Here is a 56,108-nt window from a genome sequence, read left to right on the forward strand (position 1 = left end):
AGATCTTTTGACATTAAGAAAGAACGATGTCCGGTTACAGGAATAACCTTAACATTAATGACGCCATTTTTTTCTTTTGAAAAATAATAGTGATCGTGAATCGGTGATTCAGCCTTACTTTCGAGCACCCTACAATTCTGTGCGGAATAAGAGTTTGGAGCGTTTATTTGTTTATTTTCTCGTACTGTATGAGGGAGATTTTGCACGTATTTCTGTACCTGGTTGAAATTAGCCGGGGAAGCTAACTGATAGCATGGTATTTTTGCAATAGTATCTATTACCATAACTTCCGTTATAGCTGTAGAGTTTAAAAAAATCACAAATATCGTAATTATTGTGGCTACCATGAATCTTTGCCATTGATTTTAATGTTTTTTATAATCCAGTTGCGTTTTGGTATGATATCGACCTGTTTATAAACAATTGCACAATGATTTTTACAAAGTTGTGCTAAATAATTTGACCAGAAAATAAGGTAAAAAAAAGTAATGAAAAGATGTTTTATATTTAGTTTATTGTTTAAAAAGAGGGTTATGACAATCAGTGGCTTAATAAGTGGTTCATTATTATTGACTGCTTGTGCAGGAACATCTGAATTTTCATGGTCTTCCATATCACCTTTAAACTGGTTTTCGAGTCACTTCGAGGTATCTGACCAAGGTGTAGGAGGGATAAATCAGCAGACAGATATGAATTTATCTGCGATTCAACAAGGGCTGGAAGGCAAGTATCGCCTGCGTAATGGCATGGAAATGCAGCATGGAAAACTAGTCAATATCGTACAGGGAATGGAAGGTGATCAGGTCAAAATTGAATTATCTGGTTTGAATAATGGCAAGGTGGATCATATTGATATCCTGGATGAAAACATTAAGACAGTCTGGGGAACAAAAATCGGAATGCCTTTTTCTGAACTGTATGACAAAGCCTATGGTGCTTGTCAGCGTTCTGGCAGTTTAGCTATGCAATCGGCAGTTGTTTGTGCTGCACCACAAAGCCAGCATGTCAGCTATATATTTACGGGAGCATGGAATGGCCCAGAGGAGTTAATGCCTTCAGATGATGTACTAAGGACGTGGAAAATCTCTCGTATTATCTGGAAAGCTGAATGATAAATACAAAATAGAAAGTTTGGGGAAAAATTTTGCTGACGGTCATTTTTTAACACTATCTAACTGGGGAAAGCTGTAAAAAGTAGCGTTTTTTATAGCTTATCTCGTTTCATCATTTCTCATAAAAATTCGGTATATAAAACAGAGGGCAGTAACCTATCCTGTTATAAATATTCTGGATACAGTATGGAGCAATCGTTGTTAAATGGTGTGACAGATAAGGTGTTGAATGAAGACAGTGGTAAATAAAAAGATATGGAGCGGATTGTTTTCCGAATCACTATTTACTGTATTCCTTATAGGGAATTTCAACGCCTATATTTCCAGTGTAGATGTAGTCGCATTGCAGGAGCATTCTGGTGAAAACCCATGTCAACTCGGACAGTATGCCGGCTCAATCATTGATGGAAGGGCATGATCCATGTTTGTTGCATCCAGTAAACGTGTATTACCCGGATTTGGGTTGAGTTTGGGCTGTAGTCTTTTTTATACCTGCCTGATCCTGTTATTGCCATTGAGCGCTCTGGCCATACAACTTTCCAGTATGAGCTGGGCAGAATATTGGCAGGTGATTGCAAATCCTCAGGTTGTAGCAGCCTATCAGGTCACTTTGCTGGCTGCTGCAATTGCCAGTTTGTTCAATATGGTTTTTGGCATGTTAATGGCCTGGATACTAACCCGCTATCGTTTTCCCGGACGTAATCTGCTTGATGGATTGATGGATTTACCCTTTGCTTTACCGACAGCGGTTGCGGGGTTAACGCTGGCAACACTATTTTCTGCAACCGGATGGTATGGTTCCTGGCTTGGTAATTTTGATATTAAGGTTGCGAATACCTGGTTGGGTATTGCGGTTGCAATGGCATTCACCAGTCTGCCTTTCGTCGTCCGTACCGTTCAACCAGTACTCGAAGAGTTAGGCCCGGAATATGAGGAAGCAGCCCAGACATTGGGGGCAAGTCGCTGGCAGACGTTTAGGCAGGTGATCTTGCCGGAACTTTCACCTGCACTGATAGCGGGCACGGTACTTTCTTTCACGCGAAGTCTGGGGGAATTTGGTGCGGTCATTTTTATTGCAGGCAACATCGCGTGGCAAACTGAGGTGGTTTCCCTGATGATCTTTGTACGATTGCAAGAATTTGATTATCCGGCAGCCAGTGCGATTGCTTCAGTGATCCTGGCAGTATCACTGCTGTTGCTATTTAGCGTCAATTTATTGCAAAGCCGCTTTGGTAAACGGATCGGAGGGCAATAATGGCTGAATTTTTCGGATATACACTGATGCAGCGCTCCTCAATAAATTGGGGTAAATGGGTATTGATTAGTTCGGGGATAATCGTTTCCGTCTTGTTATTGGTAATTCCGATAGCGTGGATTTTTCTGACCGCTTTTTCACAAGGACTCGATATCCTCGCACAGAATCTTCTTGATCCCGATATGCTCCATGCCATCTGGTTAACCGTGCTGATTGCATTGATCACAGTACCCATCAATCTGATTTTTGGTGTGGTAACAGCGTGGCTGGTAACCCGGTTTCAGTTTCCCGGCCGGCAATTATTACTGACATTAATCGATATTCCATTTGCAGTTTCCCCTGTTGTAGCGGGATTACTTTATTTGTTGTTTTACGGTTCTAATGGCTGGATGGGTGAGTGGCTTGGGGCTTATGACATCCAGTTAATGTTTTCTTGGCCGGGTATGGTATTGGTTACGGTATTTGTGACATGCCCGTTTGTTGTCCGTGAATTGGTGCCGGTAATGTTAAGTCAGGGTAATCAGGAAGATGAAGCCGCAATATTATTGGGTGCTTCTGGCTGGAAGATGTTTTGGCGTGTGACATTGCCGAATATTCGCTGGGCATTGCTGTATGGCATTGTTTTGACTAATGCGCGAGCAATTGGTGAGTTCGGGGCTGTGTCTGTGGTATCAGGCGCGATCCGAGGAGAAACCTACACATTGCCTTTGCAGGTTGAACTGCTGTATCAGGATTACAACACTGTTGGCGCATTTGTGGCGGCGGCTTTATTGGCAGTGATGGCGATTATTACGCTGATTGTCAAAAGTGCTTTGCAGTGGCGTTTAAGCCGTCAGTAAGTGGGAGTCATAAGTGGAGGTCAATGGCAGAATATGAGTATTGAAATCAGCAAAATCAGTAAATCTTTTGGTCGGGTTCAAATACTGAATAATATTTCTCTGGATATTGAATCCGGTGAAATGGTTGCTCTGCTTGGCCCGTCAGGCTCCGGCAAGACGACGTTGTTGAGGATCATTGCAGGGCTTGAGCAGCAAAGTGCAGGGCAGTTGAAGTTTCATGGTCAGGATGTCAGCCAGGTACATGCAAAAGATCGGCGGGTGGGTTTTGTTTTTCAGCATTATGCCCTGTTTCGTCATATGAGCGTATTTGATAACGTTGCTTTTGGTCTGACGGTTCTTCCCCGTCGTCAGCGTCCCAGTGGAGAGACACTTCGCAGTAAGGTAATGTCTTTACTCGATATGGTTCAGTTATCTCATCTTGCAGATCGTTATCCATCACAACTTTCTGGTGGTCAAAAACAGCGAGTGGCTTTAGCAAGAGCATTGGCTGTTGAACCGCAAATTCTCTTATTAGATGAACCCTTCGGTGCTTTGGATGCTCAGGTTCGGATGGAATTGCGTCGTTGGTTACGTGAGTTGCATGAAGAATTAAAATTTACCAGCGTATTCGTCACTCATGATCAGGAAGAAGCAATGGAAGTGGCGGATCGGGTTGTGGTGATGAATCAAGGTGCTATAGAGCAGGTTGGTACTCCACAGCAAGTATGGAAAGAGCCGGAAAGCCGTTTTGTACTGGAATTTATGGGCGAAGTGAATCAGTTACACGGTGAGATCAAAGGCTCTCAGTTATGGATTGGCGGAAAAATTTTCCCATTGGAGGTGATGCCATTACATCAAGGGAGTGTTGATGTTTTCTTGCGTCCGTGGGAAATGAATCTCAGTACACAACAAACAGCATCTTGCCCTTTACCGGTTAAGATTGTGGAAGTGAGTCCACGAGGGCATTTTTCCCTGTTGTCTGTTCAGCCGATGGGGTGGGGAGAAGAGAGTTTGTCGGTTATCTGGCCGGATAATTCTTTGATTCCGGCGAGAGGAAGTCAATATTTTATTGGCGGAAAGAATGCTCGTTTGTATGAAGGTAATTCATCATTAAAGGTACTGAAACTCGCTGAATCCGCCTGATTTTTTATTACTCGCACAACCCTGGGTTTCCCCTGTTGTCTTGAAGGATACAGGGGGTTTTTTTGCTTAAGAGCTTGCGACAGTTTTCTGAATACGATTATTCTGTTGTTTATTCTCATACGATTCAGGTAGTACTGTGGCAAGCTTAGAAAAATTTATCGGTAATACCCCGTTGGTTAAATTACAACGAATTACTGAAGGAGTAAATGCGGAGATTTGGGTAAAACTGGAAGGCAACAATCCTGCTGGCTCTGTAAAAGACAGAGCAGCACTCTCAATGATCCAGCAAGCAGAACTACGGGGAGAAATCTCACCGGGAGATGTTCTTATTGAAGCAACGAGCGGCAACACAGGCATTGCGTTGGCGATGATTGCTGCGGTAAAGGGTTATCGGCTTAAGTTACTGATGCCTGAAAATATGAGCCATGAACGTCAGGCGTCTATGCAAGCTTACGGCGCTGAACTGATTCTGGTCAGCGAAGAGTTGGGAATGGAAGGTGCACGGGATTTGGCGCAGCAAATGGAGCTGAATGGTGAAGGAAAGGTTCTTGACCAGTTTAATAATCCTGATAACTCGCTGGCGCATTTCAAGACAACAGGGCCGGAAATTTGGCAGCAAACACAGGGACGTATTACCCACTTTGTCTCCAGTATGGGAACAACCGGTACTATTACAGGTGTGAGCCGCTATCTGAAATCTCAATCAAATGAGGTACAGACGACGGGGCTACAGCCAGCAGAAAACAGTCATATTCCCGGTATCCGCCGTTGGTCGCCTGCTTACATGCCGGGTATTTATCAGAAAGATCTGGTGGATCAAATCTTAGATATTACGCAACAAGAAGCAGAAGCAATGATGCGATTGCTGGCACAGAAAGAAGGAATTTTTTGTGGTGTTAGCTCTGGAGGTGCTGTTTCTGGAGCACTGCGCATTGCGGCTGAAAATCCAGGTGCAGTTATTGTTGCGATTATTTGTGATCGTGGAGACAGGTATTTGTCTACCGGGGTATTTAGTTAGCTCTTTTTTTATTTTTTACTTTCCTCTCCATACTCAAGCTGTAGTTTTGTTGACTATGCTACAGCTTGAAGTCGGCTGAACATCTTCCGTGCTCCATCAATAACCTCTTATCAGAAGAGCGAGAATTAACGATGGGATGGGTAGCTATATTAATTGCTCTTATTAATATTTATGTTATCCAAGAATGTATTTTTTCATTTGGATTAAGCTATAAGCTTCTTATTAAGAATAATTTAATGAATATTTTATATTATGGAAAAAGAGGTTCATTGTTATTAACCTGTTTTTAACTGTCTGATTTATTAAATGTATATTCTGAATTTTTATTATTTTGGGTGATTACATTCCCGTGCGGTAGCTATAAGGCCTTAAGTTTTATATTTAACCTGAAAATTAACCTATTACTTAAATCATCAAGATAAATATTACGAACCAAATTTCTATAAAATGAAACTTACAAAGGGGAGTCGTGATGAATATATCTGAACGTAAGACGTTATTATCTGAATATCTCTGTAAACTTTATTTGTGGTTATTTGGCGGAAATGTCCAGTAGTCTGCTTGCCTCTCAACTTATTTACTCCTCAGCGACAAAAGCCAAAGAACTCAGGGATGAAGATGCTCTTGAAAAAAATACTTCAGGCCAGACTTTTCGTATCACAGGAAGCGGGAGTGAGTACTGCAAAAGCAGTTCAGATCCATGGTGGTTACGGTTGTGATGAGATGAACGGTATCAGCCGGTTTTATCGCAATGCAAAAATTTTTCAGGTTGTTGAAGGAAGTAATGAATTGCAAAAAATGCTGCCTGGTAAGTAAATTTGTACTCAGTACAGCTATAACGCTGCACTGACTTATCCATAAAAGATCACCAATAAAAATATGCGGACTCTGTTTTTTTAATCAAAACGAGGGGTCACATCATGAATAATCGATCAATTTTTAGATTGGCCCGGTCACAACAGGCCATTTTTAAAATGGAGCTGTATAACCTCTCCGGGTATCAATTTTATTTTGGCGGGATCACGCGTTTACGAGGAGATATTTCTCTGGAGCGGATTGCGCGTGCTGCTGAACACGTCCGCAATACGCAAGATATTTTTCGCATCGGATTTATTAATAAAGCGTTGCATGGACAGCAAACAGAAAGTGAAGCATTGGCAACCGAAGCTACAGAAATGGAATGGTTCGGTATTCGACACGATCGCCCCCGGGCAGAAGTAGAGAAAGCCGATTTCAGCGAATATCCCAATCCTAAAGAAGAGTTTGAATGTTGGGTCGAGCGTCAGCTATTGGTGAAAGAGGATTTATCACTCACACCAGTGAAGATCTTTGCTGTACGTTTTCAGCCTGATCAATCAGGCTGGTTTTTAAAAGCTCACCATGCTGCGCTGGATGGGATAGGAGTGGCTATATTGCAGAGTCACCTGATCAAAGAATTGGAACAAGAAAACCCGGATTCAGCAATCAAACAAACCGAATCCTTTTTACTCTCCAATGCTGAGGAAGAACAAAATTATGAGTATTCCCGGCGTTTTGAAAGAGATGCTGCGTATTGGCAGGGGATTTTTGGAGAAACTTCGCCAACAGATGTCCGAAAAATATCCCGCCGTTATCCGATAGGTGATTATCGTGGAGCAGAACCACGCTCCATGCGGATAGAAGCAGCTGTGTCCCAATCGCAAAATGAGATATTATTCCGCTTTGAAAATAGTGGTGGTTCTATTTTCAGATTGTTTTTCACTGCGGTTGCTTATACGCAAATGGTGATTGAAGATAGCAACTGTGTGTTATTACAGGCACCTATTGGTAATCGCTGGAGCAGGGAAGAGAAACAGACTATCTCAATGGGAGTGGCACCTGTCTTGGTGCCTGTGTTTCGTCAGGATGGACAGACAGCCGCAGACTGTTACCAGATCCTGCAAAAACATTTGCAAAAAGCACTTATACACTCACGTTATGCGCCCGCGACCCGTTGGGGAGAATTAGCATCACCGGACTGGAAGCAGATCATTCCCGTTTTTGGTGTCTCTTACCAAACAGGTAAATTTCAGAAAACCAGCAGTTATACGGAAACAATAATTGAACACCGTCAGGCCGTCGAATCTCTGTTTGCTACCATCCATCTCCATGACCGTTTTGCAGATGGTTATTTGGCGATTGAAGCTGATTTCCGCAGAATATGGTCACCCGAACAATGTCATGCCTTTCTGCAAACTGTGCTTAATTATGCAGTAGATATTGCGGTTGAGGTTATGACACAAGAGCACACCGATCATCATCCGGAAGAGCATTATACCTCTGACGAATGTTCGGCAGAGCCAATAGGTGTTCATTTACTTAAAGCATTTGAATGTTATACGGATAACGCTTTATTTAGGCTAAACGGAGAAAATAGTGCGTTTACTTACCATGAGGGTTTACAGTGGATGCACCGTTTCAGTATGCGATTGCATGATATGCATACTGATAATAAACCTGTACTCATCCTGGGCAGACGTACCCCTGAAACAGTACTGGCTTATCTGGCATGTCTGATTAAAAACGTAACGGTTGTGCCTGTCTGCCCCACGACAACCCCGACAGAAAGACTATTAACTATCATCCGTAATTCCGGGGCTTCCCTGTGTATTTACACCGAAGCTGAGCAAAACTTAGCTGAGACACTGAATTTACCTTTGCTGCGGATTTCTTTGCATAAGGGAGATAGCGCTCAGAAAAGGATCATTCAGGAACAGATTGCCTCGACGTTGTATTCCTCAACATCGTATTCTGAAATTCAGCATACATCCTGTAATCCGGCTTATATTCTGTATACCTCCGGCTCGACGGGAGAACCGAAAGGCATTGCCATTTCTTCTGTTGCATTGGCTAACTATGCGCTGGCAGCGAAAGCAGCATATGCTGCTGAAATTCCATTTAACACGCCTCTGTTTACTTCCTTTGGGTTTGACCTGACGCAAACCGCTATCTTAGTGCCCGTTTTGTCAGGAGGATTTATCCAACCCCATGAACAAGATATTCGTGATAACCCTGAATTGTTACATACTCTGCTCACCGATGAATCTCTGACAGGTGTTAAATGCACACCATCCCATCTGTCTTTGTTGATCGAGCATGGTATATCCACCAGACAACACCCACTGACTTTTGTTGTCGGCGGTGAAAACCTGCCAGCTTCGTTGGTGAACAAAGCCCTGGATTGTTTGCCGTCAGGCAGTGAGATTATCAATGAATATGGGCCAACGGAGGCTACAGTTGGCTGCTGTATTTATTCAGTAAACAGTATTTATTCGATAAACAATGATTCTGCAAGCATTGAGGAAGAAAAAAACGCGCCTGCTCTTATTACGCCGATTGGTACAGCACTGGGTAAAGCAGAAATATCGATCAGGGATCGTTGGGGGCAAATTATGCCCCGTGGTTTTCGTGGGGAAATCTGGATTAGCGGGCCTGTACTGGCAGATGGCTATCTGAACGATAGCGTTCAGACAGAAGCAAAATTTGTGTTCAGTGCGGATAAACAATGCCGTTGGTATCGTACAGGGGATTTAGGGGTGCAGGATGAACAAGGCATATTCCACTGTATCGGGCGTATTGATGATGAGTTTAAAGTGCGTGGTCACCGGATCCATCCGGTGGAAATTGAAAAAGCCGTGGAAGATGTGCTGGCACAGTTTGGTCAATCAGAGGATCATAATCGGCAGTTAAAGGCATTGAAATTAGTCATTGATGAAGCCGCAGGCATAGCGGGTTATGAAACTATTGCCTTGTGCAGTAATCGACCAATCCCGCATGAAAGTCACCAATTCCAAAATAAATTAAAAGAAAAAATAGCTGAGTCCTGGTTGCCGAATCTGTATTGCACTGTGCAACCCTGGCCAATAAATGCTAACGGTAAGGTTGATATAGCGCTGCTTACCTCCGTTGCTGAAACTTACCGCAGGTCATTTATTGATGTTGCACAGTGTGTATTAACTGATAAACAGGCAGCCGATAAAAAAACACAGCAACAGGCCGAAAACTATAATCTGCCTTTATGGCTGGATGAGGAATTTCTCAGGCCAGTTTGGCCTCAGTCTGTGGATCTGACTGTTTCATTTCTTGAACTGGGAGGAGATTCGATCAAAGCAATTCGCCTTGTCGCATTATTAGCGAAAAGAGGCGTTAAACTAGAGATTAAGGAATTGCTGACTTTGACAGCATTAGGTGCAGTATTGGAAGCGGCCTGTGCTGAACAGCCAGTAGGCTGTACAACTGATGCCGCAGTACTGGAAAAGCCATTGAAATCAGAAGACGTATCGTAGGAGTTAATAGCCGCCAATTTAGCCAGTGTTCACTGGTATCAATAAATTTTTTTCCTGCGACATCGGCATTGACGGATATCGAATGAAAGCTGCAAAAAAACAGCAGTAATGTATTGATATCGTGGTCAATTATCTTGATGTGCTCTGTCAGATGTTTCATGTTTGCCCGTTGGTGCGGACAATGGTTGATGCAGGGTATTTGGGGGTATAACAGGTAATAGTTTTATAAGTATTAAGTTTTTTGTTTACCCATAAAAAAATCGCCCTGTTTTATCAGATATCGTTATTGCTTAACCCAATAAAACAGAGGCGATTCATATGCAGCTCATCAATGGCGTTGTTACTTTTTGATGCGCATGATGACAGATTCACCGACGGTCACAGCGCCATTCAATTTAGATAACTCCTTGATTTCATCCATGTTAGAAATAACAACAGGAGTTAAGGTTGACTTAGCTCTTTCCTCCAGAAATGCCAAATCAAATTCTAAAACCAGATCGCCTTTTTGCACACGCTGACCTTCTTCGGCAATACGTTTAAAGCCTTCGCCTTTCAGTTCAACGGTATCAATACCGAAATGAACAAACAGTTCTATCCCGCTGTCTGATTCGATAGAGAAAGCGTGATTAGTTTCGAAGATTTTACCAATGGTGCCATCAACAGGAGAAACAATCTTATTGCCTGTAGGTTTAATGGCGATACCATCACCTACAATTTTTTCAGCAAAAACAACATCTGGAACATCTTCGATATTAACTATCTCACCTGATAACGGGGCGATAATTTCAATACTGCCACTGTTTTTTTTATCATCTGAAACCAAAGATTTCAGCTTATCAAGCAGACCCATAAATCTTCTCCTAATTGTTTTAATGGGACCGTGTTCTGGCTAACGTGCTATTTTGGTTAACGTACTTAGCAGAGAGTTTTTTCTCTGATGAACGTGTCAACCAACTCTATCAATTCTTGTGCGGTTGGCTGAGTCAATGCTTGCTCTGCCAGTGCTTTTGCATCATCGTAATTTGCATTACGGATGATTTTCTTAATACTTGGAATTGATATTGCACTCATACTGAATTCATCCAATCCCATGCCTAAGAGCAATAGTGTAGCGCGTTCATCTCCAGCCAGCTCTCCACACATACCCGTCCATTTACCTTCTGCGTGTGAGGCATCAATAACCTGTTTGATAAGGCTCAACACTGCTGGTGACATTGGGTTATAAAGATGAGAGATCAGCTCATTACCACGGTCTACCGCAAGAGTATACTGAGTTAGATCGTTTGTCCCAATACTAAAAAAGTCAACTTCTTTTGCAAGATGTTTAGCAATGGTTGCAGCAGCAGGTGTTTCTACCATGATGCCGACTTCAATCGATTCATCAAACGCTTTATTTTCATTGCGTAATTGATCTTTGAGCAACATCAGTTCTGCTTTCAGCTCCCGGATTTCCTCAACTGAAATAATCATAGGGAACATGATGCGGAGTTTACCAAATGCGGACGCTCGCAGGATAGCACGCAATTGAGAATGTAAGATTTCTTTACGATCAAGACAAATTCGGATTGCACGCCAGCCAAGGAATGGGTTCTCCTCTTTGGGCAGGTTCATATAAGGCAGATCTTTATCACCACCGATATCCATAGTACGGATAATAACCGCCTGATTACCAACGGCTTCTGCGACTGCTTTATAGGCTTCAAATTGCTCTTCTTCAGTCGGCAGAGAATCACGATCCATAAACAAGAATTCAGTGCGGTATAAGCCTACGCCTTCTGCGCCGTTGCGCTCTGCCCCCGTAATATCGCGAACTGTACCGATATTGGCGCAAACTTCCACTTGATGACCATCCAGCGTGATAGCAGGCAGATCTTTCAGTTTTGCCAGCTCTGCTTTTTCTGACAAATATTCACTTTTGATTTTTTTTAGTTGTTCAATTTCGGAGTCAGATGGGTCTACGTAGATGTGATTATTGACAGCATCTAAGATAAGGTAATTGCCATTTTTTATTTGGGTTGTGGCATTGGTTGTACCCACAATTGCGGGTAATTCCAACGAACGTGCCATGATTGAGGTGTGAGATGTGCGGCCACCTAAGTCAGTAATGAAACCTAGCACTTTATCCAGATTAAGTTGTGCGGTTTCTGAAGGTGTTAAATCATTGGCAACCAGAATAACTTCTTCTGTGATAGAGCCTAAGTCAATAATCGGCATACCCAGAATATTTTTCAGCAGACGTTTACCAATATCACGAACATCGGCAGCACGTTCTTTCAAATATTCATCATCCAGCTCTTCCAGTGCTTTGGCCTGATCTTCGATCACTGAATAAACAGCGGCATCTGCTGTAGTCAGATTTTTCTTTATCAGAGTAATGATTTCCTGTTCCAGTTCCTCATCTTCCAGCAACATGATGTGGCCTTCGAAGATTTCAGCTTTTTCTGCCCCCAAATTTTTTTCTGCTGTATTTTTAATGATTTCTAATTGAGCAGAGGCTTTGTTGCGCCCTTGTTTAAAGCGTGAGATCTCTTGTTCGACTTGTTCAGGAATGATTTTTTTGTGATTGATAATAATGGGATCTTCTTTCAGTAATAATGCTTTACCGAAAGTAATACCTGGTGATACTAAGATGCCTGAAATCATATTATATGACCTTAACTGCGGGTGATTATATTTCTTCATTGCGCCTTCAGAGGGCAGGCTTTAAATATCCCCAGATTTTGTTTTTCTGGGGATAGAACTGGATGATATGAAATAGACTGGCTTTACAAGCGGATGATTATTCCAATTCACCCATCAGCTTAACTAAATGTTCAACAGCTTGTTGTTCATCTTCACCTTCAGCAGAGATTGTTACGACAGTTCCTTGAGTCAGTCCCAGCGTTTGCAACTTAAACAGACTTTTCGCACTGGCTGATTTGCCGCCGGAAGTAAGAGTGATATCAGAAGAAAAACCTTTTGCTTCTTTGACGAACTGTGCAGCAGGGCGGGTGTGAAGGCCATTTGGTGCAGTAATAGTAACTTCTTGCTGGAACATAGTATTTCCTCAATAACTTAAATTTCGTTGATAAGCCAAGAGAATGCTAAAACTAGTTTAGCTGGATTATTTCTGACTTGTACAACCGTTAAACCGATAATGATATGTACCTTTTTTTCTTTCAAGTTGTTTCATTGTTATTGGCGGCATTCATTTGCAACCTTGATACAACTCGAAATTTATTGGGTATAAAGTGTATTAAATCATTATCAAAAAATTAACACACTTGATGCTATTCAATTGTTGATTGAATGTTAACACATGCCAACCAAATATGAGTTGAACCCTTTGTGGTTGTCTGCGATTAATTTCGTGCATCAAAATAATTACTGGTTAAATACTAAAGCTACTTGAATAAATCATCTAGGAAAGTTTTAAACTTTGATCTGATGCACAAAAAAGCACCCTCGCGGTGCTTTTTTATCAAAAAAATTGAAAAAATAATGAGGTGATAAATTAGTCAGTGACCAAATCAGCAAACAGTGCTGTGCTCAGGTAACGTTCAGCAGAAGAAGGCAGGATGACAACAATATTTTTATTCTTGTATTCATCTTCCTGAGATAATTTGATGGCAGCGGCAACGGCAGCACCTGAAGAGATACCAGAAAGAATGCCTTCTTTTTCAGTGAGTTCGCGAGCAACTTTAATCGCTTCTTCATTGCTGATTTTAAACACACGGTCAACTAATGTTAAATCCAGGTTATCAGGGATAAAACCTGCGCCGATCCCCTGAATTTTGTGTGGGCCTGGTTTAAGTTCTTCGTCAGCAAGTTTTTGGCTGATCACAGGCGAATCTTCCGGCTCTACGGCAACAATAGTTACCTGTTTGCCCTGCGTATTTTTCAGATAACGGGCAACTCCAGTAATCGTGCCTCCTGTACCTACGCCGGCGACGAAAACATCGACATCACCATCGGTATCTTCCCAAATTTCTGGACCGGTGGTTTTTTCGTGAATTTCGGGGTTTGCTGGATTACTGAACTGTTGTAGCAGGACATAACGCTCCGGCGCGTTGTCATGGATCTCATTCGCTTTATCGATAGCCCCTTTCATGCCTTTAGCACCTTCGGTTAACACTAAGTTAGCCCCCAGAGCTCCTAGCAGCTTACGGCGTTCTAAGCTCATAGTTTCCGGCATAGTTAATGTCAGTTTATAGCCGCGGGCTGCTGCGACATAAGCAAGTGCGATACCTGTATTACCGCTGGTTGGTTCAATAAGTTCTTTGCCTTTTGTCAAAATGCCACGTTTCTCTGCATCCCAAATCATGTTGGCGCCAATACGGCATTTCACACTGAAACTTGGATTACGAGACTCTACTTTTGCCAGAATGCGACCATTCCCGAAATTTTTTAAGCGTACAAGTGGAGTGTGACCGATGGTTAACGAATTATCTTCATAAATTTTGCTCATTGTCCGATTGCCCCTAAGATACTCTTAAATTCTGATTAATTAACCATACGCGAACATCTTATTAATGGAAATAAGGTTTAAATCTATTCTTATTATATAAAAGAATATTTAGTAATTTATTGTATTACTCCCCTGTATTTTCATTCTATTTCATTATTCCTGTGTATTTTTGTATTGGTAATTATTGGTGAGGGGAATGGTTATCCATAACATGCTGAGCGTGATAACGGTCAACCCACATAGCGGTAGCGCCACAGACGGCAACAGGCATAATAAACAGATTAATGATCGGGATCATAGTTAATACACTGACTGCGGCTCCAAACTGGAGATTGTCAATTTTGTCTTGCCGTAGGGTATTACGCATATTGGCAAAGCTGACTTTATGGTTATCAAACGGGTAATCACAGTATTGGATGGCCAGCATCCATGCACTGAAAATAAACCAGATAACCGGAGCCGCAGTCTGCCCGATACCCGGAATAAAATACAACAATAAGAGGGCAATAGCGCGAGGAATATAGTAGAGAATTTTAACTATTTCACGTTTCAGAATACGGGGAGTATCTTTTATTAGGTCAAGAACACCGGTATCCGGCGCAGGGATACCCGTCAGCTGAGACTCTAATTTTTCTGCTAATAATCCATTAAACGGAGAAGCAATAAAATTCGCTAATATACTGAAAAGATAGGTAAAAATTAGTAGCACAAAAATAACAGCCAGTGGCCACAACAAATAACTGAGCCATTGTATCCAATCTGGTACTTTATCGAGCGCCCATTGTATCCAGCCATCCAGCCTCTGGTATAACCACCAGAAAGAGCTGCCGAATAGTAAGATATTCGCCAGTAGAGGCAATAAAACGAATCTCTTGATGCCAGGGCGGGTTATTAAATACCAACCTTGTACAATATAATGAAATCCGCCTAAATGTTTTGGCAATTTTTTCGAATTCGTCATATTTTCTTATTCTCTCTTAGAGGATTGAGGCGGTATGATATAGGCAGGATTTTCCACTGACCAGTAGTTTTGTGTGTGAAAAACACTCGAAAAAACAGGAGATATCTCTCTTTATGATAAGAAAAGTCTGTAGAGGCTTGCACTTGTGCTATTTGACAAATACTCTTATCTAAAGAATATTCCGCCGTGGTGGCAATTAATTTAAACAACAGAGATAGCAATGATGCAGGATTTGCGTCTGATATTAATCGTTGTTGGTGCGATAGCCATAATAGCTTTGCTATTACATGGGTTGTGGACCAGCCGTAAAGAGCGTTCGTCACTCTTTCGTGATCGCCCAGTGAAACCTCATAAACAGGAGCGTCGGGAAGAGTTAGAGGATAATGATGTCGATGAGCTGTTTAATAATTCATCAAAATCACGTGTTCAGGAGCCAGTTAAATCTCGTCATGAACATCGTGAAGAGCCGATTATTGAGCGCGATTCACCTGATTTATCAGAAGTAACATCTGATGATGGAGTTGATCCTTTACTTTCAAAGCAACAACCTGAAGCGTCTGTGACAAAGGTGAAAGCTATTGATGAAAGTCAGAAAGAATCACAACTTGGCCTGTTTGGATCTGTTGAGAAAAATAGTGCAGAAGGTGCGGAAACAGAAGTTGTTCAGGAGCAGTCAAAGTCAGAAAATGCAACGAAAACTGAAACTGAGCAAACTAAAAAAGAAACCGTGTTGGTATTGCATGTAGCTGCTCATCACGGTCAGGAGTTAAATGGCGAAGTACTGCTTCAGAGCATTTTGCAATCAGGTTTCCGGTTTGGTGATATGAATATCTTCCATCGTCACTTAAACCCATCGGGTAGTGGTGCGGTGCTGTTCAGTTTGGCTAATATGGTTAAGCCGGGGTCATTTGATCCAGAACGTATGGTAGATTTCAGCACTCCGGGGATCTCAATGTTTATGCTCGTACCTTCCTATGGCGATTCTAATCAGAATTTCAAACTGATGTTGCAGGCAGCGCAACGTATTGCTTCTGATGTGGGTGGTGTGGTGTTAGATGCCGAGCGTAAAATGCTTACACCGCAAATGATCGAAACTTATAAGGCACGTATTCGTGATACGCTCAGTGCCCAGGAATAAATCCTCTTTTTAGTATTAAGCCCCCGCCTAGTCGGGGGTTTTTCATCTCTGGTGAGAAGTCATGAAAAATATTATTCAAACAATCAACGAACTAAGAACAACATTGCGCCATCATGAGTATTTGTATCATGTTATAGATGCGCCAGAGATCCCTGATGTGGAATATGATCGTTTAATGCGTGAGTTGCAATCACTGGAAGAACAGCATCCAGAGTTGGTTACAGCAGATTCTCCTACCCAACGGATCGGGGCAGCGCCATTAACCACATTTGAGCAGGTTCGTCATGAAATACCGATGTTATCTCTGGATAATGTATTCGACGAAGAAAGTTATCTGGCGTTTGATAAACGTGTTCGTGATCGTCTGAAAGACAATCGGGAATTGGCATTCTGTTGTGAACTTAAACTCGATGGTCTGGCTGTCAGCCTATTGTATGAAAATGGCGAATTGGTACAGGCTGCGACTCGTGGAGATGGTACGACAGGAGAAAATATTACCGCCAACATCCGTACAATTCGCGCGATTCCTCTGCGTTTGAAAGGAGACAATATTCCTGCACGTGTTGAGATTCGTGGTGAAGTCTTTATGAAGCAAGCGGGTTTTGAAAAACTCAATGAAGAAGCGCGCCGTACAGGTAATAAAGTATTTGCTAATCCTCGTAATGCAGCCGCGGGATCACTGCGCCAGCTCGACCCACGTATTACAGCTAAGCGTCCACTGACTTTTTATTGTTATGGCATCGGTGTGATTGAAGGTGGAAAGTTCGAAGGTAAAAAGTTGCCAGCAAGCCACTACGAGCGGCTGATGCAATTCAAACAATGGGGGCTGCCGGTTAGCGACAAAGTGAAATTATGTCAGGGAACCCAACAAGTATTGGATTTTTACCACGAGGTAGAACAACAGCGCCCGATTCTGGGTTTCGACATTGATGGTATTGTCATTAAAGTGGACTCCCTTGAGTTACAGGAAACATTGGGGTTTGTGGCCAGAGCTCCACGTTGGGCAACCGCATTTAAGTTTCCTGCACAAGAACAGATAACTATCGTACGTGATGTCGAATTTCAGGTAGGGCGCACAGGTGCGATTACACCAGTTGCACGTCTGGAGCCAGTACAGGTTGCAGGTGTAACGGTCAGTAACGCTACATTACACAATGCGGATGAAATTGAACGTCTGGGGCTGCGTATAGGAGATACCGTCATCATTCGCCGGGCAGGTGATGTGATTCCGCAAGTTGTTGGTGTGGTAAAGGAGCAAAGACCAACAGAAAGCCGGGAAGTGGCTTTCCCACAGCATTGTCCTGTTTGTGGTTCTGATATTGAACGTATTGAAGGCGAGGCTGTAGCGCGTTGTACAGGTGGCTTATTTTGTGGGGCACAACGTAAAGAAGCGCTGAGACACTTTGTTTCCCGTCGTGCGATGGATGTGGATGGGATGGGAGAGAAAATTATTGAACAGTTGGTTGATAAGGAATATGTCAAAACACCAGCCGATCTTTTCCGTTTGACCACAGGGCAATTAATCGGTCTTGAGCGAATGGGGCCAAAATCCGCTCAAAATGTGGTTAATGCTCTGGAAAAATCCAAGAAAACCACATTTGCCCGTTTCATCTATTCTTTAGGCATTCGTGAAGTTGGAGAAGCAACCGCGGCTAATTTAGTTGCACATTTTGGCACATTGGAAAAATTGCGTGCAGCAGATACGGAAGCATTAATTGCTGTACAAGATGTAGGTGGTGTAGTTGCCAGCCATGTAGTTAATTTCTTTAACGAATCGCATAACCAGGTAGTAATTGATGATCTCGTCAATAATATTGGTATCTGTTGGGAAACGGTGGAAGTACCGCAACCAGAGGAAACCGATAGCCCATTTGCGGGTAAGACTGTAGTTTTGACTGGCTCATTAAGCCGTTTATCCCGGGATGATGCTAAAGATAAATTAGTTGCGTTGGGTGCGAAAGTCACGGGCAGTGTTTCCAAGAAAACAGATTTGGTGATTGCGGGTGAGGCAGCAGGATCTAAATTAGTCAAAGCAACAGAATTAGGTATAACTGTGATTGATGAAGAAGAAATGCTTCGTCTTTTAGGTGAATAATAATAAATATCCCCTTTGTCTTTCAAGTTGCCCCTCTGTTGGCTGCGCTACTTTGTTACAACTACACCCCGGTCACATAGTAGTTTTCTATGCTCCCGGGGATTCATGAGAGTCTCCTGCCTCTCACCGGAGGCCAGCCTTTGGTTGGTAAATTCGTTCCCGACGAGTTTGTCATTCCCTTGCTGGCGCGGTGCAATTTGAAATCTATTGGGTATAGAAAAGAAAATTTTCAGGAAAGAAGTGCTATTGGGGTTCTTGATAATAAACCTTAATAGCGCCTTTAAATAAGATATTTTTGCATACATAGTAGCCACATTCCGGCTTAAAGTGTGATCAGGTTTGCTAAATAGGAATTTGTTGCCGCTCTATAGTAAATTAATGTGATAGTTATCGCTATTTATTATCGTATGTTGCAAAAATGCGATTATAAATTTGCACCTCGTCATGTTTGGAGTTTTTTTATGTCTCATATTTTTCATTTTGTTCTCGCTTTAGTGGTCATTGGCGGCTTGGCGATTTTTGCGAGTAATAACCGGAAAGATATTCGTATTCGTTATATTATTCAGTTACTTGCTATTGAACTTGTTCTGGCGTGGTTTTTTCTTAATTCTAATGCTGGATTAGGGATCGTCAAAGGGTTTGACAGCTTGTTTGTCCACCTGCTGTCTTATGCCGCGAAAGGTACTGGTTTTGTTTTTGGTGGTATGATTGAAGCAAATCTGGCATTTTTCTTCCTGAATGTACTTTGTCCTATCATCTTTATCTCTGCTTTGATCGGTATCCTGCAACATATAAAAATTCTACCAATTATCATTCGGGCAATGGGTACTGTGTTGTCCAAAGTTAATGGAATGGGAAAACTAGAATCGTTTAATGCGGTCAGCTCATTGATTCTGGGGCAATCAGAGAATTTTATTGCTTATAAAGATGTATTGAACAAAATGTCTGAGCGTCGGATGTACACAATGGCGGCAACAGCGATGTCTACGGTATCTATGTCTATCGTAGGTGCTTACATGACAATGCTGGAGGCAAAATATGTGGTAGCAGCCCTGATACTTAATATGTTCAGTACCTTTATCGTTCTGTCCCTTATCAACCCTTACTCTGTTGAAAGTGAAGGGGATATTCATATGAATAATCTGCATGAAGGGCAAAGTTTCTTTGAAATGCTGGGCGAGTACATTCTGGCTGGTTTCAAAGTCGCTTTGATTGTAGCGGCCATGCTGATTGGCTTTATTGCCTTGATTGCGGGTATCAACGCCGTTTTTGATATGGCATTTGGTATTTCTTTCCAGGAATGTCTGGGGTATGTTTTCTATCCATTTGCCTGGATCATTGGCATTCCCAGTGATGAAGCACTGAAAGTAGGTAGTATCATGGCGACTAAACTGGTTTCTAATGAATTTGTTGCAATGCAGAGTTTACAGGAAATTGCAGGTCAATTGAGTGAACATTCAAAAGGTATCCTGTCTGTATTCCTGGTTTCCTTTGCCAACTTCTCATCCATTGGTATTGTTGCCGGTGCTGTTAAAGGTCTGAATGAAAAACAGGGGAATACTGTCGCGCGTTTTGGCCTGAAATTGTTGTTTGGCTCAACATTGGTGAGTTTCCTGTCGGCTGCAATTACCGGGCTGGTAATGAATATTTAATTTTCTTAGCAATTTGAATTTTAGATAAAATGACTCAAGAGGTTGACATAATGAATAAAGAAAATCTGCTGGAGATCGCCAACACTGTCATGCCATTTGGTAAATACAAAGGACGGATGTTAATCGATCTTCCTGAAGAGTATTTACTTTGGTTTGCCCGTAAAGAGGGATTTCCACAAGGAAAATTGGGGGCATTAATGGAAATGACCCTTGCAATTAAAATTGAAGGGTTGGATTCATTGGTAAAACCATTGAAAAAAACTGACTAGCCGTAATTGCGGTCAAGTGGAGCTGTTGGTGCTGAAATATCAATCAGCGCGCCACTTTTATCTTTAATTAAAAGACGACGCTGACCATAGGGCAAATCACGTGGTGGTTCAACAAGTTCCAGAGTAAGTGTTTTGGCTTTTGAAAGATAGGGTTCAACATCCTTAACGACGAAAGTGATAATCAACCCCTGGCAAGGCTTTTGATATAGTTCTGGAATAAACTCACTTGTCCTTAAAAAAGCAGAAATTTTCCTATGTGCTCCAGAAGACATTGTTATAAACCAATCAGATTTGTATTCAATATTAAAATTCAATAGATTAGCAAATAAATTGCTTGTGCTTGCCAGATCATCAGTAAGAATGTTAGTTAACATATTGAGTTACCCATTACTTTTCAATTTTCTTTTGAACTTGAGATTTAATATCATTGAGAGTGTAATACAGTTTGTAAACAAACCCAAAACAAGCCCATACCAAAAGCCAGTTATTCCCATTCTTTCTGTGATGAAATCCGTTAGTCCTAATGTAAAACCAAGAGGTATCCCAACAAACCAGTAACCTAAAATGGGCACGTAGAATACTATTTTAGTCTCATGAAACCTTCGTAAGATACCTGATAATATGGAGTGTATAGAATCAAAAAGCTGAAAAAAGAATAAAAATATTGTGATACTGACAGCAATGTCTATGACAAGAGTATCTTTAGTGTACAAACTAATAATGAAACTGGCATATAGACAAAAAATAGCTACTAATATGAACGTGATCAATGTCCCGAATGTTAATGAGATCAGGCTAAACCGTAATGTTGATGGAAAATCTTTTTTAGCATTTAAGTAGCTGATTTTTACTGTTGTAACAGAGGAGAACCCACCACCTATGGTGAGTATTATGGCAGATATAATAAACATGATATTACTTGCTGCAATATACACAGGGCCTAGAGTAGCAATGCCAAGTGAAATAATATTGATGAATATCATTTTAACAAAAAGTGCCAGTCCACTTGGTATACCGATTGAAAACAATCTTTTCAGTTCTGAATTGAAGTTAAGGGATAACTTAAATCTGTATTTTTTTATATTCTTTCTTTTTTAAAAAGTAGACAATAAGTAAAATAGCACTGAGATTATTAATAACTGCGGTTGTGATACCGGCACCTACTCCCCCCATTTCTGGCATACCAAGTTTACCAAAGATGAAGATATAGTTGAGTGGTATGTTAATAATGAAAGCAAAACCAGAAATATACATTGCGACTTTTGTATTTTCGAGTCCCTGTAATAAAGAGCGGAACACATTGAATATCATCACTCCGGGCACACCAAGTGCCATTGCAGTAATGTAACCTTTTGTGATATCTACAACATTTTTATCAATACCAATAAGAGATAGAAACTGAACGGCTAACAATAAAATTGAAAAATAAGAGAACGATTATGCGAAGAAGAGTCTAATTCTGGACTGATTGATAATTTAGAAAAATTAATGCTATTAAACAGGGTCATAAATAGAAAAATATTTTACTGATTATCGATATAAAGTAGAAACTGATACAATATATAGGGCGGTATTTATTTTTGGAATAATACCTATATCAAGTTTTTAAATTTTTAATATAAAAATACTATACTTAGGTAATATTTTATGGTAGCTCATTTCTTTAAAAAAAATTTTGTTATTGAGAATAATAATTAAATCTCGGTGACTGTCTTGTCAGGTGATAACTATTTTTCATTATTCAAATGATTTGTAATGGTTTAATATATTATTGTGTCTTTTTAATGGCTCATAATTTAGATAAATTATATGTAAAAACGTAGCTCTTTATAATATCCAACTGTCAACGGATATTTATTAATTTTATCATTATAGATCATTTTTATTTCAAGTTGAGGTGATAAGATGAATATTGATAAAGATACAGTTTTATCTGATAAAAAAACGGATGAATCTTCTATTACTGTTTCTATACCAGATGGTGCTGATGTTATTATTGGTCAGCATTGTTATTTGATAGTCACGGTTAAATCGTCACAAGTTAAATCTATTAAAAGAATTTCAATAGAGGATCCAAAAAATAATATAGTGGTATCAAAGGAAGAGGATTGGAAGCTTATAGATGATACTTCCGGAAAAGCTATATTTATGTTGGCAATTGATAATAATTTGTCACCAAATACATCAGTTAGCTACATTGTTCATGCACATTCGGATACAGACGCAGATGTACAGGGAATAGCGCCTCTAACGGTTAGTTATACAACAAAAAAAATAAACGAATGGAGCTTTATTTCATTAAAAACAGATATGGAAATTATTGAAGTGACACATAAACCTAACGCTATCGATGATCCTAATAGTAAATATATTAATTATACTGGAGTAATAATTGATCAGAATAATAATCCATTAAAAAATACACAGATAATAATATCATCTGTGTATCCGAGACATGATTTGGAAATGGTTGATATAGCAACAGTTCCAGTTAGTAATAAAACTCCTGAACTTGTTAAAATTCAAAAAAGAAAAAATCTTTCTGATTTCTTTGTTATTAGTAGTGATGAAAATGGAAATGTGGGATTTCGTGTTTATCCAAGAGCACTGTCTGTAAGGATTGAATTTATTGTTGAAATATTGGGAATGAATTTTGCGATACCTACAGTATTTGCATATGTTGTAGAAGTTTCTGATTCAAGTGTCCCTCCTCCACAAATTTTTGGAATATTACCAGGAGGAGTAATTAAAAAAGAAACTGGAGTTAAAGAGTTTATAGTAGCTGTTCCAGAATATGAATCTCTTATGGCTGGGGATGCTATTATATTTTTAATTAAAGATGAAGACAATAAAGTAATTCAACTTAAACCGACCTATTTAGTAAGTAGCCATTCAAAATTTGGTGGTTATGATATTAGCTTATCATACGAGAAAATACCATTTAATAAGAGACTGGGATTTTATTATCTAGTTGTTAGTATGTCAGGGGATAGTATGTACTCTGTAAAACTAGGGGTTATTTTCGAAGATGTTTCTAGAGATAATACCAATAATGGAAACAATGGAAACAATTGTGACGATGGCCTTTATAACAAAGTTGATGTAGACTCAAATTATTCGGATGGAACTTTCAGTTTGAAAATAAAAAGTATTACGATGATTTGATGCTTTAAGAGATAGGTTGTTTTCACTATATTATATTCAGCTATAAGAAAAATCCCTGAAAACTTGCGCTTTCAGGGATTCAGAATCCTGGTGGAGCTAAGCGGGATCGAACCGCTGACCTCTTGCATGCCATGCAAGCGCTCTCCCGGCTGAGCTATAGCCCCACAATTGTGGTTCAGGATAACTATTTGGTGGAGCTAAGCGGGATCGAACCGCTGACCTCTTGCATGCCATGCAAGCGCTCTCCCAGCTGAGCTATAGCCCCAAATCAAAATCCTGTGGAACGGAGCGCATCATATGAAACCCGAAGAACTCTGTCAACGGATTCATTAATATTTCCGGTGTAAACGCTGAAAAAGCCATCAATGTCTGGTTGGAAGAATAAAAAATAAAGGCACTACAATAAATTGTGTGCCTTTATAACTGATTTTGGCCGATTTTCTAATACTGATTATTGCGCTTCACGCTGGGCAATATAAGCCAGAGCTTTATCAATACGAGAAAGTGAACGCGTTTGATTAATCGCGTGGATAGTCACATCAACACTTGGAGATTGACCAGCACCAGTAACCGCAACACGCAATGGCATGCCCACTTTACCCATACCGACTTCCAGTTCGTCAGCCGTTGACTGAATGGCATGATGGATGTTCTCTGGTGTCCATTCGGTAATAGCAGCCAGTTTTTCACGGACAACTTCTAATGGCTGACGAGCTACTGGCCGCAGATGTTTTTTCGCAGCATCGGCATCGAACTCTGCAAATTCTTCATAGAAATAATGGCAAGTGCTGGCCATTTCTTTCAATGTCTTGCAGCGTTCACCCAATAGTTTAATCAGGTCAACCAGTTCCGGGCCAGTACGTGTATCAATACCTTGTTGTTTAATATGCCATGCTAAATGAACAGCAACTTTTTCCGCTGGCAGAGTATTCATGTAATGATGGTTCAACCATTGCAGCTTTTCAGTGTTGAAAGCGCTGGCTGATTTGCTGATAGCGTCAAGGCTGAACAGCTCGGTCATTTCTTCAACGCTGAAAATTTCCTGATCGCCATGTGACCATCCCAAACGAACCAGGTAGTTCAAAAGTGCTTCCGGCAGATAGCCATCATCGCGATATTGCATCACGCTGACGGCACCATGACGTTTAGACAATTTTTTACCATCGTCACCGAGGATCATAGAAACATGAGCATATTCTGGTACTGGTGCGCCGAGCGCTTTCAGAATATTAATTTGACGCGGTGTGTTATTGATGTGGTCTTCACCACGAATAACGTGAGTGATTTCCATATCCCAGTCATCAATAACAACACAAAAGTTATAAGTTGGTGAGCCATCAGTACGGCGAATGATCAAGTCGTCCAGCTCTTGGTTACTGAATTCAATCGGACCACGGATGCTGTCATTAAAAATAACAGAACCTTCCTGTGGGTTGCGGAAACGCACAACATGTGGTTCATCGTGGTTATGCTGGCACTCACTATCACGGCAACGACCGTCATAACGAGGTTTTTCGCCATTTGCCATTTGAGTTTCACGTAATTGTTCCAAACGCTCTTTAGAACAATGGCAGCGATACGCTGTACCTTGTTCCAGCATTTCATCAATAACCTGATTATAACGGTCAAAACGTTTGGTCTGATAATAAGGACCTTCATCCCAATTCAGATTTAACCAGTTCATTCCGTCCATAATCGCATCAATGGCTTCTTGAGTTGAACGCTCCAGATCAGTGTCTTCAATGCGCAGAACAAATTCACCTTTGTTATGGCGACTGTATAGCCAGGAATAAAGAGCAGTGCGTGCGCCGCCAACGTGAAGATAGCCAGTAGGACTTGGCGCAAAACGGGTTTTTATTTTACTCATCGGGAATTGCCTTAATTACATTTCACTTTTCAGAGAACGTTTTGGATGATTGAAGTAACAATTGAAATAACAATAGTGGGGGTTATTTTATCACTGGACTTCAATTCCTCAATGGCGTTGATGGTAGGTTATTGAGAAAAGGTAAAATGCATTGTTTAAATGGTAACTCATAGTGACTATAATTGTTTCATTCTGTGTAATTTTGCGACGAATGAAAATTTTAGTAATAAAAACCGTTGACTCACTTCGAACTATCCCTATAATGCGACTCCATCACAACGGGGCGATTAGCTCAGTTGGTAGAGCATCTCCCTTACAAGGAGGGGGCCATTGGTTCGAGTCCGATATCGCCCACCATTTTCTCATAGTGATAAACTGGAGGAAGTGGCAACCGTAGTGATGAAAATGATTTTATGATTGGGCGATTAGCTCAGTTGGTAGAGCATCTCCCTTACAAGGAGGGGGTCATCAGTTCGAATCTGGTATCGCCCACCAATCATAAGTCAGTGATATAGATGTCGTTACAGTCACTTTTCAGTAATAGTCATCATGCAGTAATAGTCATCATGAAGTGGGCGATTAGCTCAGTTGGTAGAGCATCTCCCTTACAAGGAGGGGGTCATCAGTTCGAATCTGGTATCGCCCACCACTTCATTAGATTGTTCCGCAGTATCACAGCGATATTTACGATGGGTCGTTAGCTCAGTCGGTAGAGCAGTTGACTTTTAATCAATTGGTCGCAGGTTCGAATCCTGCACGACCCACCATCTTAAATATCAAAATCAAAATTATCTAATCGGGTCGTTAGCTCAGTCGGTAGAGCAGTTGACTTTTAATCAATTGGTCGCAGGTTCGAATCCTGCACGACCCACCATTTAGATATCAAAATCAGAATTACCTAATCGGGTCGTTAGCTCAGTCGGTAGAGCAGTTGACTTTTAATCAATTGGTCGCAGGTTCGAATCCTGCACGACCCACCATTTAGGTATCACAGTATGAAGTGGGCGATTAGCTCAGTTGGTAGAGCATCTCCCTTACAAGGAGGGGGTCATCAGTTCGAATCTGGTATCGCCCACCACTTCATCCGGCTCCTTATAATCCAGCTATCAAATAATATACAATCAAAATCTGTGTCTGATTTTTAATTAGATTATGTAAAAACAGCATAGTCCCTCAATAAGATCAGAAAATGCTGATTTTTTAACTTGTTACTGAGTTTTTAATCCGTAACTTTTAAATTTTGTCAAAATTCGTTGCATCTCTTCGGAAGAGAGCGTCGGAATATTTTTTGCAGCATTTCCAATATTATTTCCAACAACAGTCAGGATTTTTAAATAAAGTTTCGCCAGGATTTCCACCTCATTTGCCAGCCATAGCGCTTTTTCCAGATTGGCTTCCATCGCGATCATGCCGTGATGTTGCATTAACAGTGCCTTACTGTGCTTAATTCCCTCCTTGACGCTCTTTGCCAGTTCAGGAGTCCCAAAGGTTGAGTAGGGAATACAAGGGACATGATCTGTTCCTGTAACCGCTACCATATAATGAATGGCAGGGATGGAATGATTGAGTATGGAAACTGCCGTTGCATTGACAGCATGGTTATGCACAACGGTATTCAACTCAGGGCGTGCTTGATAGCAGGATAGATGAAAATGCCATTCACTTGATGGCACTTTATCCGGTTCAGCTTCCCCGTCATGTTTGATGTAGACAATCTGATCTGGGGTCAATAGTTCATAGGGGACACCACTGGGAGTGATAAGAAAACCATCCTGATAGCGAGTACTGATATTTCCTGATGTTCCTTGATTTAAACCCAGTGCATTCATCTTAAGGCAAGTTTCAATGATTGACTGGCAGATATGTTCTCTATTTACCATAAAAAATAGCCATTACGAATACTGCTGGTATAAATCAGGGAAAAGCGAGCGCAATCCTTCTGCACTGGCATCACAGAGCCCGCGTTCTGTAATTAATCCGGTAACGAATTCTGCTGGTGTAACATCAAAAGCGTAATTTCCACAACGTGTTCCTTGCGGAACGGTATTGACCCAATTGTGTTTTCCTTCCGAAGTGAGCCCATAGACATGTGATTGCTCTTCACCTGAACGTTGTTCAATAGGGATCTCTTTTACTCCATCCCAAACTGTAAAATCCAGTGTCGGTGATGGTAAAGCAACATAAAATGGCACTTGATTTGCTTTGGCTGCCAGAGCCTTAAGATAGGTACCAATCTTATTGCAAACATCTCCTCTGGCGGTTGTCCTGTCTGTGCCAACAATACAAAGATCCACTTTCCCATGTTGCATCAAGTGACCTCCTGCATTATCAGCGACTAAAGTATGTGGTACACCGTGTGAACCTAATTCAAAAGCCGTCAATCCCCCCTGATTGCGAGGACGAGTTTCATCAACCCAAACATGAACTTTAATGCCTGCATCATGTGCCATATAAATGGGTGATAATGCAGTACCCCAATCCACTGTTGCCAGCCATCCCGCGTTGCAGTGAGTCAATATATTCACGACTTCACCTGCTGGTTTATTCGCAGCGACTCCTTGTATGATTTTCAGGCCATTTTCACCAATCTTACGGCATAGTTCGACGTCTTCATCAGCAATTTCGTTGGCAATACGATAAGCAGTCTCTTTACGCTGTGGAGGGCATGTATTTTGCAGTACCTGATATGAACGATCCAAAGCCCATTTTAAATTAATAGCAGTTGGCCGGGTTTTGACTAGCGTGTCATGAGCCAGTTGCAAATTCTCAGTGCTGCTATCTTGGCGCATTGCCAGTGCTATACCATAAGCAGCAACAGCACCAATTAAAGGGGCACCACGTACCCACATTTCTTTGATCGCTGTTGCAGCATCCTGCATAGTGCTTAATTGAATGATTTGTAACTCAAAAGGCAGTTTGGTCTGATCGAAAATTTCGACGGTATATCCGTCGCCAGCAAGCCAAACAGATCGATAATGGATGCCATTAATTTTCATCTAAGTCTCTTAATCCTATGTGATATAACGTTTAATTAGTGAAAAATCTCGGTGTTTATGCTTGTTGACAATTAACTCGCGTGCCAGCTTCAAGGCGTGTTTTTCACAAGTGGCGCGTAGCGTTGGATCTTCAATCTGTTTGAAATCAGCGACACCGGCAAAGCCAATAATACGGCGATTAATCTCAAGCCCGGCATAGACCAGAGTTTCTTCAAATAAATTGGAGAAAAAATTATCTTGTGCTGCTTTAAGGAACGGTAGGCTGAAAGCTCCCTGCTGGTAAATTGTGATAGGATAGGCTTCCCCGGCAGTCTTTTCATTCCATAATTGACGAAAATGACGCTCAAATACTGCCCATGTCGTTTCAATTTGTGTTAGAAGCCACAATTGAAAATCAGTACATTGCTTTTTATTGTCTCGTAAAGCAGGTTGGGCAAAATAAGCCATAAACAGATTACCGATATAGTTGCCAATATCAAATGCCATTGGTCCCATAAAACTGAATTCTGGGTCGATGACCTTTGTGGAATCCGGCATTACCATAATGGAACCTGAGTGGAGATCACCGTGTAGTAAGGCTTGGGCTTCAGTCATGAATTTGTATTTATACTGCATCACAGTTTGGATCATTGCCTGATCCTGCCAAACAGCGTGGACGTCACTATCAAGTTGAGGAGAAGTCCAATTGTTTCTTTCGGCATTAAAATATGGCTCTGTAAAAATTAGATCTTCGGTGATCTTACAAAGTTCGTGATTATTGGCAAAACGGCTCACCAGCTCTTTTTTTTCTTGACTGTCCATTCCGATATCAGAGGTGTGAAATAGGGAATCAGCAAGAAAAATTCCAATATCTTCTGCAAGATAAGGAAATTTCTGACCGGTGATCAACTGATTACGCAAAATAATATGCTGATCTAAATACTCCATCACAAATAAAGACATTTCTTCATCGTAAAAATACACATCGGGGACATACTGGCTGACAAATTTATTTACTTCTAGCAGGTTATGATATTCAAAATAGGTACGATCAAGAGAAAGTTGCCATGATTCTCCTGCTGCCCGCATATAAGGTAAGGCTTGTTTGACAACAACCGTTTTTTCAGTTCCAGAAACAATGAAAACTAAGTTGAGATTCCCATCACCAACTTCCTTTATTTGCCATGTTTCAGGCAATCCGCCGAGTGAGATTGTTGTTGGTAAATTTTTCGCAAGATAATGTGGTAAGGATTCACAAGTTTGTGGGGTATATTCAGTAGGAACATAAGCAGACATTATTTTTCATCCTGATAATTTCATGAAGGGAAGTTCACAAGCTGTACAGTGATAATATATTCTGCGGCTTTGGCAGAGGGGGAAGGCCATAAGCAGCCCTGGCGCGATCACAGGCTTCATTGTAATCACCAGTTTCCCATGCTTGAGAGAACTCCTTACAAGGAGAAGGTCTTTTATCATAAATGGAACAGGAAACTGAGTAACCAATTTCCCCTTGTAGCTTTATACAGCGAGGGTGTAGTTCATTCGTGCCTTTCATACAGCACATAAAATTGTTCAGTTTTTCAGTGGCAGAGATGGGAACTGTACCTCCTCCATCTTCTGTTTCTGCCCAATAAAACGAAACACGAAAATATGCACAGCAAGCACCGCAGCTAATGCAGGGATTATTCAAAGATTGAGAATTTAATACTTGATTCATACCAGATGTCTCTATTTAATTTTTAAGATATTCACTTAGGTAAAATAGCTCTGATCTCAAGAGTTCATTTTTATATATCCTAAGTCTTTAAAGCTATAGCTTTGTTGGCTGCACTTTGAAATTAATAGGGTATATAGAAAGATATTCTCTTTGAGAATAGATTATCTTTTTAGATAATAGGGAATATCAAGGAAAATTTATTCTTCAATGTTAAAAATCAAAAGTAGCCTTATTAACAGGCCGCTTTTTATTGAGTATTACTTTTTAAAAAGTAATAACAATTTTACGCTGAAAATGTTTGCTGAAAAAAGATAATAATATGCTTCAGTATTTCATTGTGAATTTTTTCCCGACTTCTCTTTCCTCCATCTTTACAAATTATTCCCTTTCCCGGTGCGTCTTTTTCGATAAGTACTGTCGCATTAGGTTTGCAATTTTGGATAAAGCTAAAATGCATTGCATCATCGATAATTACATATCTTGATTTACCTTTTGGAAGAGTAATGCATTTAACTCGGTATAACTCAATTTTGCATGATCACTATTTTGTAGGAGACCATTTTGTACAAAGTGCTCGATTCCTGCCTGTGCGATACCATAGGCTTGTTCGGCAAAAAAAGATCCTCCTGAAACTCTTTTTACACCAGCAGCAAAAAACGCTTTTGCGCTAGGGGCACCAGCAAAAGCCATTATATTTAATGGTCCGTTAATATGAGAACTGATTGTTCGGCATATTGATAAGTCGGTTAATCCCGGAATAAAAATACCATCTGCACCAGCAGCAAGATAAGCATTAGCACGGGAAATTAAATGCTCAGGATCGGTATTTTCTCCGCGAAGCCATGAATCTATACGAGCATTGATAAATAAGCTGTAATGTATTTTGTTTGCGGCGGTACGCACAGAGGTAATACGTTCGGCACCATCATCTATGGACATTGATTTACCATGTTGAGAATCTTCAATGTTAATCCCTACGCATTCGACAGAATATAAATCTTGTACAAGATGATCCATATTTTCACCAACCCCTAACAGGCCATCTTCAACATCCGCAGTGACAGGAAGATTAGTACTGGCAGTGATTAATCCAAGCGCTTTCATTACAATTTTTTCGGTTAGCTGATTGATTGTCTGGGTATCCCAAACTCCAGGAGATTCCGGCACTGGTTGTTGCTATGGCTTTGACTCCACATTGTTCAGCTAAACGAGTACTCATAACATCCCATGAATTGGCTAATATGAGGTTTCCTTCTTCATGTAATTGGCTAAAAACTTGAATTTTTTCGTCCAGGCTTATTCTTATCATGTTAGTTTCTCAATATTTTTTATTTTCTTATAAAATAGAATCCATAATTGTAAATATCATGGTTATACATTTATTAGAGCGATACTAAATCATTGCACTGTATATTTATATAGTCAACATATTGATTGATAAAAAAAGCACTAAATTAAAGCTATAATATCATTATTGCGTTAATAATTATTTCATATGAAAATATTTCCATTAGATTTTTTACTTTTCAAGTAAAGAAAAAATAGCATCAGTAATTTTAGCTAAAGCAATATTATTGACATTCTCTGGATCGTACAAGGTGATACACATATCTTTTGATGCAAGTGGTGACCAATTTTCAGGCTTGGTAACACCATAAAGAGCAACAAGTTTTTTCTTTAATGCTGCTGATAAATGACAGATACCGCCATCGCCAACTACAATCAAGGTCATATTATTTAATAATGCCAGAAAAGAATTTAGAGAATCACACATGACAATTTTACTATTATCACCTATACGTGAAGTTAAATCTTCAGCTAAATGAATATCACTGGGGAATGCTGAAATAATAAATTTTGCGGTAGGATATTTTTCTGAAATTTTATCAGAAATCAAAGTAAGATTTTTATTATTAATTAAGCTGTAATTTCTATTATTGGAAACAGAAAATAAAATCAATGGTTCTCCTGAATAAATAGATGTGGATGTATTACTCAACGTTATTGCAGGGAATAAATCAGGTGGTAAAGATTGCACATTGGGTGAAAATGTACGTAATACTTTTAAAGCCTGATGGTAACCTTTTATTACTTCTTGATTAACAGGATAGTTAACTAATTTAGAATGCCATTTTTGATCTGCAACAACAGCATAGCGCTTTTTTGCTCCCAATAACCATAAAAATAAATTATTGAGTTTCATTGGACTTGGCTTAGCGGAAATAGCAATATCAAAATTCTTCTTGCGGAATTTCAGAGCGGTTTTTACGATAGAAAGATACTTGTTTCCTTGAGGAAGGACACTGATGCTTATATCAGGGTATATATACTTAGCAAGCTCATAATTACCTTTTTCTATAAATAAACTAATTTCTGTATTTGCATATTTTTTCTGTAAAAATTTTATTAATGGTTGGGTACAGATAAGATCACCAAGCCCATTTCTGCGTAATATAGCTATTTTCATGTTGAGTGATAAAAGAAAATTCTTTTTTAAGTGGCAGATACTGCTTTTAAGTATAGAATATTTATTTAATAATTCAATGTATTATGTAAAAAGTCGTTTAAACGATATATTGCCTATGTATTCTTTGTAAAGACATATGAACGTGTTTTTTCTTTTAACTTCTCAATTCTAGAAGGTTGACTATAATTTTATCTCCCCCAATACCAAATGAGGAAAACCTAATGACTATGTTGAAAGAGAGACAACATATGCTCATTCGCGCAATGAATGACCAGAATCATTTAATGCAGCCTATCAGCAAGGAAAAACTTCAATTCCTTGGAGAGGCTTTCGGATGGGATCAACTAGCTGACGATATAAACTATTTAATAAAAGTTGGTTTAATTAACCACGATGCCATTCATTTTAATGATGATGGTAGCTATGGCTTTAACCCTGATGCAATGGCTCTTACTGCTACGGGCATTGAATACGTCAATATGGATACAATTGATGATGAAATTAATTCTATTAACATAAAGATTCATAAAAATATCCTTGAAAAGTTTGAAACGATAATTAACGGAGTAAACCTTCCAGATACCGAAAAAAAACATATTTTGCAATTAGTTAAAGATAATGGTGTTGAGGCTGTGGTCGGTAAATGTGTTGATATTCTATTTGTGAACACTAGCCTTGCTACAGCTGTACTCTCTGAATTAACTAAAAATTGAGGTTATAGATGTTTCTCTTTTTTGTTCCTTAAACTGTCTGAGATAGCGGGTGATATTGATATGAATCCGCAAGAAGTTGAGGATTAAATGTTAATCAACTCCAATCGGCTGTTGATTTTTGAGTTATGTTTATCAGAAAGGCTTATTTATACTAAAGTGGATAGATCCAAGTAAATTATATGATATGGAGATTATCATCTCAGTACTTCATTAACAGTGAAGTAATAGCTAATAAAGATATTTTAAATAGTTTCATCAGAAAACCCGTGTCCTGAAAGTGGCCACAAGCACCGTCATGACAACGCTTCCTCTTGACGCGGATAACCTCCAGCTTATCTGTGAAATGGATGAGTAATGGTCGTTTGTGGGGAACAAGAAAAATCAACGCTGGCTCTGGTATGCCTGGGAACCCCGTCTGAAACGAATAGGGGCGCAGGTTTTTGGGGAGCGCAGCCGGAAAACATTAGACAAACTGCTTACCCTTTTATCGCCCTTTCATATTCGGTTTTATTGTACGGATGATTATGCGGTGTATGACAGCCTCCCGGAAGAAGAACACCTGACCGGGAAAGACATTCACCCAACGTTTAGAAAAAAACAATTTAACCCATCGAACCCGGATAAAAAGACTGAATCGAAAAACGATAGGGTATTCTAAATCAGAGGAAATGCACGATAAAGTGATTGGTACTTTCATTGAGCATGAGAACTATTTTTAATAAGACATCTAACTATTTAATACATAACCCATATCTTTGGCTCATTCTCTCAGATGGGTGAAAAATTTATCCGAACGATAGGCCAGCTGCGAGCCAATTTTGCGATGACTCTGAAGGCCACCTGCTATGATTTGCAACGTTTGGTTTATTTTGGAAAATCCGGCCTTCATGCCGTTTAATTTCGGTATGTGATGAAAAAGCGATCAGTTTATTTTTTCCCCTGAAAAAGCAAGAAAAAGTCATACACAATAAGGTCATTTATTGGTAAGTGCAAAATTGACCTTATTTTTTGTATTGGGAGTTTTTAGAGGTTCCCAATTAAAAATATGAATCACAATGGATAACTATTTCACATGTTACGGAATATAATGGAAGTAATATATTTTAATTTGGTTGGAAAATATTAAATAACATTAGGTTAAGTGAAAGTATATATATTCAGGCATGTTACATTTTTCCTTAGAGTACTTGATGGTAACATGACAATTGGATAATCCATGATTTATTTGTTATAGTTCATATTCGGAACATCAAGTTAAGTATATTGTTACTCAACTCAAGTATAAGAGGTCTGCACCATGTTAGAAGAATCATCAAAAGATTCGCCTGAACTTCCTAAAGAGATCCCCTATGAACAAAGTCATTTATTAAAATCCAGATGTATTATGATCTCTGGTGAGATTAACCAAAAATTAGCTGAAAGGGTAACAACACAGTTACTGATTTTACAAGAGATAAGTAACGAACCAATCAAGATTTTTATTAATAGTCAGGGTGGACATGTTGAAGCTGGTGATACTATTCATGACTTAATTAAATTTATAAAACCGGAAGTTTTTATAATAGGAACCGGTTGGGTTGCAAGTGCTGGCATTACTATTTTTCTTGCTGCCAAAAAAGAAAATCGTTATTCCCTCCCAAATACTCGTTTTATGATTCATCAACCTTTAGGAGGGTACGAAGGAAGAGCAACTGATATTGAAATAGAAGCTAGAGAGTTTTTACTGATACGTAGTCGCATAAATCAGCTTATTAGTGATGCCACAGGACAGCCGATAGAAAAAGTAGAAAAGGATACTGATAGAAATTATTGGATGCGCCCTCAACAGGTTATTGAATATGGAATTGTAGGTCGAATAATAACCAAGTGGGAAGACATCAACCATGTATGAATGATAAATAGGGTGGGCAGAAACTCACCCACTATTTTATATTAATATCATATTCTTTTAAAAACTTTGGTACTCGCCATCCATCTTTCAGAATTGCGTATATATACATGTCACTCCATATTCCATTAACGTATTCATTTTGTAATAAGTGAGCTTCTTGACGCATTCCTAGTTTTTCAACTAATTTTTTAGAACCTAGATTTAAAGCATCTAATCTTGCATAAATTCGATGATATTTAAAATACTCGAAACTAATATCTATTAATGCACCTAAAGATTCTGTTCCAATAGATTTTCTTTGATATAATGGATGGAATATACAACCTATTTCTCCTTGCTGTGATTCTTTGTTCGTTACCCTCAACATAATTTCTCCAGCTAAATCATTATGTTATCGTAAAACTACAGCAAGTCTTATTTCATCGCCATTATCATTAAATGCAGGATTAAGGACTTTATTAAATTGTTCACGAATATCTTTATCTGTAGGGAGTGGTGTGTATAAAAACTTATAAATTTCTGGTAATGAATGATAGCTTTTATACTTGATGAAATCTTTTTCTTCAAATTTACGGAGAATTAAGTGTGATGTAAAAAAATAAAAAAGGAACATTATTTAGTAGCATAAAAACTCCTAGATTACTTATTAATTTGTTGATTTATTAATATTGTTGTTTTCTTTTAGAAAGGCAAGGAAAAATAATCCAGCTAGTAAAGTTAAGATAAATATAATTATAAAAAACATTTTAAATGTTTCACTATAGGAATAGGAGACTATTTGAGTGCTATCGCTAATTGAATTGGAATTAATATACTTCGAAGTAAGTATATTTATCAATGACCCAACAAGTGTAATAGCAATGGCTTCGCCTGCAACTCGCATAGTATTAAACAATCCAGACGCTAACCCGGCTTTTTCTTGAGGAACAACACTGACAGATAAAGCATCCATTAACCCCCAAGGTAAGGCATTGCCAATTCCTATTAATGCCATAGCAAAAGATATTAACCAAATTTTTTCATATGTGGAGTTTATTAGTATACATACTCCAATAGAAGCTATAAAAAAACCAATCCCAGAAATATTACTGATTGGGTAATTTTTAGCAAGGTAACCAGAAAGAAGTGGAATAAAAAGCATCGGTAAAGTCAAAGGCAAAATAATTACCGAAGTTTTAGATGCACTGAAACCACCTCCAGTCATAAGCCACATGGGTAAATAAACAAAAAGTGATATATAACTAAAGGCCGTTAATAAAGGTAGTAATTGCACCCCAAAAAACAAAGGAATCTTGGATTCGCATAATAAGTGCAATTTCTGAGAAAGGCGGTCAGTTGCTATAGTAGGCATCTTTCTCGCCAAAGGAAAATGCGCTATGACCTATACACAACTGACCGAAACAGAAAGATATCAGATTTCTAGCCTGAAAGAAGCGGGTTTTTCACAACGGGCGATTTCAAAGTCACTCAATCGAAGCCCCTCAACGATTAGCCGGGAATTGAGACGAAATCGGGAAGCAAAGAAATATTCTCCTGAACAGGCTCAGTTTAAGGCCGTAGCACGCCGGCATTTTGCTATAAAAGCAGTCAAAGTGAATCCAGAGATAGAAATGTGGATCAAACAGTTAATTTGGCAAGATTTAAGTCCCGAACAGATTGTGGGTTATCTTAAACGGGAAGCCAAAATATCTTTACATCATGAGACGATTTATCGATTGATTTATAAAGATAAAAAGAATGGTGGTGATTTATGGCAACATCTCAGAATGGCGAAAAAACCGTATCGTAAACGCTATGGAAATTATGAGCGCAGAGGCAAAATTAAAAATAGAGTCAGCATTGATAAACGCCCAAAATTTGTTGATAAAAAGCAGCGTATTGGTGATTGGGAAGGCGATACTATCGTTGGCCAAGATCATAAAAGTGCATTATTGACACTCGTTGAACGAAAATCATTATTTACTATTATTATTAAACTTGAAGATAAAACAGCAGAAGGGGTCGCCAAAGCGGCAACAAGACACTTATCACTGATAAAACATAAAGTTAAAACAATTACCTTTGACAATGGCCTCGAATTTGCCGAACACGAGCGGATCAGTAAAAATTTAGAGGCAAGAATTTATTTTGCTCACCCGCATTCCCCTTGGGAAAGAGGGATAAATGAGAACATAAATGGATTAATTAGAGATTACTTCCCAAAAGGAACCGATTTTAATAAGGTATCAGAGCGGGAGATTAACCTTGTGGCAAACCGATTAAATAATCGTCCTCGTAAAACACGAGATTACAAAACACCGAATGAGTTATTTAAAGGAGTACCCACTCAATTACTTCGCTCATTACGGTGTTGCGCTTAATATGTGAATCCAAGTTTATATTTTTTTTCCTCCTTGGTATGGTGGTGTTGTAAGCAGCTTACTAATTAAATATGGGCCCGTTGTTATTTTGGTTTGCGTATGAAAAATAATACCATTAACTAATGAGGGTACTATAATGGCTGATATTAACCTGTCAATTGCCTTAGATTTGAAATCCATTGAAACAGTCTATAATTTTAGTGAAAATATTAATGACGCTGCATTTATAGATGATAAATATGTTCATGTGTTGGCTTTAAATGGAGCTTCGTTTAAAGATTCTACAGGAGTAGCAAATGCGAAAATTTACGGTGTTCAGCCACAGGATAATGTTAATTTGACTGTAGTTAATTATTCTGAATATAATTCTGAATTCTCTGCAATACTAATTAATTATACAGTGGTAAAGTCCAACTCATCTGTTAGCGCCCCTAAAATAGTGTTAAATACTGTTCAGAGACCATATATTAGTGATAGTAAAAATACAGATGGTAAGTTAATCAGATAAATTATCTGCATTACTGTTACAATCGATAACACGATAACCTGATTCTCTGCCTGTTCTTATGAAATCGAAGATAATACTTTCTGAGCCTGAACGAATCACATTGCAACAACTTGCTTTGAATCATCCACATCGGGACATTCGTACGCGAGGAACGGGTTTGCTCATGCTTGCCAGAGGGATCAAGCCGTCCCAGATCACCGCTGAAATCGGATGCAGTCTCCGGGTTATCTATAATTGGGTTCACATGTGGCACAATTCAGGGATAGCGGGATTATTAGGTGGTCATGCCGGAGGCCGGTATCTCGCCATGACGCCTGACATGATTGCCACTGCGGTCGAAGCGGCCAGCGCAGAGTCCCTGACACTCGCCCGGATAGCTCAGTGCGTTGAGGCAAAGCATGGTGCCCTGCCTTGTACGCTTGAAACGCTGGCAAATACCCTGAAAAAGCAGGGGCTCACCTATAAACGAACCCGACTGTCGCTTAAAAAAAGCGTAACGAAACGGAGTTTGCTAAAAAATCCGCCTTGCTGAATAAAATTAAGGCTGGAGCACAGTTAGGCCATTACCGTCTGCTCTATTTCGATGAGGCGGGTTTTGCCGCGTCTCCTCCGGTGCAATATGGATGGAGTCCACGGGGTAAGCCCCATAAAACTGAGCCTCGAGAGCATGACAGACGGTCAGTTCTGGGGGCGTTAAATTACACGGATAACACGCTGTTTTACCAGACAACGTCAGGCAGTATCACGCGCGATGACGTGATTGATTTTTTAGAGCAGGTCGCCAAACAAGGGGACAACCGCCTGACATTTTTAGTGTTGGATAATGCGCGTATCCATCACGGGATCGAAGAACAAATCAGAAATGGCTGGTTACGAGAACACAACATGTTTTTATTCTATCTTCCCGCTTACAGCCCAGAGCTGAATTTGATTGAGATCGTCTGGAAACAGGCCAAATACCATTGGCGACGTTTTATCACTTGGACTCAGAATACAATGGAGCATGAATTAAATACTTTATTGAAAGGTTATGGCGACCAATTTGCAATTAACTTTTCTTGAGTACTTAGTATAATGATCAGTGACGTCAACCTTTATTATTGGACTTCCACTGTTTCAAAATTAAATGTTACTGAAACATATAAAGGAATATTGCAAATGTATAGAGGGGACTTATTCTTAGGATATGCATATTTTCAAAAATCAATGACCTTCTTAGTATAATTCTTAAAACTAATCAGTTTAGAATGTAGCTCATGTTTTAGTTAATTATTCCAAGGCTGCGCATCGCGTGGCCTTTTTCATATTTGCCACCGCAATCACCCTCAGTACATCCGTATCTTCTATTGCGGCTGGCAACCTATTAACTCATGTGAGGTGAATGATGGAAATCATTTTAATTATCAAAAAAGGTAATATTAGTGAAGAAATGGCGGCATTGGATATTGATTCGGGTGATGCCGCCATCAATTTATTTATATCTAAAACTTATCTTTCTCTATCAAACCTAAAAGCAGAGCAAGATAAAGCATACAAAAAGTCTTTTGATATTATTCGCGGGATTTCCTAAGTGCGTTCTTCTGTTTCTGGGCTAATTTAACTAAGTCTAATGCGTCTTGATATGCTTTCATGACGGCGGGATCATGTTTTGCAGATGATTCGGGTAGGAATTCGATCATGCCTTCTAGTTTTTTTATTATTAAATTAGAAGCCTTATTATCCCCATTCATGTAATCCATCAGGATTATTATTTCCTGCAAAAGAATATGTGAAATTAGCTCTGCCTTTAGTATCTTTTGATTGGTATTTAATTTCTCTTGTGTATCGGTCATTTTTTATCCTTTTACGGAGGTAATCAGCCATCCCTCATTGGTCGGTTAATATTTGGCTGATCTAACAACATACCTTAAGTATCTGCTTATTACTTTTAACCAACTCACAGGGTATTCCACTGATGACAACTGACGAAATCACTCTGGGCTACCCTGAGTCTAAGAGTACGGGTATTACTCAAAACAATATCGACCAACTTAAGCAACTTTTTCCTGAAGTATTTTCTGAAGGAAAAATCAATTTTGATGCCTTAAAAGCGATGCTTGGTGACGCCGTTGATGACTCAGATGAGCGCTATAGCTTCACTTGGCCGGGTAAGACCCGTGCGCGTCAAATTGCACAAACGCCATCAACAGGCGCATTGCGCCCTTGTAAAGAAGAAAGTGTAAATTGGGATACCACCGAAAACCTGTTTATTGAAGGCGATAATCTTGAAGTGCTTAAAATATTACAGAAGTCTTACCATAAAAAGATAAAAATGATTTATATCGACCCGCCTTACAATACGGGCAGGAATTTGGTTTATAACGATAATTTCCGTAGCAATGTAATGGGTTTTGCGGTCACTGATACTGCTGGCCGATATCATACCGATTGGCTGAATATGATGTATCCCCGATTGAAATTAGCCCGAAATTTATTATCTGATGATGGAATGATCTTTATCTCTATTGATGAACATGAAGTGGTTAATTTGTCCAATTTGTGCAATGAAATATTTGGTGAAGATAATTTTGTTGAACGGTTTATCTGGCAGAACGGAAGAACCGCAACCGCCATGTTTACCCGGGAACACGAATATATTCTGGCCTATGCCAAAGAGATAACGCAATTACCGCCTATTGTTTATCAGGGCGAGGATAGCGTAATTTCTGATCGCGCAATAAAAAGGGTCAGCGTTAAAAACCCGGCGTCAGAAATAACCTTTCCTGCCGGAATTAAGTTTTTAGGGGAAAATAAAACGTTTCCCCCTGTCTTTGGCGATAAAGAGGTCGTTGAAGTCACTGCCGGTGTATTTGAATGCAAGAATGGCGTCTTGGCCAACGAAGTCACGTTAAAAGCGGGCTGGACAATGAAGCGCCAAATCGAAAACTGGCTGTCAGGCAATGCGACGTTTGACTCCAAAGGACAGACGATTGTTGAGTTCTTCTTCAAGCCGAATGGGGTTCTTCAGTATGTTAAAAAGCGGGGCACCGAACATCCCGGAACCATCATAACCGGTTTTACCACGAAGCAGGGAAGTCAGGAGGTGAAAGCCCTTCTTGGTTCCTCTGTTTTTGATTATCCAAAGCCGACAGGATTAATTGAACACTTAATGAAGATCACGGGTAGCGAAGATATCATTCTTGACTTTTTTGTCGGGAGTGGTTCTACAGGTCATGCGGTGTTAAAACAAAATAAGAAAGACGGCGGCAGAAGACAGTTTATATTGGTTCAATTGCCTGAGCCTGTTTCAAAACATGCGGGCGCAACAGCGTATTGTGCTCAGGAGTCAATACCCGAATTGATTTCCAGCATTTCCCTGAAAAGAATAAAAAAAGCCATTGCAGAAGAAGATAAAACGCAAGGCGTCAGGTTCTTCAGATTAGAACCAACAAAGCTTTGAACCGTTCGGCCACTGGCGGCTAAACCATCTTTTGCGGCTGGCAACCTATTAACAACAACTCACCGGGGTAACCCTAGTTCACCCCACGGACGCCCATTGTTCTGATGGGGTGGATTATGAAGATGAAAGAACATCCTGATTTATGGGCTGAACTACTGAACGGCCTTAAAAACTCGTGGCCGCAGATATCCGGCTCTGGTTTAGCCATTGTCATTTGTTATGGACGTCTGGTGTATGACGGCGTAGACCGTAAAAACAAATGGATAGAAGGCGTGCTGTGCGGGGCGTTGTCATGGGGGATTTCGAGCGGGTTAGAACTGTTCGGTATCCCCAGTCATGCCGCCCCTTTTGTCGGTGGGCTGGTGGGCTTTATTGGCGTTGAGAAAATCCGCGAGTTTGCTATCCGCACTATCAATAAACGGCTGGGAGATAAACAGTGACCAGAGGCATACGTAATAACAATCCGGGCAATATTGACTACAACTCAGCTAATCAGTGGCAGGGTCAACTACCCCATGACCCGAATATAGAAAAACGGTTCTGTCGTTTTGAGTCTGAAATCTATGGCATTCGGGCACTAATGAAGCTGTTGTCCAATTACCACAAGAACGGCTACCAGAGTGTGTACCGGACGATAGACCGCTGGGCGCCAAATGTGGAAAACAACACCTCAGCCTATATCAAGGGGGGTTGCCGGAGCACTGAACGTCGATCCGCATCAAGTGCTCGATATCAATAAACCGACGCTGATTGCGCTGACTGAGTCCATTATCCAGCACGAGAACGGCAGACAACCTTATTCTGAGGCAACGTTTGAAAAAGCGTCTGAGTTGTTATGAGGTTTAACAGCCAATACTTCACCCTCGGTGCTTTTGCTGTTGTCGCTGGTCTGCTTTGGTTCTATTACAGTGAGTATCAGGAAAAGGCCAAAGATTATGGTGACCTGAACGATAAGTATCTAAAGCAGGTTATCGCTATAAATCAGCAGCAAGAACGCATTCAGAAACTTACCGAACTGGACAAGACCCATACACAGGAACTCGCCAATGCCAAGACTGAAATCGATACTCTTCGGGCTGATGTTGCCGCTGGCCGTTGTAAGCTGCGCATTAAGGCAACCTGCCCCGTGCATGAGTCCACTATCTCCTCCAGCTTGGGCGATGGAATCCCCGTCGAACTCACTGGAGAAACTGGATCAACTGTTCTCGATATCCGGGAAGGCATCATCAACGACCAGGCAAAACTAAGGTATTTGCAGGATTATGTGAAGACTGAATATAGGGGAAACTATGGAAAATAAATTTTAACATAAGTAATGTTTATATTAATAGGTATCATAAATTCTCTTTTAACAACATGAGAAGGTATATACCTATGACAGTAACAATTTGGAATTGGCAGAATGAAGAAGGAACTTCAGAGTTAGAATGCCCTTGTGGGTCGTGGAAAGAGCATTGGAAACGGTTTTCCGAAGAAGATTGGCCTCAACAATGTGCAGTATATGAATGTAATAGCCCTCCAGAAGTTGGGGCGCACATTATCAATGATGACGGGGATAGGATAATAGTGCCAATGTGTAATTCATGTAATGGCAGGGGAGCAGGTGATTTTAGGTTTAGTTTAAAAGATATGAGAAATCCTGTCTCATCTGAAGCATCGGACTTGTGTGGTCAGGACTGAGTCACATTAATATAGCAGGGTCGCAAGTGCGACCTTTTTTATTTCTTTACCCATTCCCCTGAGTGGTTAAAGCAATAACCCTGCCATCACATCCGTGGTGGCATTTTCTTTTAAGGAATAAGCAATGGCTAAACCGGACTGGGGAGCATTACAGTACCAGTTCCTCGTGAATCACCGGACTGGGCCGGGAAATGCATCCACGTATTTGATAGTAAAGTCTGGGAATGCATTAACGAACTGAATTTTGTAATCAGGTGATGCAGTCACCATCCGCCATTTACCCGGAGAATTTGCAGAACTGGTGACGACTTTGACTTTTAGATCGGGTGATGAGTTAACAACCTTTACCTTATAGTCTGCACCAGAATTAACGACTTTGATATTTCCGTAAATCTTAGCAACATCAACTTTGGTTTTAGCGTAAGCGCCAAACGGAAGTAGTAATGCGGCGACTAACAGGACGGCTAATTTTTTCATGTGAACTCCTGTGCATGGCAAATGCGTTATTTCGATAATAGGTCTGTTTAATTCAGTCTATCTGATATGTTGGAGAGTACAAATGGCGACACTGAATGATCTCACCAACCAATTGGCAAAAATACGAAAGCAAATCCCCTTTGCAACAGCTCAAGCGCTTACCAAAGTCGTACATAAGATAGAAAAAGCCCAGAAAGTGGCATTCGAGCGCAGGCTGGAAAGCCCGACGCCATTCACTGTTAAGGCAGTAAGAAGCAAAGGGGCGCGTAAGGATGATCTGACTGCGAAAGTGTTTGTATTGCCAACCGCGGCCAGTTATCTGGAGCCGTTTGAAGTCGGTGGCGTTCATAAACTGAATGGAGTCGCTTTACTTAACCCCAAGAACGTCAAACTGAATAAATATGGCAACTTACCTCGCAACAAACTGAGTCAGTTGAAAGGCAAAGAGGATACGTTCATCGGCGAACTTTCAACACGATACGGGGATAACGTTAACGGTGTGTGGCAACGGAAGAAAGCCAAGAAGGTGAAAAAGAACAAGAAGCGGTTAAAGCGCTCACCTAATGGAACACGCAGACCGAGAGAAAAGCAGAGGCCACCTAAGCTGCTTATTCGGTTCGGTGATGCACTGCCTGTCGAGCCTGTTCTCGGTTATCAGGAACGGGCACAACAAATGGCGCAGGCACTAATGCCACAGGAAATCAGCAGAGCGCTGGATGAAGCGATAAGGACGGCTAAATAAGACATGAACAAGGTGACTCAACATCACAATGTAACGTGATAGTAACGCATGATTATTTGGGGGTCCTTCTTAAGCGATTGATATTTCAGGGCATTGCGCGCCGCGATATTTCACTAGCTATGAACTTTTGAAATTTGGGTAACAGGTAACACCGGGGTAACAGATGAACCAGTCAGAATTTGCCAAATTGCACGGGGTCAGCCGCAAGACCGTCACTCAGTGGAAAGCCCGTGGCTGGCTGGTTACAGACGGTGATGATATCAATGTTGAGGCATCAAACGCCAATATTGAACGTTACCGGAAAAGTGTTACCCGAAGCGAGAAAAAACCCAAAGGTAACAGTCAGGGTAACAAATCAGGTAACACTTCTGTCGCTGCTGACCTGGCACGAGTATGACCTGAAATCCGGTCAGGTGTTACCGTCAAGGCAATCGCATCTAAATTTGATGCGCTTTGCCCAGTACCGTAAGCAGATATTTGTCATCCCAACCCGCCCGTTTCCGGCGTACTTTAATTCCCGCTTTTGTGGGAGCCAGGCGCAGTAAATTCAACGCAATTTTATTGAGCAATGCCATATTAGCGGCTGCATTGTCTTCCCGCATCCGCTGTTGATCTTCATTAAATGCAATATCCAGACACCAATGGAGTTGTGTTTCTCTTTGCCAGTGACTGCGGATCGCTGTCGCTGCCCGTTGAGCCTCTGTCGGGGGTAAAGTGCTGATAAAATAACAGCTCTCCCGGCTCACCTAGTTTCCTGCATGGCGTTCGCGGAGCACCCGTATTATGCTGTGTAAACCACGCCAGCCCGCCTTTTCCGGCAACCAATCAACATTGGCTATTTGTACTGTGCGTCGCTCAATGCGGCAATGTCCGGCATCCACGTCTTCATATTCGCTCAGGGGTTCCGGTTGGGATGAGACATAATCGAAATAATGGCTGACATCATCATACAGGTGGGGATGATTTTTTTTCAGGCTCAGAACATAATCCGCGCCCGCTTCATGTAACTGATTAGCAATCGCTTTCTGGCAGCCCATGGCATCGATAGTCACCAGACTTCCGAACAAAACCAGTCGTCGGAGTAACTCAGGAATAGCGGTGATTTCATTGGATTTACTGTCCACTTTCATTTGTCCCAGAACTAAGCGATTGGTACAGGCAAAAGCGCTGACCAGATGGATTGCCGCCTTGCCGTTGGCTTTATCGAGTGAACGGCGCAGGGTTTTGCCATCAATAGCGATAATATCCCGGTCTATTGCTTGTGCCGGCGTAGATATCCAGGCTGTGAAACCGTCGGCAAAAGCCTGAGCATCCAGTGCAGCAAAGACACGACCAAAGGTATCGTGAGAGGGAATGCCATTAGTGAGATCAAGCAATTGGGTAAAAAAATCCTGTTTAGACTCGCCAAATTCTTCGATTTCGACCCAACCTTCAGCGCCACAAATCACAGCGCATATGGCGATAGTCAGGATATTTTCCAAACTATGCAGCTGAGTTTGTTGAACACGAGGATCTTCAAGTGAGGCAAAATGCTGTAACAAAGGGCTGACAGAGGACATAAGGAATAGGCTTTAAAGCCGTATGACGACATGAAATTAAATCATTGTCAATGAATTTTAGATGCGATTGCCCTGGCTTATTTGTCGCTAGTGGAATATTATTTTCGAGTGTGCTAGCTTATATCGAATTAAGTACATAATATATGTGCAGTTCTTTAAAAAATCTGGTGAGTATCAGCCCTGAATACGCGTTAGGGCATCCTCCTAAACGGGAGGTTATTATTCTTGACCTGCTCTTTGAGCAATTTAGGTGTGCTGACAAAGTACACGCTATACCGGAACGCTCTAGGCTTTCTTGGAGCAACCAATCCTCTAAAATAGGACTGGCTAATTACAATTAATGCCCTGCCCGTGTGGGAGTCTTCACTCTTTAATATCACAGTGCTGAAAAAGCACAAAATACTCTAGCGTTAGTATGCCTATTGTATTTTCACAATTAAATTATGACGTGAATTAATAATTTAATAGCCTAAGCGAAACGCTAATCTTTACTCATCCTAAAATCTAAATCTACGAAATAAACCTATGTAATTTTTTACATCGGGCGTTTTCGCATAGTTTTTTTAAACCAAATAAAAAAGCTAGTATTTTCGCTACTGGCTTCTTGTCATCCCATAACAGGAGAAAACAAACATGTTTGATATGAATGTAGCAAATCAATCAGCAGTTGTCACGCTTCAGGGAAGCAACTTGCCAGTCGTCATTTACCGTGGTCAGAAGGTAATTACTACTGAATCACTGGCGGTGGGGTACGGGGCGGAAGTAAAAAACATTCAAAATAACTTCATCAGAAATGATGGGCGTTTTGTCGAGGGTAAGCATTACTTTATTGTGCAGGGTGATGAATTAAAAGAGTTAAAGAACTTACCATCTTTAAGAGGGTTAGTTGATAAACGGACACTTAAGTTAACACTCTGGACTGAGCGCGGGGCATCCCGCCATGCCAAAATGCTGGAAACGGATCAGGCGTGGGACTACTTTGAGTTACTGGAAGAGACATATTTCAATTCCCGCAAGCAAAATGCTGAGTTGATAAGTAAAAAAGATTTAGCCTTGATGGTACTTCAGGCTGAAGAGGAAAAAGAGATCGCATACGCACAGCGTGATTATGCAATAGAAACAAAAGCGTGGATTAGTCGTCGGCGCGAAGCAACAGCGATGGCAACAGCATCAAAGGCTGTCAGAGAAAAGAATGCCCTCGCTGCAAAGCTTGGTGAATGTAAAGAGCACGCCACGGTTCTTTCTGTGGAGAAACGCCTTGAGAAGGAATTCAAATGGCATCCACTCAAAAAATGGTGCACGGAAAATGGTGCAGAGGTTCGCTCCGTGCCGGATGAGCGTTACGGCAAGGCAAACTCATATCCGGCAGCTGCATGGAAAGCAGTTCACGGTGTGAATTTGGCGAAGCTGTTTTAAACATCCCCAAGCCACGGATGGCTAAAAACTGATTTTTTGTATATACAAAAGTTGGGTTTAGTAATCTGTTTTATCTATCAATTACACAGTAATCATTGATATTTTGTGAGTCAATTTGAGTTGTTTCGATCTGTTTCGTGGTGTATTCTGTATATACAGATTAACCATAGGTTAAAGACACCGGCATATGAAGCTCTTGATTTCACCAAAAATCAGATTGAAATTGGCAGGCAAAAATCCGCCTGTTAATGAAGAGGATATACTCCAGTGTTTTTCTAATCGGGCAGGCGGCTTCCTTGAAGATACAAGAGAAGATAATAAAAGTGACCCACCTACTAAATGGTTTATATCTGAAACTGATTATGGTGTTAAGTTGAAGATAGTCTTTATTTATTACCCTGAAAAAGGGGTAGCCATAAGGACAGCTTATACACCTAATGAAGATGAATTGAGAATCTATAAGAAATACGGCCTAGGAACAGAGAAATGAGCAAACAAACTGATAAGCGAACACACCTGATAGCTTCTACTGACGAAGCATGGGATAACGGTGAGCTTGGTCGTAGTGAGGCTCACGTTAAAGTATCTGATGATATCACGGAAGATCTGATTAATGAGGCATTGGACTTACAGCCAATTTCAATCAGACTAAATAAATCCCTGATAGAAGATTTGAAAATGATAGCTGATCTTAATGGGTTAGGTTATCAGCCATTAATCAGACAGGTTTTAAATCGTTTTGCCAACAGTGAGAAAAAACGGATACTCACCGAAGCTCACAGTCAAGCGATGAAAAGTGAAAAAAGAAAGCCGTCCAATAAGCGCCATAAGGCGGCTTGATTAAATAGCAATAAGTTTCCCAAACCCGCTTCGGCGGGTTTTTCATATCTACAGCCGCTTAATTGCGGTTTTTTTATGTCCAAATGTAAGAGGAGTGCGTATGGCATTCATTAAAGATGCCCTGTCCTCATTATTGGGCGGCAGTGATTCGTCATGGCAATGGGCTGAGCATCTGCACCCGGCTTCCTTTCGCGGGGTGCCGTTTGCCGTGATATCCGGGGAAAGTGTCTTCGGCCGCCGTCAGGCTGTTCATGAGTATCCTTACCGTGATACTGCCTGGATTGAGGATTTAGTCCGGGCAACCCGGAAAATAACGATCCGGGGGTTTATCATTCAGAACAGTGCAGTTTATGACGCCCCGGATGTTATTACTCAGCGTAAGAATCTGGTCGCCGCCTGTGAAACCGGATCTACGGGGACATTGGTGCATCCGACTCTGGGTGAACTGACCGTCAGTGTAACAGAAAGCGGCCTGCGTATGACGGAGAACGCGGAATCAGGCCGGGTGTTTGAGTTCACGTTAACGGTGATTGAATCCGGCCTGAAAGTCTTTGCGGTCACCAACAGCACCCAATCCGCCGCTGAAGTGAAGAAAAACTGGCTGCAAACCTACACCACTGCACTGGCAGGTTATGTCTCAATGGTGAGGGGGGAAATCCGCTCTGTAGTACAGGGGATGCGGATCATCAAACAAACTGCCAGTCAATGGGTGGGTATGGTGACCCGTTCGGTGGATGAAGTGACCAACCTCAGTGATATGTTAAAGACCACTTTCGGCAGTGAGCGTTATGGCCGTTATCAGCGCGGGAAAATTGGCGGCACCGTATCAGGGGCAACAGGGCTCCGGTCACGGGATGACAGAAGCCGCAATGATGCTGAGATAGTGAAGAAAACCACCGCCGAGGTGGTGATGAGCCGTCAGGCCATTACCCGCCGCCTTGATGCCCTGAGCCTTGCCCCGACCGTGGAAGTCTTCAGCGAGGCCGCCGGCAGTACTGATGATAAAGTGGCTATCTTTGAACATCTTGCTGCTTTTCAGTTAACTGTTCAGGCGTTGGGGGCGGATTGAGTATTTCATCAACCTCTGCCTCTGTAATTGGGACTAATTCCCGGCGATCAATCGCAGTTTCATACGCGTAAATTTCACGTGTTTTTTCATGAATGTAGTAATGCATTATCGTAACTCCGACCAATTCAGCACGGTAGAATTCCCCTGGGTCGCCACCACGCCATAGTATGCGCCTGGCGGAACAATGACTGTACCGCCCTGTGAGGTAGTCGCTCACCTCCGTTCGATGTCCAGAGGCCGGCAATGACCCCGTTCACGCGGATTTCCAGTGTTTGTATGGTCGCCGATCCAAAACGAACAAACACCGCAATGGTGCGACCAGTATCGTTTCGGTGATTCACCCCCGTTTTTTGGAATTCGTCACATCAACCCAGGATTGACCGACGCCCAGCAAATTGGCCTCTAACGCGTAATTCCCACGCGGTTGCACGCCAATAGCATCGGGTGTGGGTTTATTATTCGGACTGTAAACCCGCTGGCCGCCCTCATAAATGTTGCGGTTCGACCACACGTCCCGTCCGGCGACAACATCGGCCGTGTCGCCGGATTTTATATAACCAGTGGCAACCATGGCACCGTTTACAAAGCCACCTGTCTGGGGATACGCATTTCCTGCCAGTTCAACCGTTTTCGATAAACCAAGGTTTAATAGAAGCTCACTACAGCGTCAAACCACCAGCAAAACCCGATCTACTATCGGGAAAAACGCAGCAAACAGGCATATTCAACCGTCAATGAATAATCAACAGGGGGGGATTAGCGAGTGGATTGATGGATTGGGGAATTGTGGGCGGATGTTGGGGGCTTGGTGTGGGATGTGAGGTAGAGGGAGGCAGGTGTTGAATTGTCTGGATAGGTGGGGTGAGAACAGGGGCGGTGTACCCCTGAAGGTTGGTGCGTATTTTCGTTATTCTCGATAAAAAATCTGAGTAAAATTAGCACCACGGCCATCTATTACAGTAATATGTGTTGAATTGTCAGAGAATTTGAATTCTAACCACACCCAGTAATTATTAGGACCAGCTAGTCTTTGTTCAGTTATACCATCAACAAGAGGAACTGGTAGTGCTTGATGCCGTGCATTTAACCCGCTCAATCTGACAAAAGTGATTACTTGTCCACGTAAATCAGCAGGAATAGAAATGGTTGAATTCACATTCCAAGATCCAATGACTGATTTTATAGAGCCTTTAGTTTGAGGTTTTGTGGCGTTTTGGTTAGCGGTACTGGCTAAATCATATGCTGCTTTCACTGCCTTTGGCGTTGCTGCCATAGTTTCGCTATTACTACCGACATCATTGCTCAAGACAACAAATCCCTTATCTTGCAGTGTTGCATTTGGATGGTTGCGGCTTAGAGCGTGCTCTTCAATAGTTTTTTTGACATATTTAGGGGTTGGAACGACAGCAAAATCACCATCTTCTGAGACAGGTACATCAGGTTTTTTATCTTGCATAGTTATTCCCTCATTTAATCAACAATACACATTGCTAAATAATATGAAGGCGGGCTACTTCTCCGCCTGTGAACATCAATAAAAAGGTTCATCAATACTGGAGAGAACTTCTGATCAGGATGGCACGGAATGGCTGGCGGGACATTAACAAAATCTATTTGCCTATGGCTGATTGGCAGAGCATTAGTGTCTAAAGGGGGCAATCCTCCCTTTTAACTTAACCCTTTGATTTTAATTAATTCTGTCAGAGAGCCGGAATTCTCTCGATTCGCGATAATTAATAAAAATCAGATAGTTAGCCCAAAGTGGAAATTCCCACTTTGGGATGATGGCTCTTTCTATCATGAGCTAAATCAATCAGTTATCCGTAGCGCAGATTTGCGTTACGAGGAATCACAGTCACTTAAGAACTACCCTCTTTAAGAGGTTCAGCTAGTAAACGCACTGATTGTAACTCATCTTTTGAAGGTATCACCATTTTGATCATGCCTGATATCTTCCCATCTGCGGCAACTATAACGATTTCCGTAATGGTTGATGTGGGCTACCGACATTTTTGTCGGTTGGTTAGTTATTGCTCAGATGATGCTTTGGCTTTGCGCCTTTCTGATTTGAGTTTTCGCTCACATGCATCAATAACCCACGCTGAAAAATTAGCGCTTGGGTTAGAGGGTTTGCCCGCCTCCACACTATCGTTTATTTCTTCGATTAATTCGTGGGGGAAGCGTATTCCTTTGTATCCTGATTTGTTGTTTTTGTGTCCTGTCGCCATATTCCTCATCTCAAAAAAGTGTTTTAACACTTATAAAGATACACCATCGAATAAACTTCCGAAAGTGTTTAAATAAATTTTTCTTTACGTGTTTAAACATTATGGCGCAATGTATTTAAATACCTCTACTCAAACTCGCCTTAAATTTACATTCCTGATTGCGTCAGGCACTCAACGGCTGGTGGATATTCACCCGGTGCGCCTTATCACGGTATTGGCGGCCTGTGAAGGTGAAGCCCGTCTACTGGCGGGTAAGTCCAATCTGGTGTTTGTTTCCCGTCAGGGGGTGAGCCATGTATAAGATCATCATTACCCAGACCAATCACCGTACAGGCACGGTGAAAAAATATTATCCCCGCAACCGGTACAAGCCTTACGTGGCGCAGAGAAAGCCGCTCAGCGTACGCGCAGTGTCTGTATGCCCGATGGTAAGACCATCACCGAAACGATTGACGCTGATGTGGTGGAGGTGCGCCATGCGTGATTCTGCCTCCTTATGACTATTTTAATGGATAGGGATCGGCAGTGTGATTGGAGTCGCTTAAGGATTGAATACCACGGACGGTAGGAAGCTAGCTAAATTATCACACTATATAACTAATGCAACCGATTACTTACTCATAATAGAGTGATTGGTCTAATTTTCGATACGCTTCCCAATTTCATTATTGTAATCTTTACAAAAAGTGACAATAACGCAATAAGTAGTATCACCTTAAAACGGCGAAGCCCCCAACTACACCAATAGTCAGAGGCTTCTATTAAACAGTCTAATACCTAATGCGAGGAAATATAGACATGTTAAGTATACCATTTAATGAACCAAGTAAAACTATTAACGTAACGTTCCATTTTATGGCTCAGATCTATATGTTGTTGACTATAACGATGAGCCATATGTGCCAATGAAACCGATTGTTGAAGGCATGGGTTTAGATTGGATGGGGCAATACACGAAGTTAATAAAATAAATACTTAAATCAACTATAGAGGAAATCCCTATGGTTGCTGCTGATGGGAAGATGCGAAATATGGTCTGTCTAGCCCTTCGCAAATTTGCCGGTTGGTTAGCCACTATCAACCCGAATAAAGTCAAAGCATCGATCAGGGCTAAAGTTATTCGATATCAAAACGAATGCGACGACGTGTTTTATGAGTACTGGACAACGTGTGGAGTTAAAACGAAAAAAGCCACAATAGAACATCCGGCGACAAAAGTAGTAGAGGGGGATTTTCTCGGAAAAGGGGAAATACTTGTTCCTCATAGTTACCTGGCTTCACTGGCCGATTGTTGATGAGTGTAGAAAATGGCGAGGTACTTTATTCTCAGGTTCTGACATCGGGTTATCATGTAGCAACCATAAACGATTTTATGGAAATTGCTCAACGTGCTGGTTATATGATAATAGACAGAAGTGCTATGCATCCAACGATGAAGGCTCTGGAAGGTTAATTATAAGAGACACATTGAACATTCTGAATCTAAAGCCTGCACTAAGAACCTACAAAATTTTTGTAGGTCAAAGATTATCCCGCAAAGTAAAGGGTAGATTCTGCTCTATAGTGAAAGTAGTTTCACCGCTCTAGATGGTTATCATTTTTATCCGTGATATCCTGTCAATATAGTCAGCGAACCATTGAATCATTTCACGCCGCTTGTCTAGATATTGAGCGTGATTATATATACCACGAATACTATTGCGATCAGCGTGCGCTAATTGACGCTCAATTATATCGTGGCTAAATCCGCACTCATTAAGAATGGTGCTGAATTGGTGACGGAAACCGTGGCCGCTAGCGATCCCATCATAGCTAATTTGCCTAATCACCTGTAATATAGCGTTCTCGCAAATTGGCTTTTTCTTGTCATTTCTGCCAGCAAATACGAAATTAGAAATATTGGAAGTCATAGGATGAAGGGCATTTTAATAATGCAATAACCTGATTTGACATTGGGACTACATGTAATTTCCGGTTCTTCATTATTTCAGGCTCTATTGTGATGAGTTTGTTGTCAAAATCGATATTACGCCATTTCATGCTGCGCAATTCATTTGTACGCAATGCCGTATATTGCAAAACCTGAGTAGCAATTCTTGAAATAACACTGCCGGAATATGAAGATAATTCCTGATTAAATGCGGGGATCTGGTCTGCGGTTAGAAATGGAAAATGCTTCTTTTTGTATCCTGTCATTGCACCTGCTAAATCTGGTGCAGGGTTATATTTCGCTCTGCCAGTCACTATCGCATACCTGAAAACTTCACCACATCTGCGTCTTGCCTTACTTGCGTTCTTCGAATTGACGGATCACGCCGAGTAGAACCATTGGCTCTATTTCTTCCATAGCCATATGCCCAATGCTTGGCAGAATGTCAGCTTGAAACATACTCTGTAATTCTTTTGCGTATCTTTCAGACCAAGCAGCTTGTTTGAATTGATACCATTCGTTATATATAGTAGCGAAAGTATTTGGAATTTCGCTATTTTTCTGCTTTAGTCCTACTGGTGCTAATTCCCCGCTATTAGCAAGGACAGACTTAGACTCGGCATGCTTTAGTCGAGCCGTAACTAGTGAAACCTCTGGATATGCACCAATAACATAGGTTTGCTCTTTCCCCTTTTTACGATACCTAAAACGCCAAATCTTACTTCCTGTTTTCGATACAAAAAGAAATAAACCTCCTCCATCAGTAAGGCGATAGGCTTTGTCTTTAGGTTTGGCTGACTCAATCTGCTTTATCGTTAACATGTGGGCATCCTAAGTGGGTATTCAGATCAATGCCCTCAAATATGCCCACACTTTACTGGTATAGCCAAGTTATTTGGGGTAACAGCGGGTAACACTAACTCTGCTTTAAATAAGGATTTTTTGCTATGCGGGTTATATCAGGTAATGCGAGGTTATTTGGTCTTGGCGCCCCCTGCAGGAATCGAACCTACAACTAGCCCTTAGGAGGGGCTTGTTATATCCATTTAACTAAGAGGGCGAATAAAACAGGACACAGTATATCTCTTTTTTTTTCCTGAGATAAGATATAACGAACTGTTTGCCTATATAATCACCACTTATTTTGATTACCATTAAAGAAAAATTGGCAGTATATTTAACATATTGGCGGCCATTGGCTGAAATGTATAATGCTCGAAAACGGACAATGGCAAAAAGTAATCATGTGGAGAACAATATGAAGTATCGTCTGAGCGGGGTTGCTCTTACTGCTGTATTACTGATGGGATGCGCGAGTTCATTGAATACGAATGAACAGGGGCGCTCTGATCCGCTGGAAGGGTTCAACCGCACCATGTTCAACTTTAACTATAATGTTCTCGATCCTTATATACTACGGCCTGTCGCAGTAGCCTGGCGTGATTATGTGCCAATGCCTGCACGAAACGGTATTGGTAACTTCACGAGCAACCTTGAAGAGCCCGCCAGTATGGTTAATAGCTTTCTGCGTGGTGATATCAACGAAGGTGCGAAGCATTTTAATCGGTTCTTTTTGAATACTATTCTGGGTATGGGGGGCCTTATTGATGTTGCTTCAATGGCGAACCCTAAACTGGCAAAACAGGATCCAATGCGTTTTGGTAGTACGTTAGGGTACTATAAAGTTGGTTATGGCCCTTATGTTGTTTTTACCGGGTTATGGCAGTTTTACTGCACGTGATGAAGGGGGAAATTTAGCAGATATGACTTACCCTGTTTTAAGCTATCTCACGCCTTGGATGTCTGTAGGAAAATGGGTATTTCAGGGTATTGAAACCCGGGCGCGTTTATTGGATTCAGATGGCTTAATGAAAAACTCTTCAGATCCGTATCTGATGCTGCGTGAGGCTTATTTCCAACGTCATGACTTTTTGGCTAATGGCGGTAAGCTGACGCCAGAAGAAAACCCGAATGCTGCTGCTATTCAGGATGAACTGGATTCTATCGACTGATTTTATAGAGAGATTAAAAAAGGATAGCTTAGGCTATCCTTTTTTAGATCATGGAAGATGATTAGAATGTGTAGTTAAGGCCCACACCAAACAGCCATGCAGTTCCTTTTGAATCAAACTCGTAAGTCTGGTTTAGAGGTGGTTTGGCACCTTCTTTCAGTTGTTCACTAACATGTACTTTCTTACCACGCATATAGGAAACTCCAACATCTACAGAAGTATCTTTATTAAATGCGTAAGTCGTTCCTGCACTTAACCAGAAGCGATTTTGGTCTGGAATGGAGATAGAACGATTTTTGGCAGGTACAGGGCTTTCATCGAAAGCGATACCAGTACGGAAAGTCCAGTTATCGTCATGGTAGTAAGTTGTTCCTAATGAGACACGGTAAGCATTACGGAAACCTTCATGTTTCTCAAATGCAACTTGACCTGTATCATTTCGTGTTGCTTTTAATTCCTTGAATTCGTTCCAACCTGTATATAGGAAGCTATAGTGGATTGCCCATTGTGGTGCCACACGGTTATAACCCGATAATTCCCACATATCAGGCAAATTCAAATCCAATTTACCTTTAACTGTCTTTCCGTTGGTTCCATTCTCAAACAGAGATGGTATATATGGTAAATCGCTGCTGTAATCTCCTCTTTTGAATTTAACCTTAACTTTTGAGCGGTAGGTCAGGCTATAGCGGTTATTTTCGTCATATTGATATAGTAGCCCGGCATTCCAACCATAACCCCAATCTTTTCCTTCTAAACGGGCTGCTTCTGCGGTTGTTGGGATATCATATTTCCCTCCAGATATTCTTTTTAACAATGGTCCGACTTCACCCATATGGCG

Annotated in this window: 58 protein-coding genes, 10 tRNA genes and 7 pseudogenes (2 of these 75 only partly in view); 45 read left to right on the forward strand and 30 right to left on the reverse strand. The window is 40.9% G+C overall.

Going from position 1 to position 56,108, the window contains the following annotated elements:
- Both BDD26_RS11610 and BDD26_RS20180 read right to left on the reverse strand, forming a co-directional pair.
- Positions 1-347, reverse strand: partial view of a hypothetical protein gene (locus tag BDD26_RS11610; RefSeq protein ID WP_115826605.1) — the 5' portion only. Its footprint begins 100 nt before the window's first position; 347 of the gene's 447 nt are visible here — the first part of the coding sequence; it begins with the start codon at positions 345-347; its stop codon lies off the left edge, out of view.
- Positions 341-613 (reverse strand): hypothetical protein, encoded by a 273-nt coding sequence (locus tag BDD26_RS20180; RefSeq protein ID WP_232217366.1) that lies wholly within the window; start codon positions 611-613, stop codon positions 341-343. The genes BDD26_RS11610 and BDD26_RS20180 overlap by 7 nt, the downstream gene beginning before the upstream one ends.
- Here BDD26_RS20180 and BDD26_RS11615 point away from each other — a divergent pair.
- The 8 genes from BDD26_RS11615 to BDD26_RS11650 all read left to right on the forward strand — a co-directional run bounded on the left by BDD26_RS11615 (position 534) and on the right by BDD26_RS11650 (position 9,650).
- Positions 534-1,112: an RpoE-regulated lipoprotein gene (locus tag BDD26_RS11615; protein WP_244922718.1), complete on the forward strand. Its 579-nt coding sequence runs from the start codon at positions 534-536 to the stop codon at positions 1,110-1,112. The genes BDD26_RS20180 and BDD26_RS11615 overlap by 80 nt on opposite strands.
- 229 nt (positions 1,113-1,341) lie before the next feature.
- Positions 1,342-1,530, forward strand: coding sequence for a hypothetical protein (locus tag BDD26_RS11620; protein WP_038259628.1), 189 nt, complete (start codon positions 1,342-1,344; stop codon positions 1,528-1,530).
- Positions 1,531-1,533: 3 nt separating this feature from the next.
- Complete coding sequence (gene cysT / locus BDD26_RS11625; RefSeq protein WP_038259629.1) at positions 1,534-2,367, forward strand: sulfate/thiosulfate ABC transporter permease CysT; 834 nt, start codon at positions 1,534-1,536, stop codon at positions 2,365-2,367.
- Entirely contained in the window at positions 2,367-3,206 is an 840-nt protein-coding gene (gene cysW / locus BDD26_RS11630) for a sulfate/thiosulfate ABC transporter permease CysW (protein WP_038259630.1), read from the forward strand. The genes cysT and cysW overlap by 1 nt, the downstream gene beginning before the upstream one ends.
- Positions 3,207-3,239: 33 nt before the next feature.
- Positions 3,240-4,328, forward strand: a complete 1,089-nt coding sequence (gene cysA / locus BDD26_RS11635) for a sulfate/thiosulfate ABC transporter ATP-binding protein CysA (RefSeq protein ID WP_038259632.1) — start codon at positions 3,240-3,242, stop codon at positions 4,326-4,328.
- Between the two features lie 136 nt (positions 4,329-4,464).
- Positions 4,465-5,346, forward strand: a complete 882-nt coding sequence (gene cysM, locus BDD26_RS11640; protein ID WP_115826607.1) for a cysteine synthase CysM — start codon at positions 4,465-4,467, stop codon at positions 5,344-5,346.
- 618 nt (positions 5,347-5,964) lie between these two features.
- Complete coding sequence (locus tag BDD26_RS11645; RefSeq protein ID WP_211305471.1) at positions 5,965-6,162, forward strand: acyl-CoA dehydrogenase family protein; 198 nt, start codon at positions 5,965-5,967, stop codon at positions 6,160-6,162.
- Positions 6,163-6,266: 104 nt separating this feature from the next.
- Positions 6,267-9,650: an AMP-binding protein gene (locus tag BDD26_RS11650; protein WP_115826608.1), complete on the forward strand. Its 3,384-nt coding sequence runs from the start codon at positions 6,267-6,269 to the stop codon at positions 9,648-9,650.
- A 340-nt stretch (positions 9,651-9,990) separates the two neighbouring features.
- On the opposite strand, the gene crr is transcribed toward BDD26_RS11650, so the two are convergent.
- The 5 genes from crr to cysZ all read right to left on the reverse strand — a co-directional run bounded on the left by crr (position 9,991) and on the right by cysZ (position 15,058).
- Entirely contained in the window at positions 9,991-10,500 is a 510-nt protein-coding gene (gene crr, locus BDD26_RS11660; protein ID WP_099136254.1) for a PTS glucose transporter subunit IIA, read from the reverse strand.
- Positions 10,501-10,565: 65 nt separating this feature from the next.
- Positions 10,566-12,293 (reverse strand): phosphoenolpyruvate-protein phosphotransferase PtsI, encoded by a 1,728-nt coding sequence (gene ptsI / locus BDD26_RS11665; protein ID WP_115826609.1) that lies wholly within the window; start codon positions 12,291-12,293, stop codon positions 10,566-10,568.
- 136 nt (positions 12,294-12,429) lie between these two features.
- Complete coding sequence (gene ptsH, locus BDD26_RS11670; RefSeq protein WP_038262654.1) at positions 12,430-12,687, reverse strand: phosphocarrier protein Hpr; 258 nt, start codon at positions 12,685-12,687, stop codon at positions 12,430-12,432.
- Between the two features lie 456 nt (positions 12,688-13,143).
- On the reverse strand, positions 13,144-14,097 hold the full coding sequence (cysK, locus tag BDD26_RS11675; RefSeq protein WP_115826610.1) for a cysteine synthase A: 954 nt from the start codon (positions 14,095-14,097) through the stop codon (positions 13,144-13,146).
- A 181-nt stretch (positions 14,098-14,278) separates the two neighbouring features.
- Positions 14,279-15,058 carry a sulfate transporter CysZ gene (cysZ, locus tag BDD26_RS11680; protein WP_115826611.1) on the reverse strand — a complete coding sequence of 260 codons (780 nt, stop codon included), beginning with the start codon at positions 15,056-15,058 and terminating at the stop codon, positions 14,279-14,281.
- Positions 15,059-15,278: 220 nt separating this feature from the next.
- On the opposite strand from cysZ, the gene zipA reads away from it, so the two are divergent.
- The 4 genes from zipA (at position 15,279) to BDD26_RS11705 (ending at position 20,212) form a co-directional block, all read left to right on the forward strand.
- Positions 15,279-16,196, forward strand: a complete 918-nt coding sequence (gene zipA, locus BDD26_RS11685) for a cell division protein ZipA (RefSeq protein ID WP_038262664.1) — start codon at positions 15,279-15,281, stop codon at positions 16,194-16,196.
- 61 nt (positions 16,197-16,257) lie between these two features.
- Positions 16,258-18,291: an NAD-dependent DNA ligase LigA gene (gene ligA / locus BDD26_RS11690; protein WP_115826612.1), complete on the forward strand. Its 2,034-nt coding sequence runs from the start codon at positions 16,258-16,260 to the stop codon at positions 18,289-18,291.
- 461 nt (positions 18,292-18,752) lie between these two features.
- Positions 18,753-19,943: a NupC/NupG family nucleoside CNT transporter gene (locus BDD26_RS11700; RefSeq protein ID WP_115826614.1), complete on the forward strand. Its 1,191-nt coding sequence runs from the start codon at positions 18,753-18,755 to the stop codon at positions 19,941-19,943.
- A 50-nt stretch (positions 19,944-19,993) separates the two neighbouring features.
- Positions 19,994-20,212 (forward strand): DUF3820 family protein, encoded by a 219-nt coding sequence (locus tag BDD26_RS11705; RefSeq protein ID WP_115826615.1) that lies wholly within the window; start codon positions 19,994-19,996, stop codon positions 20,210-20,212.
- Here the strand turns inward: BDD26_RS11705 and BDD26_RS11710 are convergent.
- The 3 genes from BDD26_RS11710 to BDD26_RS11720 are packed head-to-tail and all read right to left on the reverse strand — an operon-like array spanning position 20,209 to position 21,625.
- Positions 20,209-20,586 carry a VOC family protein gene (locus tag BDD26_RS11710; RefSeq protein ID WP_115826616.1) on the reverse strand — a complete coding sequence of 126 codons (378 nt, stop codon included), beginning with the start codon at positions 20,584-20,586 and terminating at the stop codon, positions 20,209-20,211. The two genes, BDD26_RS11705 and BDD26_RS11710, sit on opposite strands and share 4 nt — an antisense overlap.
- A gap of 6 nt (positions 20,587-20,592) precedes the next feature.
- On the reverse strand, positions 20,593-21,240 hold the full coding sequence (locus BDD26_RS20830; RefSeq protein WP_147299014.1) for an MATE family efflux transporter: 648 nt from the start codon (positions 21,238-21,240) through the stop codon (positions 20,593-20,595).
- 34 nt (positions 21,241-21,274) lie between these two features.
- Positions 21,275-21,625, reverse strand: a complete 351-nt coding sequence (locus BDD26_RS11720; protein ID WP_170140398.1) for an MATE family efflux transporter — start codon at positions 21,623-21,625, stop codon at positions 21,275-21,277.
- A gap of 492 nt (positions 21,626-22,117) precedes the next feature.
- On the opposite strand from BDD26_RS11720, the gene BDD26_RS11725 reads away from it, so the two are divergent.
- On the forward strand, positions 22,118-23,377 hold the full coding sequence (locus tag BDD26_RS11725) for a hypothetical protein (RefSeq protein WP_115826619.1): 1,260 nt from the start codon (positions 22,118-22,120) through the stop codon (positions 23,375-23,377).
- 88 nt (positions 23,378-23,465) lie between these two features.
- On the opposite strand, the gene BDD26_RS11730 is transcribed toward BDD26_RS11725, so the two are convergent.
- From BDD26_RS11730 to gltX, 3 genes are all read right to left on the reverse strand, one after another.
- Positions 23,466-23,541: transfer RNA gene (locus BDD26_RS11730), tRNA-Ala, on the reverse strand.
- Between the two features lie 25 nt (positions 23,542-23,566).
- Positions 23,567-23,642: transfer RNA gene (locus tag BDD26_RS11735), tRNA-Ala, on the reverse strand.
- Positions 23,643-23,828: 186 nt separating this feature from the next.
- Positions 23,829-25,244, reverse strand: coding sequence for a glutamate--tRNA ligase (gene gltX / locus BDD26_RS11740; protein WP_115826620.1), 1,416 nt, complete (start codon positions 25,242-25,244; stop codon positions 23,829-23,831).
- 281 nt (positions 25,245-25,525) lie between these two features.
- Here gltX and BDD26_RS11745 point away from each other — a divergent pair.
- The 7 genes from BDD26_RS11745 (at position 25,526) to BDD26_RS11775 (ending at position 26,322) form a co-directional block, all read left to right on the forward strand.
- Positions 25,526-25,601: transfer RNA gene (locus BDD26_RS11745), tRNA-Val, on the forward strand.
- A gap of 62 nt (positions 25,602-25,663) precedes the next feature.
- A tRNA-Val gene (locus tag BDD26_RS11750) sits at positions 25,664-25,739 on the forward strand.
- A 78-nt stretch (positions 25,740-25,817) separates the two neighbouring features.
- Positions 25,818-25,893: transfer RNA gene (locus tag BDD26_RS11755), tRNA-Val, on the forward strand.
- A gap of 42 nt (positions 25,894-25,935) precedes the next feature.
- Positions 25,936-26,011 (forward strand) — tRNA-Lys (locus BDD26_RS11760).
- A 31-nt stretch (positions 26,012-26,042) separates the two neighbouring features.
- A tRNA-Lys gene (locus BDD26_RS11765) sits at positions 26,043-26,118 on the forward strand.
- 30 nt (positions 26,119-26,148) lie between these two features.
- Positions 26,149-26,224, forward strand: a tRNA-Lys gene (locus BDD26_RS11770).
- A 22-nt stretch (positions 26,225-26,246) separates the two neighbouring features.
- Positions 26,247-26,322: transfer RNA gene (locus BDD26_RS11775), tRNA-Val, on the forward strand.
- 130 nt (positions 26,323-26,452) lie between these two features.
- Here the strand turns inward: BDD26_RS11775 and BDD26_RS11780 are convergent.
- From BDD26_RS11780 to BDD26_RS11810, 7 genes are all read right to left on the reverse strand, one after another.
- Entirely contained in the window at positions 26,453-27,124 is a 672-nt protein-coding gene (locus BDD26_RS11780; RefSeq protein WP_115826621.1) for an L-fuculose-phosphate aldolase, read from the reverse strand.
- A 12-nt stretch (positions 27,125-27,136) separates the two neighbouring features.
- Complete coding sequence (mtnA, locus tag BDD26_RS11785; protein ID WP_115826622.1) at positions 27,137-28,240, reverse strand: S-methyl-5-thioribose-1-phosphate isomerase; 1,104 nt, start codon at positions 28,238-28,240, stop codon at positions 27,137-27,139.
- A 15-nt stretch (positions 28,241-28,255) separates the two neighbouring features.
- A complete protein-coding gene (mtnK, locus tag BDD26_RS11790; RefSeq protein WP_115826623.1) occupies positions 28,256-29,515 on the reverse strand; it encodes an S-methyl-5-thioribose kinase in 1,260 nt (419 codons plus the stop codon).
- A 34-nt stretch (positions 29,516-29,549) separates the two neighbouring features.
- Positions 29,550-29,936 carry a YkgJ family cysteine cluster protein gene (locus BDD26_RS11795; protein ID WP_115826624.1) on the reverse strand — a complete coding sequence of 129 codons (387 nt, stop codon included), beginning with the start codon at positions 29,934-29,936 and terminating at the stop codon, positions 29,550-29,552.
- Between the two features lie 471 nt (positions 29,937-30,407).
- Positions 30,408-31,103 carry an isocitrate lyase/phosphoenolpyruvate mutase family protein gene (locus BDD26_RS11800; RefSeq protein ID WP_244922719.1) on the reverse strand — a complete coding sequence of 232 codons (696 nt, stop codon included), beginning with the start codon at positions 31,101-31,103 and terminating at the stop codon, positions 30,408-30,410.
- Positions 31,006-31,245 (reverse strand): isocitrate lyase/phosphoenolpyruvate mutase family protein, encoded by a 240-nt coding sequence (locus BDD26_RS20835; RefSeq protein WP_115826626.1) that lies wholly within the window; start codon positions 31,243-31,245, stop codon positions 31,006-31,008. The genes BDD26_RS11800 and BDD26_RS20835 overlap by 98 nt, the downstream gene beginning before the upstream one ends.
- A 210-nt stretch (positions 31,246-31,455) precedes the next feature.
- Positions 31,456-32,403, reverse strand: coding sequence for a glycosyltransferase family 9 protein (locus BDD26_RS11810; RefSeq protein ID WP_038265436.1), 948 nt, complete (start codon positions 32,401-32,403; stop codon positions 31,456-31,458).
- A gap of 221 nt (positions 32,404-32,624) precedes the next feature.
- Between BDD26_RS11810 and BDD26_RS11815 the strand changes: the two genes are divergently transcribed.
- The 4 genes and pseudogenes from BDD26_RS11815 (at position 32,625) to BDD26_RS11835 (ending at position 35,007) form a co-directional block, all read left to right on the forward strand.
- Positions 32,625-33,116, forward strand: a complete 492-nt coding sequence (locus BDD26_RS11815) for a hypothetical protein (protein WP_115826627.1) — start codon at positions 32,625-32,627, stop codon at positions 33,114-33,116.
- Positions 33,117-33,381: 265 nt separating this feature from the next.
- A pseudogene (locus BDD26_RS11820) lies at positions 33,382-33,835 on the forward strand (IS1 family transposase); the annotation flags it as partial.
- Between the two features lie 23 nt (positions 33,836-33,858).
- Positions 33,859-34,014, forward strand: a pseudogene (locus tag BDD26_RS20185) (IS5/IS1182 family transposase); the annotation flags it as partial.
- Between the two features lie 399 nt (positions 34,015-34,413).
- On the forward strand, positions 34,414-35,007 hold the full coding sequence (locus BDD26_RS11835) for an ATP-dependent Clp protease proteolytic subunit (RefSeq protein ID WP_115826629.1): 594 nt from the start codon (positions 34,414-34,416) through the stop codon (positions 35,005-35,007).
- A gap of 31 nt (positions 35,008-35,038) precedes the next feature.
- On the opposite strand, the pseudogene BDD26_RS11840 reads toward BDD26_RS11835, so the two are convergent.
- Positions 35,039-35,383: pseudogene (locus BDD26_RS11840) on the reverse strand (GNAT family N-acetyltransferase); the annotation flags it as partial.
- A gap of 270 nt (positions 35,384-35,653) precedes the next feature.
- Complete coding sequence (locus tag BDD26_RS11850; RefSeq protein WP_115826632.1) at positions 35,654-36,358, reverse strand: MFS transporter; 705 nt, start codon at positions 36,356-36,358, stop codon at positions 35,654-35,656.
- A gap of 25 nt (positions 36,359-36,383) precedes the next feature.
- Here BDD26_RS11850 and BDD26_RS11855 point away from each other — a divergent pair, with 25 nt between their 5' ends.
- The 5 genes from BDD26_RS11855 (at position 36,384) to BDD26_RS11875 (ending at position 39,445) form a co-directional block, all read left to right on the forward strand.
- On the forward strand, positions 36,384-37,367 hold the full coding sequence (locus BDD26_RS11855) for an IS30 family transposase (protein ID WP_115825593.1): 984 nt from the start codon (positions 36,384-36,386) through the stop codon (positions 37,365-37,367).
- A gap of 136 nt (positions 37,368-37,503) precedes the next feature.
- Entirely contained in the window at positions 37,504-37,875 is a 372-nt protein-coding gene (locus tag BDD26_RS11860; protein WP_115826633.1) for an AidA/PixA family protein, read from the forward strand.
- Positions 37,876-37,933: 58 nt separating this feature from the next.
- A complete protein-coding gene (locus BDD26_RS11865) occupies positions 37,934-38,407 on the forward strand; it encodes a helix-turn-helix domain-containing protein (protein WP_051502334.1) in 474 nt (157 codons plus the stop codon).
- The gene (locus BDD26_RS11870; protein WP_084766466.1) at positions 38,401-38,937 is read left to right on the forward strand and encodes an IS630 family transposase; all 537 of its coding nucleotides are present in this window, start codon (positions 38,401-38,403) and stop codon (positions 38,935-38,937) included. Before BDD26_RS11865 ends, BDD26_RS11870 begins: the two co-directional genes overlap by 7 nt.
- A gap of 322 nt (positions 38,938-39,259) precedes the next feature.
- Positions 39,260-39,445, forward strand: a complete 186-nt coding sequence (locus BDD26_RS11875) for a hypothetical protein (protein WP_115826634.1) — start codon at positions 39,260-39,262, stop codon at positions 39,443-39,445.
- Here BDD26_RS11875 and BDD26_RS11880 read toward each other — a convergent pair.
- Positions 39,426-39,707: a hypothetical protein gene (locus BDD26_RS11880; RefSeq protein WP_115826635.1), complete on the reverse strand. Its 282-nt coding sequence runs from the start codon at positions 39,705-39,707 to the stop codon at positions 39,426-39,428. The two genes, BDD26_RS11875 and BDD26_RS11880, sit on opposite strands and share 20 nt — an antisense overlap.
- A 122-nt stretch (positions 39,708-39,829) precedes the next feature.
- Here BDD26_RS11880 and BDD26_RS11885 point away from each other — a divergent pair, with 122 nt between their 5' ends.
- The 5 genes from BDD26_RS11885 to BDD26_RS11905 all read left to right on the forward strand — a co-directional run bounded on the left by BDD26_RS11885 (position 39,830) and on the right by BDD26_RS11905 (position 42,994).
- The gene (locus BDD26_RS11885) at positions 39,830-41,314 is read left to right on the forward strand and encodes a site-specific DNA-methyltransferase (RefSeq protein WP_115826636.1); all 1,485 of its coding nucleotides are present in this window, start codon (positions 39,830-39,832) and stop codon (positions 41,312-41,314) included.
- Positions 41,315-41,430: 116 nt separating this feature from the next.
- Positions 41,431-41,754: a phage holin, lambda family gene (locus tag BDD26_RS11890; RefSeq protein ID WP_244922720.1), complete on the forward strand. Its 324-nt coding sequence runs from the start codon at positions 41,431-41,433 to the stop codon at positions 41,752-41,754.
- A gap of 213 nt (positions 41,755-41,967) precedes the next feature.
- A complete protein-coding gene (locus tag BDD26_RS20840) occupies positions 41,968-42,153 on the forward strand; it encodes a hypothetical protein (protein ID WP_244922721.1) in 186 nt (61 codons plus the stop codon).
- The gene (locus BDD26_RS11900) at positions 42,150-42,614 is read left to right on the forward strand and encodes a lysis protein (protein WP_115826637.1); all 465 of its coding nucleotides are present in this window, start codon (positions 42,150-42,152) and stop codon (positions 42,612-42,614) included. The genes BDD26_RS20840 and BDD26_RS11900 overlap by 4 nt, the downstream gene beginning before the upstream one ends.
- Positions 42,615-42,688: 74 nt before the next feature.
- Positions 42,689-42,994 carry a hypothetical protein gene (locus BDD26_RS11905; RefSeq protein WP_115826638.1) on the forward strand — a complete coding sequence of 102 codons (306 nt, stop codon included), beginning with the start codon at positions 42,689-42,691 and terminating at the stop codon, positions 42,992-42,994.
- A gap of 171 nt (positions 42,995-43,165) precedes the next feature.
- Here the strand turns inward: BDD26_RS11905 and BDD26_RS11910 are convergent, their stop codons facing one another.
- Positions 43,166-43,471 carry a 7(1) septoil knot domain-containing protein gene (locus BDD26_RS11910; RefSeq protein ID WP_115826639.1) on the reverse strand — a complete coding sequence of 102 codons (306 nt, stop codon included), beginning with the start codon at positions 43,469-43,471 and terminating at the stop codon, positions 43,166-43,168.
- 82 nt (positions 43,472-43,553) lie between these two features.
- Here BDD26_RS11910 and BDD26_RS11915 point away from each other — a divergent pair, with 82 nt between their 5' ends.
- Positions 43,554-44,213 carry a hypothetical protein gene (locus BDD26_RS11915; protein WP_115826640.1) on the forward strand — a complete coding sequence of 220 codons (660 nt, stop codon included), beginning with the start codon at positions 43,554-43,556 and terminating at the stop codon, positions 44,211-44,213.
- A 163-nt stretch (positions 44,214-44,376) separates the two neighbouring features.
- A complete protein-coding gene (locus BDD26_RS11920) occupies positions 44,377-44,610 on the forward strand; it encodes a hypothetical protein (protein WP_244922722.1) in 234 nt (77 codons plus the stop codon).
- A gap of 40 nt (positions 44,611-44,650) precedes the next feature.
- On the opposite strand, the pseudogene BDD26_RS11925 reads toward BDD26_RS11920, so the two are convergent.
- Positions 44,651-45,772, reverse strand: a pseudogene (locus tag BDD26_RS11925) (ISAs1 family transposase).
- Between the two features lie 633 nt (positions 45,773-46,405).
- On the opposite strand from BDD26_RS11925, the gene BDD26_RS11930 reads away from it, so the two are divergent.
- The 5 genes from BDD26_RS11930 (at position 46,406) to BDD26_RS11955 (ending at position 49,918) form a co-directional block, all read left to right on the forward strand.
- On the forward strand, positions 46,406-47,188 hold the full coding sequence (locus BDD26_RS11930; RefSeq protein WP_244922723.1) for an ORF6N domain-containing protein: 783 nt from the start codon (positions 46,406-46,408) through the stop codon (positions 47,186-47,188).
- A 187-nt stretch (positions 47,189-47,375) separates the two neighbouring features.
- Positions 47,376-47,678 carry a hypothetical protein gene (locus tag BDD26_RS11935; RefSeq protein ID WP_115826641.1) on the forward strand — a complete coding sequence of 101 codons (303 nt, stop codon included), beginning with the start codon at positions 47,376-47,378 and terminating at the stop codon, positions 47,676-47,678.
- On the forward strand, positions 47,675-48,028 hold the full coding sequence (locus BDD26_RS11940) for a hypothetical protein (protein WP_115826642.1): 354 nt from the start codon (positions 47,675-47,677) through the stop codon (positions 48,026-48,028). The genes BDD26_RS11935 and BDD26_RS11940 overlap by 4 nt, the downstream gene beginning before the upstream one ends.
- Positions 48,029-48,128: 100 nt before the next feature.
- A complete protein-coding gene (locus BDD26_RS11945; RefSeq protein WP_115826643.1) occupies positions 48,129-49,097 on the forward strand; it encodes a DNA circularization N-terminal domain-containing protein in 969 nt (322 codons plus the stop codon).
- A 569-nt stretch (positions 49,098-49,666) separates the two neighbouring features.
- Entirely contained in the window at positions 49,667-49,918 is a 252-nt protein-coding gene (locus BDD26_RS11955) for a hypothetical protein (RefSeq protein WP_115826645.1), read from the forward strand.
- Between the two features lie 86 nt (positions 49,919-50,004).
- Here BDD26_RS11955 and BDD26_RS11960 read toward each other — a convergent pair whose 3' ends face one another.
- Together BDD26_RS11960 and BDD26_RS11965 are read right to left on the reverse strand one after the other, a co-directional pair.
- Positions 50,005-50,553: a tail fiber protein gene (locus BDD26_RS11960; protein ID WP_211305472.1), complete on the reverse strand. Its 549-nt coding sequence runs from the start codon at positions 50,551-50,553 to the stop codon at positions 50,005-50,007.
- A gap of 571 nt (positions 50,554-51,124) precedes the next feature.
- On the reverse strand, positions 51,125-51,325 hold the full coding sequence (locus BDD26_RS11965) for a YlcI/YnfO family protein (RefSeq protein WP_115826647.1): 201 nt from the start codon (positions 51,323-51,325) through the stop codon (positions 51,125-51,127).
- Positions 51,326-51,434: 109 nt separating this feature from the next.
- On the opposite strand from BDD26_RS11965, the gene BDD26_RS11970 reads away from it, so the two are divergent.
- From BDD26_RS11970 to BDD26_RS19565, 3 genes and pseudogenes are all read left to right on the forward strand, one after another.
- On the forward strand, positions 51,435-51,626 hold the full coding sequence (locus tag BDD26_RS11970) for a hypothetical protein (RefSeq protein ID WP_115826648.1): 192 nt from the start codon (positions 51,435-51,437) through the stop codon (positions 51,624-51,626).
- 598 nt (positions 51,627-52,224) lie between these two features.
- Positions 52,225-52,491, forward strand: a pseudogene (locus BDD26_RS11975) (phage antirepressor N-terminal domain-containing protein); the annotation flags it as partial.
- A 128-nt stretch (positions 52,492-52,619) separates the two neighbouring features.
- Positions 52,620-52,778 carry a hypothetical protein gene (locus tag BDD26_RS19565; protein ID WP_170140399.1) on the forward strand — a complete coding sequence of 53 codons (159 nt, stop codon included), beginning with the start codon at positions 52,620-52,622 and terminating at the stop codon, positions 52,776-52,778.
- 130 nt (positions 52,779-52,908) lie between these two features.
- Here BDD26_RS19565 and BDD26_RS11980 read toward each other — a convergent pair.
- Together BDD26_RS11980 and BDD26_RS11985 are read right to left on the reverse strand one after the other, a co-directional pair.
- A pseudogene (locus BDD26_RS11980) lies at positions 52,909-54,077 on the reverse strand (tyrosine-type recombinase/integrase).
- Positions 54,078-54,240: 163 nt separating this feature from the next.
- Positions 54,241-54,315: transfer RNA gene (locus BDD26_RS11985), tRNA-Arg, on the reverse strand.
- 198 nt (positions 54,316-54,513) lie between these two features.
- Between BDD26_RS11985 and mlaA the strand changes: the two are divergent.
- Positions 54,514-55,267, forward strand: a pseudogene (gene mlaA / locus BDD26_RS11990) (phospholipid-binding lipoprotein MlaA).
- A 61-nt stretch (positions 55,268-55,328) separates the two neighbouring features.
- Here mlaA and fadL read toward each other — a convergent pair.
- Positions 55,329-56,108 carry the 3' portion of a long-chain fatty acid transporter FadL gene (gene fadL / locus BDD26_RS11995; protein WP_038266876.1) on the reverse strand. Its footprint extends 564 nt past the window's final position, so 780 of the gene's 1,344 nt are visible here — the last part of the coding sequence; the start codon falls outside the window, past its right edge; it ends in the stop codon at positions 55,329-55,331.

It is taken from the genome of Xenorhabdus cabanillasii (assembly GCF_003386665.1).
Taxonomy (GTDB): Bacteria; Pseudomonadota; Gammaproteobacteria; order Enterobacterales; family Enterobacteriaceae; genus Xenorhabdus; species Xenorhabdus cabanillasii.

Coding starts and splice junctions, on each gene's coding strand:
- BDD26_RS11615 (WP_244922718.1), top strand. CDS start 534: ATGACAATCAGTGGCTTAATAAGTGGTTCATTATTATTGACTGCTTGT.
- BDD26_RS20180 (WP_232217366.1), bottom strand. CDS start 613: ATGGAAGACCATGAAAATTCAGATGTTCCTGCACAAGCAGTCAATAAT.
- BDD26_RS11620 (WP_038259628.1), top strand. CDS start 1,342: ATGAAGACAGTGGTAAATAAAAAGATATGGAGCGGATTGTTTTCCGAA.
- cysT (WP_038259629.1), top strand. CDS start 1,534: ATGTTTGTTGCATCCAGTAAACGTGTATTACCCGGATTTGGGTTGAGT.
- cysW (WP_038259630.1), top strand. CDS start 2,367: ATGGCTGAATTTTTCGGATATACACTGATGCAGCGCTCCTCAATAAAT.
- cysA (WP_038259632.1), top strand. CDS start 3,240: ATGAGTATTGAAATCAGCAAAATCAGTAAATCTTTTGGTCGGGTTCAA.
- BDD26_RS11645 (WP_211305471.1), top strand. CDS start 5,965: ATGCTCTTGAAAAAAATACTTCAGGCCAGACTTTTCGTATCACAGGAA.
- BDD26_RS11650 (WP_115826608.1), top strand. CDS start 6,267: ATGAATAATCGATCAATTTTTAGATTGGCCCGGTCACAACAGGCCATT.
- crr (WP_099136254.1), bottom strand. CDS start 10,500: ATGGGTCTGCTTGATAAGCTGAAATCTTTGGTTTCAGATGATAAAAAA.
- ptsI (WP_115826609.1), bottom strand. CDS start 12,293: ATGATTTCAGGCATCTTAGTATCACCAGGTATTACTTTCGGTAAAGCA.
- ptsH (WP_038262654.1), bottom strand. CDS start 12,687: ATGTTCCAGCAAGAAGTTACTATTACTGCACCAAATGGCCTTCACACC.
- cysK (WP_115826610.1), bottom strand. CDS start 14,097: ATGAGCAAAATTTATGAAGATAATTCGTTAACCATCGGTCACACTCCA.
- cysZ (WP_115826611.1), bottom strand. CDS start 15,058: ATGACGAATTCGAAAAAATTGCCAAAACATTTAGGCGGATTTCATTAT.
- zipA (WP_038262664.1), top strand. CDS start 15,279: ATGATGCAGGATTTGCGTCTGATATTAATCGTTGTTGGTGCGATAGCC.
- ligA (WP_115826612.1), top strand. CDS start 16,258: ATGAAAAATATTATTCAAACAATCAACGAACTAAGAACAACATTGCGC.
- BDD26_RS11700 (WP_115826614.1), top strand. CDS start 18,753: ATGTCTCATATTTTTCATTTTGTTCTCGCTTTAGTGGTCATTGGCGGC.
- BDD26_RS11705 (WP_115826615.1), top strand. CDS start 19,994: ATGAATAAAGAAAATCTGCTGGAGATCGCCAACACTGTCATGCCATTT.
- BDD26_RS11710 (WP_115826616.1), bottom strand. CDS start 20,586: ATGTTAACTAACATTCTTACTGATGATCTGGCAAGCACAAGCAATTTA.
- BDD26_RS11725 (WP_115826619.1), top strand. CDS start 22,118: ATGAATATTGATAAAGATACAGTTTTATCTGATAAAAAAACGGATGAA.
- gltX (WP_115826620.1), bottom strand. CDS start 25,244: ATGAGTAAAATAAAAACCCGTTTTGCGCCAAGTCCTACTGGCTATCTT.
- BDD26_RS11780 (WP_115826621.1), bottom strand. CDS start 27,124: ATGGTAAATAGAGAACATATCTGCCAGTCAATCATTGAAACTTGCCTT.
- mtnA (WP_115826622.1), bottom strand. CDS start 28,240: ATGAAAATTAATGGCATCCATTATCGATCTGTTTGGCTTGCTGGCGAC.
- mtnK (WP_115826623.1), bottom strand. CDS start 29,515: ATGTCTGCTTATGTTCCTACTGAATATACCCCACAAACTTGTGAATCC.
- BDD26_RS11795 (WP_115826624.1), bottom strand. CDS start 29,936: ATGAATCAAGTATTAAATTCTCAATCTTTGAATAATCCCTGCATTAGC.
- BDD26_RS20835 (WP_115826626.1), bottom strand. CDS start 31,245: ATGATAAGAATAAGCCTGGACGAAAAAATTCAAGTTTTTAGCCAATTA.
- BDD26_RS11810 (WP_038265436.1), bottom strand. CDS start 32,403: ATGAAAATAGCTATATTACGCAGAAATGGGCTTGGTGATCTTATCTGT.
- BDD26_RS11815 (WP_115826627.1), top strand. CDS start 32,625: ATGACTATGTTGAAAGAGAGACAACATATGCTCATTCGCGCAATGAAT.
- BDD26_RS11835 (WP_115826629.1), top strand. CDS start 34,414: ATGTTAGAAGAATCATCAAAAGATTCGCCTGAACTTCCTAAAGAGATC.
- BDD26_RS11850 (WP_115826632.1), bottom strand. CDS start 36,358: ATGCCTACTATAGCAACTGACCGCCTTTCTCAGAAATTGCACTTATTA.
- BDD26_RS11855 (WP_115825593.1), top strand. CDS start 36,384: ATGACCTATACACAACTGACCGAAACAGAAAGATATCAGATTTCTAGC.
- BDD26_RS11860 (WP_115826633.1), top strand. CDS start 37,504: ATGGCTGATATTAACCTGTCAATTGCCTTAGATTTGAAATCCATTGAA.
- BDD26_RS11865 (WP_051502334.1), top strand. CDS start 37,934: ATGAAATCGAAGATAATACTTTCTGAGCCTGAACGAATCACATTGCAA.
- BDD26_RS11875 (WP_115826634.1), top strand. CDS start 39,260: ATGGAAATCATTTTAATTATCAAAAAAGGTAATATTAGTGAAGAAATG.
- BDD26_RS11880 (WP_115826635.1), bottom strand. CDS start 39,707: ATGACCGATACACAAGAGAAATTAAATACCAATCAAAAGATACTAAAG.
- BDD26_RS11885 (WP_115826636.1), top strand. CDS start 39,830: ATGACAACTGACGAAATCACTCTGGGCTACCCTGAGTCTAAGAGTACG.
- BDD26_RS11890 (WP_244922720.1), top strand. CDS start 41,431: ATGAAGATGAAAGAACATCCTGATTTATGGGCTGAACTACTGAACGGC.
- BDD26_RS20840 (WP_244922721.1), top strand. CDS start 41,968: ATGTGGAAAACAACACCTCAGCCTATATCAAGGGGGGTTGCCGGAGCA.
- BDD26_RS11900 (WP_115826637.1), top strand. CDS start 42,150: ATGAGGTTTAACAGCCAATACTTCACCCTCGGTGCTTTTGCTGTTGTC.
- BDD26_RS11905 (WP_115826638.1), top strand. CDS start 42,689: ATGACAGTAACAATTTGGAATTGGCAGAATGAAGAAGGAACTTCAGAG.
- BDD26_RS11910 (WP_115826639.1), bottom strand. CDS start 43,471: ATGAAAAAATTAGCCGTCCTGTTAGTCGCCGCATTACTACTTCCGTTT.
- BDD26_RS11915 (WP_115826640.1), top strand. CDS start 43,554: ATGGCGACACTGAATGATCTCACCAACCAATTGGCAAAAATACGAAAG.
- BDD26_RS11920 (WP_244922722.1), top strand. CDS start 44,377: ATGAACCAGTCAGAATTTGCCAAATTGCACGGGGTCAGCCGCAAGACC.
- BDD26_RS11930 (WP_244922723.1), top strand. CDS start 46,406: ATGTTTGATATGAATGTAGCAAATCAATCAGCAGTTGTCACGCTTCAG.
- BDD26_RS11935 (WP_115826641.1), top strand. CDS start 47,376: ATGAAGCTCTTGATTTCACCAAAAATCAGATTGAAATTGGCAGGCAAA.
- BDD26_RS11940 (WP_115826642.1), top strand. CDS start 47,675: ATGAGCAAACAAACTGATAAGCGAACACACCTGATAGCTTCTACTGAC.
- BDD26_RS11945 (WP_115826643.1), top strand. CDS start 48,129: ATGGCATTCATTAAAGATGCCCTGTCCTCATTATTGGGCGGCAGTGAT.
- BDD26_RS11955 (WP_115826645.1), top strand. CDS start 49,667: ATGGCACCGTTTACAAAGCCACCTGTCTGGGGATACGCATTTCCTGCC.
- BDD26_RS11960 (WP_211305472.1), bottom strand. CDS start 50,553: ATGCAAGATAAAAAACCTGATGTACCTGTCTCAGAAGATGGTGATTTT.
- BDD26_RS11965 (WP_115826647.1), bottom strand. CDS start 51,325: ATGGCGACAGGACACAAAAACAACAAATCAGGATACAAAGGAATACGC.
- BDD26_RS11970 (WP_115826648.1), top strand. CDS start 51,435: ATGTATTTAAATACCTCTACTCAAACTCGCCTTAAATTTACATTCCTG.
- BDD26_RS19565 (WP_170140399.1), top strand. CDS start 52,620: ATGAGTGTAGAAAATGGCGAGGTACTTTATTCTCAGGTTCTGACATCG.